The sequence below is a fragment of the Streptosporangium sp. NPDC023825 genome (genome assembly GCF_040639575.1).
Classification (GTDB): Bacteria; Actinomycetota; Actinomycetes; order Streptosporangiales; family Streptosporangiaceae; genus Streptosporangium.
Window position 1 is genome coordinate 1 of record NZ_JBFAAE010000031.1, and the last position, 57671, is coordinate 57671.

50 protein-coding genes, 1 tRNA gene and 3 pseudogenes (1 of these 54 running past the window's edge) are annotated in these 57671 nt (G+C 69.1%); 18 read left to right on the forward strand and 36 right to left on the reverse strand.

Annotation, left to right across the window (positions count from 1 at the left end; genetic code table 11):
* From AB0G15_RS25025 to AB0G15_RS25070, 10 genes are all read right to left on the reverse strand, one after another.
* Positions 1–773, reverse strand: a 773-nt coding sequence (locus tag AB0G15_RS25025; protein WP_362844316.1) for a non-reducing end alpha-L-arabinofuranosidase family hydrolase, incomplete at its 3' end; no start/stop codon positions are given.
* A 94-nt stretch (positions 774–867) separates the two neighbouring features.
* A complete protein-coding gene (locus AB0G15_RS25030; RefSeq protein ID WP_362844127.1) occupies positions 868–2304 on the reverse strand; it encodes an endo-1,4-beta-xylanase in 1437 nt (478 codons plus the stop codon).
* A gap of 100 nt (positions 2305–2404) precedes the next feature.
* On the reverse strand, positions 2405–4459 hold the full coding sequence (locus tag AB0G15_RS25035; protein WP_362844130.1) for a family 43 glycosylhydrolase: 2055 nt from the start codon (positions 4457–4459) through the stop codon (positions 2405–2407).
* Complete coding sequence (locus AB0G15_RS25040) at positions 4456–7185, reverse strand: beta-L-arabinofuranosidase domain-containing protein (RefSeq protein WP_362844133.1); 2730 nt, start codon at positions 7183–7185, stop codon at positions 4456–4458. The genes AB0G15_RS25035 and AB0G15_RS25040 overlap by 4 nt, the downstream gene beginning before the upstream one ends.
* Positions 7186–8412: 1227 nt before the next feature.
* A complete protein-coding gene (locus AB0G15_RS25045) occupies positions 8413–11289 on the reverse strand; it encodes a glycoside hydrolase N-terminal domain-containing protein (RefSeq protein WP_362844136.1) in 2877 nt (958 codons plus the stop codon).
* A gap of 73 nt (positions 11290–11362) precedes the next feature.
* A complete protein-coding gene (locus AB0G15_RS25050; protein WP_362698388.1) occupies positions 11363–12385 on the reverse strand; it encodes an ABC transporter permease in 1023 nt (340 codons plus the stop codon).
* The gene (locus tag AB0G15_RS25055; protein ID WP_362844139.1) at positions 12378–13895 is read right to left on the reverse strand and encodes a sugar ABC transporter ATP-binding protein; all 1518 of its coding nucleotides are present in this window, start codon (positions 13893–13895) and stop codon (positions 12378–12380) included. The genes AB0G15_RS25050 and AB0G15_RS25055 overlap by 8 nt, the downstream gene beginning before the upstream one ends.
* Positions 13885–14970, reverse strand: a complete 1086-nt coding sequence (locus AB0G15_RS25060) for a sugar ABC transporter substrate-binding protein (protein WP_362844141.1) — start codon at positions 14968–14970, stop codon at positions 13885–13887. The genes AB0G15_RS25055 and AB0G15_RS25060 overlap by 11 nt, the downstream gene beginning before the upstream one ends.
* Positions 14967–15740 (reverse strand): SDR family oxidoreductase, encoded by a 774-nt coding sequence (locus AB0G15_RS25065; RefSeq protein WP_362844144.1) that lies wholly within the window; start codon positions 15738–15740, stop codon positions 14967–14969. Before AB0G15_RS25065 ends, AB0G15_RS25060 begins: the two co-directional genes overlap by 4 nt.
* The gene (locus tag AB0G15_RS25070; RefSeq protein WP_362844147.1) at positions 15740–17095 is read right to left on the reverse strand and encodes an enolase C-terminal domain-like protein; all 1356 of its coding nucleotides are present in this window, start codon (positions 17093–17095) and stop codon (positions 15740–15742) included. Before AB0G15_RS25070 ends, AB0G15_RS25065 begins: the two co-directional genes overlap by 1 nt.
* A gap of 309 nt (positions 17096–17404) precedes the next feature.
* Between AB0G15_RS25070 and AB0G15_RS25075 the strand changes: the two genes are divergently transcribed.
* From AB0G15_RS25075 to larE, 5 genes are read left to right on the forward strand one after another with little or no spacing between them, the layout of a single operon-like run.
* On the forward strand, positions 17405–18184 hold the full coding sequence (locus tag AB0G15_RS25075; protein ID WP_362844150.1) for a FadR/GntR family transcriptional regulator: 780 nt from the start codon (positions 17405–17407) through the stop codon (positions 18182–18184).
* On the forward strand, positions 18181–19461 hold the full coding sequence (gene larA, locus AB0G15_RS25080; protein ID WP_362844152.1) for a nickel-dependent lactate racemase: 1281 nt from the start codon (positions 18181–18183) through the stop codon (positions 19459–19461). Before AB0G15_RS25075 ends, larA begins: the two co-directional genes overlap by 4 nt.
* Positions 19458–20207, forward strand: a complete 750-nt coding sequence (gene larB / locus AB0G15_RS25085) for a nickel pincer cofactor biosynthesis protein LarB (protein WP_362844154.1) — start codon at positions 19458–19460, stop codon at positions 20205–20207. The genes larA and larB overlap by 4 nt, the downstream gene beginning before the upstream one ends.
* Positions 20204–21373 carry a nickel pincer cofactor biosynthesis protein LarC gene (larC, locus tag AB0G15_RS25090; protein ID WP_362844157.1) on the forward strand — a complete coding sequence of 390 codons (1170 nt, stop codon included), beginning with the start codon at positions 20204–20206 and terminating at the stop codon, positions 21371–21373. Before larB ends, larC begins: the two co-directional genes overlap by 4 nt.
* The gene (larE, locus tag AB0G15_RS25095; RefSeq protein ID WP_362844160.1) at positions 21370–22197 is read left to right on the forward strand and encodes an ATP-dependent sacrificial sulfur transferase LarE; all 828 of its coding nucleotides are present in this window, start codon (positions 21370–21372) and stop codon (positions 22195–22197) included. The genes larC and larE overlap by 4 nt, the downstream gene beginning before the upstream one ends.
* A gap of 131 nt (positions 22198–22328) precedes the next feature.
* Here the strand turns inward: larE and AB0G15_RS25100 are convergent, their stop codons facing one another.
* The 5 genes from AB0G15_RS25100 to AB0G15_RS25120 all read right to left on the reverse strand — a co-directional run bounded on the left by AB0G15_RS25100 (position 22329) and on the right by AB0G15_RS25120 (position 29100).
* On the reverse strand, positions 22329–24725 hold the full coding sequence (locus AB0G15_RS25100) for an NEW3 domain-containing protein (RefSeq protein WP_362844163.1): 2397 nt from the start codon (positions 24723–24725) through the stop codon (positions 22329–22331).
* Positions 24726–24785: 60 nt separating this feature from the next.
* On the reverse strand, positions 24786–25979 hold the full coding sequence (locus tag AB0G15_RS25105) for a mandelate racemase/muconate lactonizing enzyme family protein (protein WP_362844166.1): 1194 nt from the start codon (positions 25977–25979) through the stop codon (positions 24786–24788).
* A gap of 25 nt (positions 25980–26004) precedes the next feature.
* Positions 26005–26832 carry a carbohydrate ABC transporter permease gene (locus AB0G15_RS25110; RefSeq protein ID WP_362698427.1) on the reverse strand — a complete coding sequence of 276 codons (828 nt, stop codon included), beginning with the start codon at positions 26830–26832 and terminating at the stop codon, positions 26005–26007.
* Positions 26832–27659: a sugar ABC transporter permease gene (locus AB0G15_RS25115; protein WP_362698430.1), complete on the reverse strand. Its 828-nt coding sequence runs from the start codon at positions 27657–27659 to the stop codon at positions 26832–26834. Before AB0G15_RS25115 ends, AB0G15_RS25110 begins: the two co-directional genes overlap by 1 nt.
* Before the next feature lie 166 nt (positions 27660–27825).
* Positions 27826–29100 (reverse strand): extracellular solute-binding protein, encoded by a 1275-nt coding sequence (locus AB0G15_RS25120; RefSeq protein ID WP_362844168.1) that lies wholly within the window; start codon positions 29098–29100, stop codon positions 27826–27828.
* Positions 29101–29239: 139 nt separating this feature from the next.
* Here AB0G15_RS25120 and AB0G15_RS25125 point away from each other — a divergent pair, with 139 nt between their 5' ends.
* Positions 29240–30010, forward strand: coding sequence for a FadR/GntR family transcriptional regulator (locus tag AB0G15_RS25125; protein ID WP_362698436.1), 771 nt, complete (start codon positions 29240–29242; stop codon positions 30008–30010).
* A gap of 114 nt (positions 30011–30124) precedes the next feature.
* Positions 30125–30973, forward strand: a complete 849-nt coding sequence (locus AB0G15_RS25130) for a fumarylacetoacetate hydrolase family protein (RefSeq protein WP_362844171.1) — start codon at positions 30125–30127, stop codon at positions 30971–30973.
* 80 nt (positions 30974–31053) lie between these two features.
* On the opposite strand, the gene AB0G15_RS25135 is transcribed toward AB0G15_RS25130, so the two are convergent.
* The 3 genes from AB0G15_RS25135 to AB0G15_RS25145 all read right to left on the reverse strand — a co-directional run bounded on the left by AB0G15_RS25135 (position 31054) and on the right by AB0G15_RS25145 (position 35633).
* Positions 31054–31437 carry a hypothetical protein gene (locus AB0G15_RS25135; protein WP_362698444.1) on the reverse strand — a complete coding sequence of 128 codons (384 nt, stop codon included), beginning with the start codon at positions 31435–31437 and terminating at the stop codon, positions 31054–31056.
* Positions 31438–31643: 206 nt separating this feature from the next.
* Complete coding sequence (locus tag AB0G15_RS25140; protein ID WP_362844173.1) at positions 31644–34028, reverse strand: ricin-type beta-trefoil lectin domain protein; 2385 nt, start codon at positions 34026–34028, stop codon at positions 31644–31646.
* Between the two features lie 243 nt (positions 34029–34271).
* The gene (locus AB0G15_RS25145; RefSeq protein WP_362844176.1) at positions 34272–35633 is read right to left on the reverse strand and encodes a lectin; all 1362 of its coding nucleotides are present in this window, start codon (positions 35631–35633) and stop codon (positions 34272–34274) included.
* Between the two features lie 567 nt (positions 35634–36200).
* On the opposite strand from AB0G15_RS25145, the gene AB0G15_RS25150 reads away from it, so the two are divergent.
* Positions 36201–36944, forward strand: a complete 744-nt coding sequence (locus AB0G15_RS25150) for a FadR/GntR family transcriptional regulator (RefSeq protein ID WP_362844179.1) — start codon at positions 36201–36203, stop codon at positions 36942–36944.
* Between the two features lie 499 nt (positions 36945–37443).
* Here AB0G15_RS25150 and AB0G15_RS25155 read toward each other — a convergent pair whose 3' ends face one another.
* Positions 37444–37824, reverse strand: coding sequence for a hypothetical protein (locus tag AB0G15_RS25155; protein ID WP_362844182.1), 381 nt, complete (start codon positions 37822–37824; stop codon positions 37444–37446).
* Here AB0G15_RS25155 and AB0G15_RS25160 point away from each other — a divergent pair.
* A complete protein-coding gene (locus AB0G15_RS25160; RefSeq protein WP_362844185.1) occupies positions 37823–38089 on the forward strand; it encodes a hypothetical protein in 267 nt (88 codons plus the stop codon). The two genes, AB0G15_RS25155 and AB0G15_RS25160, sit on opposite strands and share 2 nt — an antisense overlap.
* Positions 38090–38554: 465 nt before the next feature.
* Here the strand turns inward: AB0G15_RS25160 and AB0G15_RS25165 are convergent, their stop codons facing one another.
* Positions 38555–38758: a hypothetical protein gene (locus AB0G15_RS25165; RefSeq protein WP_362844325.1), complete on the reverse strand. Its 204-nt coding sequence runs from the start codon at positions 38756–38758 to the stop codon at positions 38555–38557.
* Here AB0G15_RS25165 and AB0G15_RS25170 point away from each other — a divergent pair.
* Both AB0G15_RS25170 and AB0G15_RS25175 read left to right on the forward strand, forming a co-directional pair.
* Complete coding sequence (locus tag AB0G15_RS25170) at positions 38675–38896, forward strand: hypothetical protein (protein ID WP_362844318.1); 222 nt, start codon at positions 38675–38677, stop codon at positions 38894–38896. The genes AB0G15_RS25165 and AB0G15_RS25170 overlap by 84 nt on opposite strands.
* A 209-nt stretch (positions 38897–39105) precedes the next feature.
* A complete protein-coding gene (locus AB0G15_RS25175) occupies positions 39106–39642 on the forward strand; it encodes a DUF1877 family protein (protein ID WP_362844187.1) in 537 nt (178 codons plus the stop codon).
* Positions 39643–39800: 158 nt separating this feature from the next.
* Here the strand turns inward: AB0G15_RS25175 and AB0G15_RS25180 are convergent.
* Together AB0G15_RS25180 and AB0G15_RS25185 are read right to left on the reverse strand one after the other, a co-directional pair.
* Positions 39801–40241 (reverse strand): annotated as a pseudogene (locus AB0G15_RS25180) (DUF6228 family protein).
* Between the two features lie 85 nt (positions 40242–40326).
* Entirely contained in the window at positions 40327–40905 is a 579-nt protein-coding gene (locus AB0G15_RS25185; RefSeq protein ID WP_362844190.1) for a hypothetical protein, read from the reverse strand.
* A gap of 1035 nt (positions 40906–41940) precedes the next feature.
* Here AB0G15_RS25185 and AB0G15_RS25190 point away from each other — a divergent pair.
* Positions 41941–42900: an ankyrin repeat domain-containing protein gene (locus AB0G15_RS25190; RefSeq protein WP_362844192.1), complete on the forward strand. Its 960-nt coding sequence runs from the start codon at positions 41941–41943 to the stop codon at positions 42898–42900.
* 148 nt (positions 42901–43048) lie between these two features.
* On the opposite strand, the gene AB0G15_RS25195 is transcribed toward AB0G15_RS25190, so the two are convergent.
* The 5 genes from AB0G15_RS25195 to AB0G15_RS25215 all read right to left on the reverse strand — a co-directional run bounded on the left by AB0G15_RS25195 (position 43049) and on the right by AB0G15_RS25215 (position 46902).
* On the reverse strand, positions 43049–43678 hold the full coding sequence (locus tag AB0G15_RS25195) for a DUF6461 domain-containing protein (protein ID WP_362844195.1): 630 nt from the start codon (positions 43676–43678) through the stop codon (positions 43049–43051).
* Positions 43679–44057: 379 nt separating this feature from the next.
* Positions 44058–44564, reverse strand: a complete 507-nt coding sequence (locus AB0G15_RS25200) for a UTRA domain-containing protein (protein ID WP_362844197.1) — start codon at positions 44562–44564, stop codon at positions 44058–44060.
* Between the two features lie 164 nt (positions 44565–44728).
* The gene (locus AB0G15_RS25205; RefSeq protein ID WP_362844200.1) at positions 44729–45241 is read right to left on the reverse strand and encodes an NUDIX domain-containing protein; all 513 of its coding nucleotides are present in this window, start codon (positions 45239–45241) and stop codon (positions 44729–44731) included.
* 241 nt (positions 45242–45482) lie between these two features.
* Positions 45483–46031 (reverse strand): MerR family transcriptional regulator, encoded by a 549-nt coding sequence (locus AB0G15_RS25210; protein WP_362844202.1) that lies wholly within the window; start codon positions 46029–46031, stop codon positions 45483–45485.
* 10 nt (positions 46032–46041) lie between these two features.
* Positions 46042–46902, reverse strand: a complete 861-nt coding sequence (locus tag AB0G15_RS25215) for an SDR family NAD(P)-dependent oxidoreductase (protein WP_362844205.1) — start codon at positions 46900–46902, stop codon at positions 46042–46044.
* 860 nt (positions 46903–47762) lie between these two features.
* Here AB0G15_RS25215 and AB0G15_RS25220 point away from each other — a divergent pair.
* The 3 genes and pseudogenes from AB0G15_RS25220 (at position 47763) to AB0G15_RS25230 (ending at position 49513) form a co-directional block, all read left to right on the forward strand.
* Entirely contained in the window at positions 47763–48431 is a 669-nt protein-coding gene (locus tag AB0G15_RS25220) for a Type 1 glutamine amidotransferase-like domain-containing protein (protein WP_362844207.1), read from the forward strand.
* A 490-nt stretch (positions 48432–48921) separates the two neighbouring features.
* Positions 48922–49050: pseudogene (locus AB0G15_RS25225) on the forward strand (IS5/IS1182 family transposase); the annotation flags it as partial.
* 28 nt (positions 49051–49078) lie between these two features.
* Positions 49079–49513: a VOC family protein gene (locus AB0G15_RS25230; RefSeq protein ID WP_362844210.1), complete on the forward strand. Its 435-nt coding sequence runs from the start codon at positions 49079–49081 to the stop codon at positions 49511–49513.
* Between the two features lie 5 nt (positions 49514–49518).
* Here the strand turns inward: AB0G15_RS25230 and AB0G15_RS25235 are convergent, their stop codons facing one another.
* The 8 genes from AB0G15_RS25235 to galU form a co-directional block, all read right to left on the reverse strand.
* Positions 49519–49662, reverse strand: coding sequence for a hypothetical protein (locus AB0G15_RS25235; RefSeq protein ID WP_362844213.1), 144 nt, complete (start codon positions 49660–49662; stop codon positions 49519–49521).
* A gap of 150 nt (positions 49663–49812) precedes the next feature.
* Positions 49813–49886, reverse strand: a tRNA-Ala gene (locus tag AB0G15_RS25240).
* A 57-nt stretch (positions 49887–49943) separates the two neighbouring features.
* Positions 49944–50678: a hypothetical protein gene (locus AB0G15_RS25245; protein WP_362844216.1), complete on the reverse strand. Its 735-nt coding sequence runs from the start codon at positions 50676–50678 to the stop codon at positions 49944–49946.
* Between the two features lie 124 nt (positions 50679–50802).
* A complete protein-coding gene (locus AB0G15_RS25250; RefSeq protein WP_362684586.1) occupies positions 50803–51447 on the reverse strand; it encodes a GNAT family protein in 645 nt (214 codons plus the stop codon).
* 55 nt (positions 51448–51502) lie between these two features.
* Complete coding sequence (locus AB0G15_RS25255) at positions 51503–51976, reverse strand: MogA/MoaB family molybdenum cofactor biosynthesis protein (protein WP_362844219.1); 474 nt, start codon at positions 51974–51976, stop codon at positions 51503–51505.
* A 176-nt stretch (positions 51977–52152) separates the two neighbouring features.
* The gene (gene moaC / locus AB0G15_RS25260; RefSeq protein ID WP_362844222.1) at positions 52153–52647 is read right to left on the reverse strand and encodes a cyclic pyranopterin monophosphate synthase MoaC; all 495 of its coding nucleotides are present in this window, start codon (positions 52645–52647) and stop codon (positions 52153–52155) included.
* A gap of 14 nt (positions 52648–52661) precedes the next feature.
* Entirely contained in the window at positions 52662–53849 is a 1188-nt protein-coding gene (gene glp, locus AB0G15_RS25265; RefSeq protein WP_362844320.1) for a gephyrin-like molybdotransferase Glp, read from the reverse strand.
* A 5-nt stretch (positions 53850–53854) separates the two neighbouring features.
* Positions 53855–54754 (reverse strand): UTP--glucose-1-phosphate uridylyltransferase GalU, encoded by a 900-nt coding sequence (gene galU / locus AB0G15_RS25270; protein ID WP_362844225.1) that lies wholly within the window; start codon positions 54752–54754, stop codon positions 53855–53857.
* 25 nt (positions 54755–54779) lie between these two features.
* Here galU and AB0G15_RS25275 point away from each other — a divergent pair, with 25 nt between their 5' ends.
* From AB0G15_RS25275 to AB0G15_RS25285, 3 genes and pseudogenes are all read left to right on the forward strand, one after another.
* Positions 54780–55361, forward strand: a complete 582-nt coding sequence (locus AB0G15_RS25275; protein ID WP_362844228.1) for a 5-formyltetrahydrofolate cyclo-ligase — start codon at positions 54780–54782, stop codon at positions 55359–55361.
* 222 nt (positions 55362–55583) lie between these two features.
* The gene (locus tag AB0G15_RS25280) at positions 55584–57089 is read left to right on the forward strand and encodes a potassium/proton antiporter (RefSeq protein WP_362844230.1); all 1506 of its coding nucleotides are present in this window, start codon (positions 55584–55586) and stop codon (positions 57087–57089) included.
* Positions 57090–57515: 426 nt separating this feature from the next.
* Positions 57516–57656: pseudogene (locus AB0G15_RS25285) on the forward strand (FmdB family zinc ribbon protein); the annotation flags it as partial.
* 14 nt (positions 57657–57670) lie between these two features.
* Here the strand turns inward: AB0G15_RS25285 and AB0G15_RS25290 are convergent.
* On the reverse strand, position 57671 holds a 1-nt sliver of the coding sequence (locus AB0G15_RS25290) for a hypothetical protein (protein ID WP_362685614.1). The gene runs 197 nt beyond the window's last position; only 1 of the gene's 198 nt is visible here; the start codon falls outside the window, past its right edge; only part of the stop codon is in view: it crosses the right edge, with 1 base visible at position 57671.

The window sequence follows — 57671 nt, forward strand, 5'->3', positions numbered from 1 at the left end:
TAGAACAGGCTGGGTGCCACGGTGCCCGAGGACATGGTGTTCTGGCTGGCCGAGGCCATCTCCGAGTAGTTGGTGAACAGGCCGAAGTTCATCGACCCCCAGCTGCTGCCGAAGTCGTGGGTGGTGGCGTAGACCAGCTGCTTGCCCTCATAGGGGGCGACGGTGAAGTCCTTGAGCGAGACCCAGCCCGACTTCGGCTGCGCCAGCGGGCCGGACGAGGTCCACCGGTACGTCGAGGGAAGGTTGCACATACCGGTCGGCGTCGGCGACGGCGACGGGTCGGTTCCGCCGATCTTGACGAACTGCCACTGCTGGTTGGCGCCGCCCCAGTCGTCGTACTGGACGATGTTGGCGCCGTCGGCGGTGGAGGCGCCCTGGACCTCCAGGGCCTTGTTGCTGTTGCGGTTGATCAGGCGGACGTGGCCGCCGTCGGAGTCCGCGAGGCGCCACTGCTGGTTGGTGCCGTTGAGGTCGGACCACTGCACGACGGCGCCGCCGTTGGCGGTGGAGAAGCCGCTGACGTCCAGGACCTTGCCCGAGTGGCGGGACTTGACGCGGTAGTAGCCGCCGCCGGAGTCGACGAACTGCCACTGCTGCTGGTTGCCGTTGTTACGGGCCCACTGGGTGATGCGGGCGCCGTCGTTGGTGGCGAGGTTGTAGACGTCCAGGGCCTTGCCGCTGTTGCGGTTGACCAGCACGTACCAGGCGTTGGTGTCGACGGTCGCCGCGTTCGCGGCGTTCGTCGAGACCAGCGCGACCAGGAAACCGGCCATGAGCGTGGTCACGGCCGCGATGATGGCCGCCGTATTTCGGCGCGGGCGCCGGACGTGCGTGATTTCCACGATGTGCTCCTTGTTCGGGAATCGCTCAGTTGACACGGGAGAGCTGCCACTGCTGGTTGGTGCCGCCCCAGTCGTCGTACTGGACGATGTTGGCGCCGTCGGCGGTGGAGGAGCCCTGGACCTCCAGGGCCTTGTTGCTGTTGCGGTTGATCAGGCGGACGTAGCCGCCGTCGGAGGTCGCCGGGCGCCACTGCTGGTTGGTGCCGTTGAGGTCGCTCCACTGCACGACGGCGCCGCCGTTGGCGGTGGAGAAGCCGCTGACGTCCAAGACCTTGCCGGAGTGGCGGGCCTTGACGCGGTAGTAGCCGCTGCCGGAGTCGACGAACTGCCACTGCTGGTTGTTGCCGTTGGTGCGAGACCACTGGCTGATGCGGGCGCCGTCGGCCGTCGACTGGCTGTAGACGTCCAGGGCCTTGTTGCTGTTGCGGTTGACCAGCACGTACCAGGCGTTGGTGTCGATCTGCCCGCCGGAGGTCGGCGTCACGCTCGGCGTCGGGTTCGGCGTCGAGCCGGCGTTGAGGGCGTTGAGCGTGCTGGTGTAGGCGGCCTTCTTGTTGCCGTTGCGGTCGAACAGCAGGGGGTTCTCGTCGCCGCGCCAGGAGTCGCTGTCGCGGATGCCCCAGACGGTGATGCCGTTGCACCGGGACACCGCCAGGCACGCCCGGGTCACGCCGGCGTAGATGTTGGCCTGGTTGGACCCTTGGGCCACGTCGAGCTCGGTGATCTGGACGTCGACGCCGAGGTCGGCGAAGCGCTGGAGGTTGGCCTGGTAGTCACCGGGGAGGGAGCCGCCCAGGTGGGACTGGAAGCCCACGCAGTCGATCGGCACGCCGCGCGCCTTGAAGTCGCGCACCATGTTGTAGATGGCGGTGCTCTTGGCGTTGATCGAGTCGGTGTTGTAGTCGTTGTAGCAGAGCTTGGCACCCGGGTCGGCGGCGTCGGCGGCCCGGAAGGCGGCCTCGATCCAGTCGTTGCCGGTGCGCTGCAGGTTGGAGTCGCGCCGCGCGCCGCTGCCGCCGTCTGCGAACGCCTCGTTCACGACGTCCCAGGAGTCGATCTTGCCACGGAAGTAGGTGGCGACCTGGGTGACGTGGTTGATCGCGGCGTTGCGCAGGTCGGAACCGGACAGGCCCTGGGCCCAGCCGGGCTGCTGCTGGTACCAGAGCAGCGTGTGACCGCGGATCTTCATGCCCTGTGCCAGGGCGTGGTTCACGATCCGGTTGGCGCTGGTGTAGTTGAAGTTGCCGCGCTGGGGCTCGGTGGAGCTCCACTTCATCTCGTTCTCGGCGGTGATCGAGTTGAACTCGCGGTTCAGGATGCCGACGTAGGTGGAGTCACCGAGCCGGCCGGCGGCGACGGCGGCGCCGAAGTAGCGGCCGCCTCTCTCGGCCGCCGACGCGCCCAGCGTGGAGGCGGCGTCCGCCGGAGCGGAGATCGCCGCCGACACGCCGATGGCGAGCACGCCGGCGCTCAGGAGGGACAGGAATCTCCGCAGCCGTGTGCGGCCGGAAGGCCGAGATGAGCGATTATTTGGGGGGTTCATCGCGTAATGCCCTTCGGTTTTACGGTGTGGTGAGGTCGAAGCGGTTCACGGTCACCGCTCCGCCCAGTGACTGGGTGGCGTAGTTGAAGATGCCGAAGCGGTAGCCCATGAAGAACTGCCAGGCGTTGTTCAACGTGAAGGCCGGTCCGAGCGCGGTGAAGTTCACGCCGTCGGTGCTGTAGGAGAACCGGGCCTGCCTGCCGGATCCCGGCCGGATGTCGGCGTTCACCCGCAACCAGATCTTGCCGCCCGAGATGTTCGCGCTCGCCGCCTCGGTGCCTGTGCCCGTGGTGGCCCAGCTGCTGTTCATGGTCAGGCCGTTGGTCATCACGACCCGGTTGACGCCGTTGTCGCGTTTGACGCCGATCCACGCCGACTGATCTCGGAGCATCGCCAGCCCGGACCGGTCGCCGTTGGCCATCGCCGAGTAGTCGAGCTCGATCGTCGCGGTCGACGACGGGCCCTGGATGCGGTGTGTCAGGGTGTTGCGGGCGTTGTAGAGGTCGTTGGTGACGGTCGCGGTCTGCAGGCGCAGGCCGTTGCCGGTGGAGAAGCGGCTGGTGTCGGGGTTGTGGTTCCACTCCCACCGGTGGCCGAGGCTGCTCGAGGTGAAACTGTCCGGGCCGATCATCGACGCGACGGTCTTGGAGGTCTGGATGTTCGGCTTCGGATAGTTGACGCCCCAGCCGCCGTTGACCGTCTGGACGGTCGGCCAGCCGTCGGCGCTCCAGTTGATCGGCGCCAGCGCCGGCATCCGGCCGCCGGGGTAGGCGTCGACGAACGACATGTAGTACCAGGCGCCGTTCTGCGTCTGGACCAGGCCGCCCTGGTGCGGCACGCCGCCGCCGGAGATCGGTCCGGGCATGTTCAGCAGGACCTGGCGCATCTCGTACGGGCCGAACGGGCTGCTGGAGCGCAGCACGTACTGGCCGTTGGCCGGGCGGGTCAGCCAGATGTAGTAGTAGCCGTTGCGCTTGTAGAAGCGGGCGCCCTCCAGGGTGCCGACGCTGGAGGGCGTCTGGAACACCTGCTGGGCGCGCACCTGGCTGAGGCCGTCGGCCGAGAGCTGGGCGACGCTGATCGTGCCGTTGCCGTAGGCGACGTACATGGTGTCGTTGTCGTCGACGAGCAGGCCGGCGTCGTAGTAGCAGTTGTTGATCCGGGCGCGCTTGGTCCAGGTGCCGTCCACGGCGGAGGCGGTGTAGACGTAGGTGCGGTTGAACTCGGTGCAGCCCATCCAGTAATAGGTGCTGTTGCTGGGCCGGTAGTTCAAGGTGGAGGCCCAGATGCCCTTCACGTAGGCCCGGCCGCCGTTGAGGTCGTAGGCGTTGGACTCGAAGTCCAGGCGCGGGACCGAGTGGCCCGCGTACTCCCAGTCGACCAGGTTGTAGGAGCGCAGGATCGGCGCGCCGGGGGAGTAGTGCATCGTCGACGCCGAGTAGTAGTAGGCGTCGCCGACCCGGATGATGTCGCCGTCGGCGAAGTCCTGCCAGACCACCGGGTTGGTGTAGTTACCGCCGGGATTCGGGGTGGGGGTGGGGGTGGGCGTCGGGTCGGTTCCGCCGATCTTGACGAACTGCCACTGCTGGTTGGCGCCGCCCCAGTCGTCGTACTGGACGATGTTGGCGCCGTCGGCGGTGGAGGCGCCCTGGACCTCCAGGGCCTTGTTGCTGTTGCGGTTGATCAGGCGGACGTGGCCGCCGTCGGAGTCCGCGAGGCGCCACTGCTGGTTGGTGCCGTTGAGGTCGGACCACTGCACGACGGCGCCGCCGTTGGCGGTGGAGAAGCCGCTGACGTCCAGGACCTTGCCGGAGTGGCGGGACTTGACGCGGTAGTAGCCGCCGCCGGAGTCGACGAACTGCCACTGCTGGTTGTTGCCGTTGGTGCGAGACCACTGGCTGATGCGGCCGCCGTCGGCCGTCGACTGGTTGTAGACGTCCAGGGCCTTGCCGCTGGTGCGGTTGACCAGCACGTACCAGGCGTTGGTGTCGACGGTCGCCGCGTTCGCGGCCTGGGTCGTGAGATACACGGCCACGAGGACCAGGGATGAGAGAACCGCGAGCACACGTCTCACAGGAACCTCCAGAGGTTGTTGTTCGAGCCGTTGTCGTCGGCGAGCACGACCTGCGCGCCCTGGGCCGTGCCGGCCAGGCCGAGGACCCGGCCGCCGTTGCCGCACTGGATGCGGAAGGCGGCGTTGCTCCCGTAGCGCAGCCGCCAGCGGTGGTCGCCGGCGCCGTTGTCGGCCCACTGCAGGACCCGGGAACCCGCCGCGGTGGCGGCGTTCTCCACGGCCAGCACCTTCTGGCTGTTGGAGTTGCGCAGACGCAGGTAGCCGCCGGTGTCGACGACGGCGGTCCAGAGGTGGTCGGCGGTGCCGGTGTCGCCCCACTGGACGACGAGCGCGCCGTCGGCGGTGGACATGTTGGTGACCCCGAGCACCATGCCGGTCGCCACGTTCTGGATGCGGCGCGCGCCGTTGGGCACGAACCGCCACTGGTTGTCGGCCGAGCCGTTGTCGGGGTCCTGGACGGCCTGGGCGCCGTTGCCGGTCGAACCGTTCAGGATGCCCAGCAGCTTCGAGCTGTTGACGTTGCGGATCTTGACCGAGCCGTCGCCGGCGTCGGTGACCGTCCACCGGTGGTCGGCGGTGCCGGTGTCGCCCCACTGCAGGACCCGGGCGTTGTCGGCCGTCGACATGTTCTCGACGCCCAGCACCTTGCCGCTGTTGACGTTGCGGAACCGCAGGGCGTTGCCGTCCACGACCGGCACCCAGTCATGGTCGGCGGTGCCGTTGTCGGTCCACTGCAGCGCCAGGCCGCCGTCGGCGGTCGACATGTTCTGGATGCCGAGCGCCAGCCCGCTGGCCGCGTTGATCAGCCGGAAGCTCGCCCCGCCGCCCCCGCCGCCCTGCCCGGAGGTGTTCCAGTAGACGACGTAGTTGTAGTTGGCGGCGTCCTGGAACGGGGCCAGGTTCACCGTCGCCCCGTTGGCCGTGGCCGTGAACGCCAGCGCCGAGGTGCTGGTCCGGGTGATCGACGAAGGGGTCAGCGTCGGCGCCGCCGACAGGGCCGTGTTCCCGTAGTTGCCCACCAGCACGACCGGGCCGTAGGTGACGGCCTGCATGTTCGGGTTGTCGTTGGCGGCCTTGAGGATCACCCGCATCGGGAGCCGCACGGTCACCGTGTCGCCCGACGTCCACGACCGGGTGATCGAGGCGTAGGAGCCCGGGGTGGTGGCGATGTCCTGCTGGACGCCGTTGATGCTGATCGTCGCGTCCTGGGTCCAGGCGGGGATGCGGACCCGCATCGTCCACGACCCGCTCACGTTGCCGGTGACCTGCAACGACGTGGTGTCGCTCACCGGGTACGTCGTCGTCTGGGTGACCGTGATGCCGCGCTGCGACCAGTCGAGCGTGGAGGGCGCGAACAGGTTCACGAACAGCGTGGTGTCGTTGTGGTAGTAGATCGAGTCCATCAGCTTGGTGTTGGTCTCGATGCCGGTGCCCTGGCAGCACCACATCGAGTTGTAGTCGGTGCTCCACGTGCCGCCGCCCCAGGCCGGGCCGACGCCCTTCCTGCCGCCGGGGTTGAGCGGGGTGAAGTAGGTGACGTGGCCCCGGCTGTCGGCCGGGTTCTGCTGGCCGAGCAGGTGGTTGATCAGGGCGTTCTCGTAGTAGTCGAAGTAGTCGGCCCGGGTCGGCGACAGCGTCCACAACTCCCGGGTGAGCTTGAGCATGTTGTAGGTGTTGCAGGCCTCGCCGGTGTCCCTGGTCAGGTGCGCGGCGATGGCGTTGGGGAGACGGAAGTGCTCGGCCTGGCTGTTGGAGCCGTTGACGTAGGTGTGGGCGTTGATCGTGATGGCCCAGGCGTTGGCGGCGATGTCGCGGTAGCGGGTGGTCCCGGTCGCCTTGTACTCGCGCGCGGCGCCGACCCACTTGGGCACCTGCGTGTTGGCGTGCTTGCCGTTGAGCTGGTCCTGGTTGGAGGCGAGCGGGTTGAAGATCGCGGCGTGGTCGAAACGCTGCGCGACCGTCAGCCAGCGGGAGTCCCCGGTCATCTGGTACAGGTCGGTGAGCACGGCGTTCATGCCGCCGAACTCGGTGCCCAGCATGGACTGCATCTGGCTGGAGGACAGGCGCCCGGTCCGGGTGTCCACCCACCCCGCGAGGGCCAGGAGCACGGACCTGGCCTGGGTGTTGCCGATGTGCCGCCACACGTCCAGCAGCCCGGCGAGGGTCTTGTGAATGCAGTAGTACGGCACGTTGCCGTTGCTCAGCGTGCGGTTCTCCACCGCGGTGATGTCGGACTCGGGGAAGCCCGACAGGTAGCCGGCGCTGAACCCGGCCGCGCCGTTGTTGGCCTGGCACTTGGCCAGCTCGGCGACCATCTGGTTGGCCTTGTCCCGGCAGGTGGTGTCCCCGAGCACGGCGTAGGCCTGCGCCCAGGCCGTCAGGAAGTGGCCCTGCATGTGGGACCGGAACGGGAAGTTGGGCGCGTCCCAGCCGCCGTTGGCCGCCGCGCCGTTGGTGGACAGGCGGTGGTTGGCGCGGAAGACGTACAGCAGCCGGTTGACGTCGGCGAAGCGCAGGTAGCTGAGGGTGCGGTTCTGGTTGTCCAGCCAGCGGCCGGAGGTCAGCTGGACCTGGCCGAGGTCGAACTCGTAGGCCGAGGCGCCGATCTCGGATCTGGCCCAGGGGAGCGCGGCCAGGGCGGGGGACGTGCCCACCACCTGGCCGATGGCTGAGAAGGCGGCGGTCGCGCCTGCGGCCCGGAAGAGCTGGCGACGGCTCAAAGGCATGGGGAGCTCCTTGAAGATGGGGGGTGCGGTGACCGGCGGAAGCCATCAGGGCCGGTCACCCGTGTCACGCGGTCAGGCCCTGGGGGCGGTTGACCACGGCTTCCGGTGCGGAGATGCCGCGTTCGAAGAAATTGTTAGCGATAACATCGCACTCATGGGATAACCCGGAAGGTCGCGTCCCGGCGGCCGACGGCGCTTGACGGCGAACCGGCGGGGTCGATGTGCGGCACATGGCCCTGGCGCCGCGGGTGGTGGGCCGGCACGTCGTGGGAGTGACGGCGGTTCCGTGACAGGCGGGCGTCCAGGGAGGGGGTGCATCCAGTGCTCCTCGGCCGGTCAGAGGCCAGGTATCGGCTACCGAAAATTGTTACCGCTAACATTTCTGGTTCCAGATCTCCATGGCCTGCTCCTGAGGGGGTGATGTCGCGGAGTACATCCGACTGGTCGATCGGCGTCAACGGGCTGCGGTCCTCGCTGACCTGCGCATCGCCGCCGGCATGCTTCCCTGCCTGGACATTCGTCCGGAGAGAGATCTTCCGACGACGCCTGTGCAAGTGAAAGTTTCACAGAAGTTACGACTTGGCAACCGTAGATTTCGGACTGAATCTGGTTGATTCGTGTAACCCGGCTGGTCGGCGTAGCGGTTGCCCTTCAGATCAATTTTTGGACTCGTTGGATCATGACCGGCTCGCCTCTCGAAGGAAGGCGCCCGCGAGGGCCGGGACCGGAGAGCGCGGCACCCCGAAACGCTCCCGACGCGATCCCGGCGGAAAAGACCTCGTCACAGGCCCGGCGCCGGCCGCCGGCCGAGATGGGCGCCGTATGACGGACCGGGACGGGCGCCGCACGACGTCCGCGGAGCCGCTCCGGCGAAAGCGGGCCGGACCGGATACCGGGCCTGTCGCCCGCGAGAGCGCGGCGGCTTCAGGGGAGGCCAGAAACCTTTTTTAGGTCTTGCGTAAATTTCTGGAATGTGAACGATTGACGCCGCTGTGACGGGGACCTAGCGTTGATCGCGGTGATGTTAGCGCAAACAGTTGCGTTGAAGCGATATTGGCCGTCTTCCGGTCAGCGTGCCGACCGGCGTTTCCGCGTGGGCACCGGAGCCGTCCCGGCGCACGACGCGCGCACCGGGAACGACGCGCGCACCGGGACGTGCTTCGCCGCGACCGGTGGCCGGTTGCGGCGAAGCACGTGTGGATCAGGTTCGGGACGGGTCATCGACCGTCACACACCCGTGATGGTCCACTGGTTGTTGGTGCTGGTGTTGGGCGCCCACATGGCCACGGTGGAACCGGCGGTGCTGTTGCCCATGCCGTCCAGGGCCGTGCCGGTGCCGCGGTTGATGATCTGGTTGCGGCCGTTGCCCACGCTGTTGAGGCGCCACTGCTGGTTGTTGTTGCCGTTCCAGGCCGCCTGCCGGGCGACGGCGCCGTTGGCGGTGTTGCCCCAGCTGTCGATGACCATGCCGTTGGTGCGGTTGACGATGCGGTACCAGCCGCCGCCCAGATCGACGAGCTGCCAATGCAGGTTGGTGCTGCCGTCGTTGCTGTTCCACTGCTTGAGGTTCGACCCGGAGGCGACGTTGCCGCCGCTGTCCAGGGCCAGGCCGGTGGTCCCGTTGGTGATCCGCGCATAGGTGGGCTGCTGCGGTGTGCCGGTTCCGGTCAGGCGGTAGGTGCGGCCGGCCTGGCCGGTCAGCGCGACGACGTCGGACTCGGGCTTGGTGACGGTGACGGCGGCGCCGCTGTCGGCGTCGACCACCTGGTAGGTGCCGGTGAAGATCCGGTTGCGCACGTTGACGGTCCCGTCGCGGTCGAACCTGACCAGGATCTCGGTGGCCGTGCCCGAGCTCCACGTCGTGCCCACGGTGTAGCCGCCGCGCCCCCGCAGGCCCTGCACCTTCCCGGACGGCCAGGCGGACGGCAGCGCCGGGAGCACGTGCAGCTCGCCGTTGTGGCTCTGCAGGAGCATCTCCGCGATGCCGGAGGTGGCGCCGAAGTTGCCGTCGATCTGGAACGGCGGATGCAGGTCGAACATGTTCGGCGCGAGCCGGGCCGTCGTCACCAGGAGACGGATCAGGGTGTGCGCGCGGGCGCCCTCCTCCATCCGCGCCCAGTAGTTGATCTTCCAGGCGAGCGACCAGCCGGTCCCGTCGTCGCCGCGCAACTCCAGGGTGCGCCGCGCGGCGGTGTACAGCGCCGGGGTGCCGCGCTTGGTGATCTGGTTGCTGGGGTGCAGGCCGTACAGGTGGGAGACGTGCCGGTGGGCGGGTTCGGTCTCGATCCAGTCGTACAGCCACTCCTGGATGTTGCCGCGCGAGCCGGTCTTCATCGGAGGGAGCCGGTCCCGGGCGGACAGGACCCGGGTTCGGAAGTCGGAGTCGACGCCGAGCGCCTGGCTGGCCTTGGCGCAGCCGTTGAACAGGTCGCGCAGGATCTGGTTGTCCATCGTGGGGCCGGCGCAGACGCTGACGCCGCTGTGGTGGGCCAGCTCAGGGGAGTTCGACGGGTTCGTGACCAGGAACCCCAGGCTCGGCTCCTGCACCAGGGTGTCGAGGAAGAACTGCGCGGCGCCCTTCATCGCCGGATAGTACTGCTGGAGGAACGCGAGGTCGCCGGTGAAGGTGTAGTGCTCCCAGATCAGGGTGGCCAGCCACGCGCCGCCGGTCTGCCACATGCCCCAGAACGCGCCGTCGACGACGGAGGTGGCCCGCCAGGCGTCGGTGTTGTGGTGGGCCACCCAGCCGCCCGCGTTGTACTGGACCTGGGCCGTGCGGGCGCCGGTGACCGTCAGATCGTTGATCATCGCGAACACCGGCTCGAAGCACTCCGACAGGTTCGTCGTGTCGGCCGGCCAGTAGTTCATCGGCAGGTTGGCGTTGATGGTGTACTTCGAGTCCCAGGACGGCGCCAGCGAGTCGTTCCAGATGCCCTGCAGGTTGGCCGGCTGGGTGCCGGGCCGGGAGGAGGAGATCAGCAGGTAGCGGCCGAACTGGAACAGCAGCACCGAGAACTGCGGGTCGTTGACGCTGTTGTGCTGCGCGATCCGCACGTCGGTCGGCTGGTCGGCCGCCGAGGTGCGGCCGAGCTCCAGCGTCGTGCGCCCGAACAGCCGCTGGTAGTCGGCGACGTGCCGGGCGCGCAGGTCGGTGAAGCTCCTGGCGGCGGCGGCGTTGAGATGCTGCCGCGCGATGCCCTGGTGGTCGCCGCTGACGTCGCGGTAGTTGCGGTAGCTGGAGCCGATCGAGATCAGCACCGTCACGCTGTTCGCGGCCGTCACCTGCAGGGTGCCGCCGGAGCTGCTGACGGTGCCGCCCTCGATGACGGCCTTGGCCAGGCCCTGGAACCGGACCGCGCCGGTCTTGCCCTCCATGTTGCCCGAGACGCCGTTGAGCGCCACGGTCGTGCCGTCCGGGCTGGATCGCGTCGTCTGCTGGGGGCTGTCGAACGTCGCGGAGAACGTGATCGAGCCGCCCCTGTCGGCGGTCAGGCGCATGACGATCACCTGGTCCGGCGCGCTCGCGAACGTCTCGCGCTGGTAGCGCACGCCGTTCTTCAGGTACGACACCGTCGTGGTGGCCGTGGTCAGGTCCAGGTAGCGGTTGTACTCCGAGACCCCGGAGGTGTTGCCGAAGGCGAGCCGCAGGTTGCCGACGGTCTGGTAGGCCAGCTGGCCCGCGGGGCTGCCGAGCATGTTCTGGTCGATCAGCGTCTGGGCCTGGCTCCACTGGTTCTGGAAGACCAGCTGGCGGATCTGGCCCAGCGCTCCCGCGCCCCGGGTGTTGCTCTGGTCGTAGGGCCCGCCGGCCCAGACGGTGTCCTCGTTGAGCTGCAGGCGCTCGGTGTCGACGTTGCCGAACACCATGGCGCCCAGGCGGCCGTTGCCGATCGGGAGAGCGCGCAGCCAGTCGGTGCCGGCGCTCTCGTCGTACCACAGCGCCAGGTCGCCGGCGGCGGTCACCGCCGGAGGGGGTGCCGAGGCGGCTCTGGCGGCCGCGGTCCACTGCAGGGGTAACAGCATGGAGCCGGCTCCGGCCGCCCCGAGCTGCATCAGTCGCCTGCGTGTCAGGTGGTGCTCGTCGGAGTGGTGCTCGTCGGACATGTCGTTCCAATCGGTAGGGGGTGTGGCGGTTGGAAATGCCATGGCGGAGGAACGGGGGGGCACCTGAGGCGGGTTATTCCTGGACTTTGCCTCCGGTGAGACGGGACAGGATGAGGGCGATGAGGATGATGGCGCCGTTGAGGGCCTGGATCCACTGGGCGGGCACGCCGGCCAGGGTGAGGACGTTCTGGATCATGTAGAGGAGCAGGATGCCGGTGAACGCGCCGAACATGGTGCCCTTGCCGCCGTTGAGGCTGACGCCCCCGATGACGGCCGCGGCGAACACGGTGAAGATGGCGCCGTCGCCCTGGGCGGCGGCCACCGAGGCGAGGCGTCCCGACAGCAGCAGGCCTCCGAGGGCGGCGAGGAGGCTGGCGCCCACCAGGGCGGTCCACAGCACCCGGCCGGTGCGGATGCCGGCGGCCTTGGCGGCGTCCACGTTGCCGCCGATGGCGTACAGGGCGCGGCCGTAGCGGGTGAAGCCGAGCAGCACGATGCCGGCGGCGAACAGCAGCAGGCACAGCCAGATCGAGGCGGGCACGCCGAGCCACAGGGCCGAGCCGAGGTAGAGCATCGACGGCGGCAGGTTGAAGAAGGTCTGGCCGCCGGAGATGCCGGTGAGCAGGCCGCGCAGCACGATCAGCATGCCGAGGGTGACGATGAAGCCGTTGAGCCCGAACCGCACGATCAGCAGCGCGTTGATCACGCCGATCAGCACGCCGACGGCCAGGGTGACCGGGATCGCCCAGGCGCCCGGCAGCAGGCCCAGCCCGGCGCCCGAGCCGACGGCGACGGTGAGCCAGGCGGCCACGCCCGGCGCGAGACCGAAGGTCGACTCCAGGGAGAGATCCATCTTGCCGGCGACCAGGACGATCGTCTGCGCCATCACCAGCAGCGACATCTCCGACATGGTCTGCAGGATGTTGATCAGGTTGTCGGGCTGCAGGAAGATCGGGTGGACGATCTGGCCGACGACGGCGATCGCGATGATCGCGGGGACCAGCGCGAGGTCGCGCAGCCGGGCCAGCCGCACCCGTGGCCGCTCCCGCTGGGGGACGGCGCTGCCCGTGGCGGGCGTGAGGGTTTTCTCAGGCATCGAGCCGGACTCCTTCCATGGCCGCCACCACGTCGTGGTCGTGCCATCCGGCGGGCATCTCCGCGACGAGACGGCCCTGGAACATCACCAGCAGCCGGTCGCACAGCCGCAGGTCGTCGAGTTCGTCGGAGGCGATCAACACGCCGCTCCCCTTGGCGGCCGTCTCCTCGACCTTGCCGAGCAGGAACTCCTTGGACTTCACGTCCACCCCGGCGGTGGGGGTGATCAGCACGAGCAGCCGGGGGTCGGAGGCCAGCGCCCTGGCCATGACGACCTTCTGCTGGTTGCCGCCGGACAGGCCCATCACGGGCAGGCCGGGGCCGGGGGTCTTGATCGCCAGGTTGGCGATCAGGGTTTTGGCCAGCCGGTCCCGCCGCCGGCCGTTGATCAGGCCGGCCTCGCCGAGCCGTTCGGGGACGGTCATGGTGGCGTTGTCGGCGATCGACATCATCGAGACGAACCCCTGGTGATGCCGGTCGCGGGGGACGAAGCCGACACCCGCGGCGAGCGCGTCGGGCACGCTGCCGGGACGGGGACGACGGCCGGCGACCTCGATCGCGCCCGAATCGGCCGCGCGCAGCCCGGCGACGGTCTCGGCCAGCTCGGTCCGGCCGCTGGCGGCCGCGCCCGCCAGGCCGACGATCTCGCCGGCCCGGACGCGGAAGTCGATCTCCCGGTAGGCGTCGCCGTACGACAGGCCGCGCACGCCGAGCACCTCACCGGCGTCGGCGGGTACGGACGCCCGGGGGAGTGCCTCGGTCAGGCCGGTGGCCTCTCCCGCCATCGCCGCCACCAGCTCGGCGTGCGTCAGGTCGGCCACCGCGGTGGTCAGGATGTGCCGCGCGTCGCGGAAGACCGTGACCGTGTCGCAGATCTCGTAGATCTCCTGCAGGTGGTGGCTGATGAACAGGAAGGTCACCCCCTGTTCCTGCAGGGCGCGGATGCGGGCGAACAGCCGGGCGATGGCGGCGGCGTCGAGCTGGGCGGTCGGTTCGTCGAGGATGATGAACCGGGCGCCGAAGGACAGCGCACGGGCGATCTCCACGAACTGCCGCTGCTCGACGTCCAGCTCGCCGGCCGGCAGGCGCACGTCGACGTCCACCGACCAGGCGGCGAGCAGCGTGGCAGCCTTGCGCCGCAGCGCGCCCCAGCGGACCAGCCCGAACCGGTTCAGGTCGTGGCGGTGCAGGTAGAGGTTCTCCGCCACGGTCAGCTCGGGGATGATCGTGGACTTCTGGTAGACGCAGGCCACCCGCCGCCGCCAGGCGTCGCGGTCGGCGAGGCGCGGGGCGGGTTCGCCGCCGAACCGCACCTCGCCCTCGTCGGGGGGCTGCAGGCCGGTGAGGATCGAGACCAGGGTGGACTTCCCGGCCCCGTTGCGGCCGACCAGGGCGTGGGTGCGGCCGGGCATGATCTGGATTCCGGCGCGGTCCAGCGCGACGGTCTCGCCGTACTTCTTGGTGACGCCCACCGCCTCGACGAGAGGGACGGGCGCCGGCTCAGCCGCCAAGGTTGTTGCCCCACAGCGACGAGTCGTCCGACTTGACGCTCTTGACGTCGCCGTAGGTGGCGCCGTCGGCGGTGACCAGGGGCGCGGAGAGCTGGTCCTCCAGCAGGCCCGGGCGCACCTGGATGATGGTGCTGTCGTGGTCGGTCGGGCCGGGCTTGAACGTCTTCCCCTCGATGGCGGCCTTGGTGTACTCCAGCGCGTACTTGGCGTACTGGTCGGCCGGCTGCGAGACGGTGGCGTCGATGTTGCCGGCGGCGATCTCCTTCAGCTCCTGGGGGATGCCGTCGTTGGAGACGACGAAGACGTGCTTGGGGTCGGTCGGCGGGACCAGCAGCCCGCGCTGCTTGAGCAGCTGGAGGGTGCCCGACAGGGCGAAGCTCGACTGCATGTAGACGCCCTTGATGTCAGGGTTCGCAGTGAGCTGCGTCTGCAGTTTCTGCGAGGCGACGGCGCCGTCCCAGTTGGTGGCCTCGCCGAACACCGTGATGCCGGGGTAGTCGGCCTTCATGCACTCGTTGAACGCCTCGGTGCGGTCGCGGCCGTTGATGGAGGCCAGGTCGCCCTGGAGCATGATGACCTTGCCCTTGCCGGACAGCTTCTCGCCGAGGAACTTGCACGCCTTCTGCCCGTAGGCCCGGTTGTCGGCGCGTACCACCATGTAGGCGTCGCCCTGCTCGGGGCGGGTGTCGACCATGACGACGGGGATCTTCTTGGCGGTGAGCTGCTGGAGGGTGGGGGCCACGGCGGCGGTGTCCTGCGGCGCCAGCACGAGGCCCTTGACGCCCTGGCCGATGAGGCTCTGCACGTTGGCGGTGAGCTTGGAGATGTCGTTCTGGGAGTTGGTGGTCTTCAGCTCCAGGCCGTTCTCGGCGCCGAACTGGGGGACGTACTTGATGAAGGAGTTCCAGAAGTCGGTGTCGGAGCGGGGGTAGTCCACCCCGACGACCGGCTTGGCGTCTTGCGGGGCGGCCGCCGTGCCGCCGCCGCTGCCGGCGCTGTCGGCGCCGCCCCCGCAGGCGCCGGTCAGGCCGGCCGCCAGGGCGACGGCCGTTCCCAGGGCGAGTCCTCGTCTCATGGTCGTTCCTTTCCTGTGCTGGGCCGCAGCCGCAGTCCGTGCATGCCGCCGTCCACGGCCAGATCGGTGCCGGTGGTCGAGGCGGCGAGGGGGCTCGCCAGGTACGCGACGGCCTCGGCCACCTCGTCCGCCGAGACCAGACGGCCCATCGGCTGACGGGCGGTGAGCGCCCGGCGTTCCTGTTCGGGGTCGGTGGCGGCCTCCAGCAGCCGGTTCACCCACGGGGTGTCGGCGGTGCCGGGGTTGACGCAGTTGACGCGGATGCCCTCCGTGACCAGGTCGGCCGCCATGGCCCGGGTCATGGCCAGCACCGCGCCCTTGGTGGAGGAGTACAGGACCCGGCTGGGCAGCCCGGCGGTCGCCGCGATGGAGCAGGTGTTCACGATCGCCGCGGCCCGTGACGCCCGCAGGTACGGCAGCGCCGCCCTGGCCACCCGGACCATGCCGAACACGTTGACGTCGAAGACCCGGCGCCATTCGTCGTCGTCGTTGTCCTCGACCCCGCCCTGGGCTCCGATCCCCGCGTTGTTCACCAGGATGTCGACGCCGCCGAGCCGGTCCGCGGCCTCGGCCACGGCGGCCCGCACCGACGCGTCGTCGGTCACGTCTGCCCGCAGCCCGAGCAGGGGCTCGGGCACGCCGAGGGCGCCGGGGGACAGGTCGAGGCAGGCCACGCGGGCCCCGCGCTCGGCCAGCAGGGTGGCGGTGGCCAGGCCGATGCCGGAGGCGCCACCGGTGACGACGGCCGTGAGCCCGTCGAAGGTGCCCATCACATCACCTCTCCGGCGGCGAGGACCGTACCCGTGTCCGTGTCGGCGCCCGTGTCGGCGCCGGCGGCCCACCGGGGACCGTGCGGGTAGGCGTACTCGGCGCGCGACGCCGGGCGCATCTCGCCGCCTCCGCCCGGTTCGAGGGGAGCGACGTACCGGCCGTCCCTGATCACCACCGGGTCGGTGAAGTGCTCGTGCAGGTGGTCGATGTACTCGATGACGCGGTCCTCGGCGCTGCCGCTGACGGCCACGTAGTCGAACATGGCCAGGTGCTGGACCATCTCGCACAGGCCGACGCCGCCCGCGTGCGGGCACACCGGCACCCCGAACTTGGCGGCCAGCAGCAGGATGGCGATGTTCTCGTTGACCCCGGCGACCCTGGCCGCGTCGAGCTGCAGGATGTCGATCGCGCCCGCCTGCAGGAACTGCTTGAACATCACCCGGTTGTGGCCGTGCTCGCCGGTGGCGACCTTGATGGGCGCGACCCGCTCGCGGATGGCGGCGTGGCCGAGCACGTCGTCGGGGGAGGTGGGCTCCTCGATCCAGTACAGGTCGAACTCGGCGAGCGGGGCCAGGCGTTCGATCGCCTGGCCGACGTTCCACGCCTGGTTGGCGTCCACGGCGATGCGCACGTCGGGGCCGACCGCCTCGCGGGCCAGCCGCACGCGCCGCACGTCCTCGGCCGGATCGGCGCCGACCTTCAGCTTGATGAGGCGGAACCCGTCGGCGACCGCCTCCTTGGCCAGCCGGACCAGCTTGTCGTCGGTGTAGCCGAGCCAGCCGGGGGTGGTGGTGTAGGCCGGGTAGCCCTCGGCGAGCAGGCGTGCGCGACGCCCGTCGCGGCCCGGCTCGGCGTCGCGCAGGATGGACAGCGCCTCCTCCCGGGTGAGCGCGTCCTCCAGGTAGCGGAAGTCGACGACGTCGACGATCTCCTCCGGTGACAGCTCCGACAGCAGCCGCCACAGCGGCTTGCCCGCCCGGCGCGCGCGAAGGTCCCACAGGGCGTTGAGCACGGCTCCCGCCGCCATGTGGATGACGCCCTTCTCCGGGCCGAGCCAGCGCAGCTGGCTGTCGCCGGTGAGCCGGCGCGACACCCCGCCGAGATCGCCGAGCACCTCGGCCACCGGCCGTCCGGTGACCAGCGGCGCCAGCGACTCGACGGCGGCGACGGCGAGCTCGTTGCCGCGCCCGACGGTGAAGGCGAGCGCGTGCCCTTCCTGCCCGCCGTCGGTCCGCACGATCACGTAGGCGGCGGAGTAGTCGGGTTCGGGGTTCATGGCGTCCGAACCGTCGAGGTATCGAGAGGTGGGGAACCGGATGTCGTGGGCCTCGACCGTGGTGATCAGTTCTGTCACGAGGACCCGCTCTGACGATGTGCGCGCACGAAGGTCTGCCTCCAGAGGATGTTTCCGGAAGGTGAAGAGATCTTCACCGCATGGACATGGGATGTCTTTGTAATCTCCCGAGCGCGATGTGTCTAGACCCTTAGGCGAGATATCGCTAACATTGGGTATTAGTCGGATATTTAGTAGATCTGCTGTAGGCATGACGGCCCAGGTTTGCCGTGCGGCCGATCAATCTCTCGCATGAACATGGGATGTCTGTTATGTTCCCGCCGTGACCTGCGTACCGATCGAGCGCCTCCACGACCGGAGGTCGTGCCCGTGTCCCTGACCGACGAGGCGATCTCCCGCATCCGGGCGCTCATCCAGTCGGGCGATCTTCCTCCCGGGGCGCGGCTCCCCTCCGAGCACCAGCTCGCCGCCCAGCTCGGTGTCTCCCGCAACCCGTTGCGCGAGGCGGTCAAGGCGCTGGTCGTGGCCCGGGTGCTCGACGTACGGCGGGGTGACGGCACCTACGTGACCAGCCTGGAACCGCGGTTGCTGCTGGAAGGGCTCGGACTGGCCGTCGAGCTGCTGCGCGACGACACGCTGCTGGAGATCGTCCAGGTGCGGCGGATGCTGGAACCCGCGGCGACCGCGCTGGCCGCGTCCCGGATCTCCGCGGGACAGCTCGCCGAGATCGGCGAGCACCTGGCCGCGATGCGCGCGGCCCGCGACGACGTGGAGAAGCTGAACCACCACGACGCCGCCTTCCACCGCGCCGTGGTGCGGGCGACCGGCAACGAGACGCTGTCCACCCTGCTCGACGGGATCTCCGGCCGCACCCTGCGGATGCGGGTGTGGCGCGGCACGGTCGAGACCGGCAGCTCGCACAAGACCATCGCCGAGCACGAGGCGATCTACAACGCCCTGGCCGCCGGTGACGCGACGCTCGCCCAGGCGGCGGCGCTGGTGCACATCGGCACGACCGAGACGTGGCTTCGCTCGGTGCTCGAGGACGTGGAGGGCTCCCCGGCCGGGGCCGGCGGCGACCCGGCCCCGGCCGGTACTAAAATCGCCGACGGGCTCTGGCCGGAGCTCGGCGGTGAGGAGACACGATGAAGGTCCGCTTGGCCTACGGGGAGACCGGTCTGACGGTCGACCTGCCCGACGAGGCCACCACGGTGGTGACCCCCGTCCACCACGCGGCCGCGCCCGACCAGATGGGCGCGCTGCGGGCGGCCCTGCGCGACCCGGTGTCCGGGCCACCGCTGCGCGAGAGGGTACGGCCCGGCCAGACCGTCGCCATCTCGGCCTGCGACATCACCCGTCCCCAGCCGCGGCACCTGATGATCCCGGCGATCCTCGACGAGCTCGACGGGATCGTCGACCTCGACGACGTGACCGTCCTCGTGGCGACCGGCACCCATCGCGGCAACACCGAGGCCGAACTGCGCGCGATGTTCGGCGGCAGGGTCGTGGACTCCGTGCGGATCGTCAACCACGACGCCCGCGACCTCGGCTCCCTCACCTACCTCGGCCGCTTCGGCAAGGACGTGCCGGTGTGGCTGAACACCGCCTGGGTCGAGGCCGACGTGCGGATCACCACCGGTTTCGTGGAGCCGCACTTCTTCGCGGGCTTCTCCGGCGGCCCCAAGCTGGTCGCCCCCGGCCTGGCCGCGCTGGAGACCGTGCTCACCCTGCACGACGCCGCCCGCATCGGCGACCCCCGGGCCACCTGGGGGGTGATCGAGGGCAACCCCGTGCACGACGACGTGCGGGCCATCGCCGAGGGCACCGGGGTGACCTTCGCCCTCGACGTGATCCTCAACCGGGACAAGGACATCGCGGCGGCGTTCGGCGGCGACATCCTGCCCATGCACGCCGCCGCCACCGCCGCCGCCCGCGAGGTCGCCATGCGACGGGTCGAGGCGCCCTTCGACGTGGTGGTCACCACCAACTCCGGCTACCCCCTCGACCAGAACCTCTACCAGGCGGTCAAGGGCATGTCGGCGGCCTTCCAGGTGGTCCGGCCGGGCGGCGTGATCGTCTGCGCCGCCGAGTGCCGCGACGGCTTCCCCGACCACGGCTCCTACCGTGAGGTCCTGGCCTCGGAGTCCTCCCCGCGGGCACTGCTCGACGCGATCGCCGCCCGGCCGGTGACCGTCCCCGACCAGTGGCAGGTGCAGATCCAGGCACGCATCCAGGCGGGCGCGCGGGTGGTGATGCACACCTCCCACCTCAGCGACGCCGACCTGGCCACCGCCCACCTGGAGCAGACCGGCGACATCGCGGCCACGGTGACCGAGGCGCTGGCCGCCGCAGGGCCGGGCGCCCGCGTGTGCGTGCTGCCGGAGGGCCCGCAGACCATCCCCTACCTGTCCGGCGGCCGGGCATGAGCGAACGCGCGACGGACGCGACGGACGCGGTGGACCTGGGGTTCGCCCGGGTCGACGTGGACCGGGAGGCCCGCCAGGGGACGCCCGAGGTCGTCTACGGGCCGGGCAAGACCGCCGGGGAGATCGCCGCCATCGCCTCCGCCCTGCTCGCCCGCAACACCGGCCCGGTGCTGGCCACGCGGGTCGAGGAGGCGGTCGCCGGGGCCGTCCTGGCGGCCGTGCCGGGCGGATCCCACGACCCGGCGGCGCGGCTGCTGGTGTGGCGGCCGGCGGCGACCGGGCCCTTCGCGGTAGCGGTGGTCACGGCGGGCACGTCCGACGGGCCCGTGGCGGCCGAGGCGGCGGCCGTGGCCCGGGCGCTCGGGCTGGACGTCACCGTGATCCGCGACGTGGGCGTGGCGGGCATCCACCGGCTGCTCGCCGAGACCGGGCGGTTGCGCGCGGCCGACGCGGTGATCGTCGTGGCGGGCATGGAGGGCGCGCTGGCCAGCGCCGTCGGCGGCCTCGTGGCGGCGCCGGTGATCGCCGTGCCCACCTCCGTCGGGTACGGCGCGGCCCTGGAGGGCGTCACCGCCCTGCTGGCGATGCTGTCCTCGTGCGCCGCCGGCCTCACCGTGGTCAACATCGACTCCGGCTTCGGCGCCGCCATGGCCGCTCACCGTCTCGCCCACACCTTCACCCGTCGCACCCGCCCGCCGTCCCCTCCTGTCCCCCCGCCCCAGGCGTCCCCGGGAGAAGGGCCGTGATCTGCTGGGTCAACCCGTTCACCGGGCTGGCCGGGGACATGCTGCTGGCGGCGCTCATCGACGCCGGGGCCCCGCTGGAGGGCATCCGCGCGGCGGTGGGGTCGACCGGTCTCACCGGCTGGGAGCTGACGGCCGGGCGGGCGGTCAGCCACGGGCTGGCGGTGACCCGCGTACGAGTCGCGGTCACCGACACGGCGACCGAGCGGCGGGCGGCCGAGCTGATCTCCATGGCCGGGGCCGCCCGCCCGGAACCGGTCGCCGCCCTCGCCACCGCCGCACTGCGGGCGATCGCCGAGGCCGAGGGCCGGATCCACGGCACCGACCCCGGCCAGGTTCACCTGCACGAGCTGGGCGGCCACGACGCGCTCGTGGACATCGTCGGCGTGGCCGCCGCGCTGCACCTGCTCGGCGTCACGGCCGTGCACTGCGCCCCGATCCCCCTGGGCACCGGCACGGTGACCACCCGCCACGGCGTGCTGCCCGTACCGGCCCCCGCGACCACAGCCCTGCTGCGGGGGGCCCTGGTGACCGGTAGCGACCTGCCGGGGGAGACCGTGACCCCCACGGGGGCGGCGCTGCTGCGCGCCATGGGAGCGCGCTACAGCCCGCCGCCGGCGATGACCCCGACGGCGACCGGCTACGGCGCGGGCACCCGGGAGCTTCCCGACCGCCCCAACATCGTCGCCGTCACCCTCGCCGAGCCTGCCCGCGACGCCGGCACCGAACCCCTGGTCGTCCTGGAGACCAACCTGGACGACGTCACCGGCGAGGTGCTCGCCCACACGATCGCCCGGGCCCTCGACGCCGGCGCCCTGGACGCCTGGGCCACCCCGGCCACCATGAAGAAAGGCCGCCCCGCGCACGTGCTGCACCTGCTGTGCCGCCCTCCCTCCGCACCGGCCCTGCGCGACCTGCTCCTCGTCGAGACCGGCGCGCTCGGCGTGCGCGAGGTCGCGGTCGAGCGCACGGCCCTGCCCCGGCACACCACCGAGGTGGACCTGGCGGGCCACCGCGTGCGCGTCAAGCACGGACCCCACTCGGCCAAGCCCGAACACGACGACGTCGCCGCCGCCGCGGCCGCCCTCGGCCTGTCCCTGCGCGAGACGGCCGCCCGGGCGCTGCGGCTGGCCCACGAGCGGCTCCCGACGCAGGAGAGACCAGGATGACCCCCGACGCCAAGATCGCCACCCTGCTCGACCGGCTGGCGGCCCTGCCCTCGCTCGCCGTCGCCTTCTCCGGCGGAGCGGACTCCGCCCTGGTGCTGGCGGCGGCGGTCCGGGCACTCGGCACCGGGCGGGTGCTGGCGGTGACGGCGGTCTCCGACAGCCTGGCGGCCGAGGAACTCGACATGGCCCGGCGGTTCGCGGCCTCCCTCGGCCTGCGGCACCTGCTGCCGGCCACCGCCGAGATGGCGAACCCCGCCTACCGCGCCAACGGCCGCGACCGCTGCTACTTCTGCAAGTCGGAGGTGCTCGACGTGATCGGCCGGGTGGCGGCGGAGCACGGCTTCGCGCACGTCGCCACCGGCACCAACGCCGACGACGCCGTGGACCCGTTCCGGCCGGGGATCAGGGCCGCCGACGAGCGCGGGGTGCTCGCCCCGCTGCGCGACGCCGGCCTGACCAAGGCCGAGGTACGGCGGGCCGCCAAGGCGTGGGACCTGGTCACCTGGGACAAGCCGGCCGCGCCCTGCCTGGCCAGCCGGGTGGCCTACGGCGTGGAGGTGACGCCGGCCCGGCTGCACCGGATCGAGACGGCCGAGCGGGCGGTGCGCCGCCTGCTCGGCCGAGCAGGTCTGCCGGTCACCGACCTGCGGGTCCGCGATCTCGGCGACCGGGTGCGGGTGGAGCTGGACGCCGGCCTGACGCCCCGGGCCGCCGGCCTGCCGGGCCTGGTGCCGGCCGTACGCGAGGCCGGCTTTCCCGGCGCGCAGGTGGAGGTGGCAGCCTTCCGCTCGGGAGCTTTGAACATCGAGCCGCTCCGCCGGTGACCGGCCGGGGCCGCCCCGTGCGCCGGGATCGCCCGCGCGTGGCCCCGGTGACCGGGAGGCCGTAGGCGCCGGTCACGGTGCGGCGAACCCGGGCCGGCTCACGGTGCGGCCGCCGAAGCCGCCCCGGCGCGTCACGCCGGCGGCGTGGAAGAGGGCGGCCGGCCCGGCGTCCCACCTCCCCGCGATGGGCCGGGCGTGGTCAGCGTCAGCGACCTGTCCAGGACGTAACCGGCTTCGCCGACCTGGAAGATCACCGACGCCTCGACGGCCGCGTGGTCGGCCGGGGTCGTGGAGAACTCGGGTGCGGCGATCCTCCACGTCTCGGTGTCCGAGGCGCCGGGCGGCAGCACGCGTCTCACCGGCCTGCCGGTGCGTTCGGCCCGCCGGCCCCCGGGGACGGTGATCGAGACGGTCAGGCCGGTGACCGGACGGTCGCCCAGGTTCCTCACCGTGGCGGTGACGGTGGTCGGGTCACCGGCGGTCGCGGGGGCCGGACCGGCCGCGAGGAAGGCGCCGGCCGGGGGACGCCGCGGGTCGGGGGCGCCGCGGTACGGGCCGGTGGGGCCCGCGTTGTAGATCACCCGGCTGGCCTCGATCGGGAGGTTGCCGCGGGTGACGGTGAGGTTGCCGCGGACGACGTTGCCGCGCTCGCCGTCGGCGACACCGGTGACGGCGGGGTCGGTCACGTAGTTCTCGATCAGCGCGAGGTCGCCGGTGTGGTTGCCGTTCCGGGTGTTGGCGTGCGCCCACTGTCCCGCGGTGTCGAGGAACACGTTGCGGCTCACGCTCAGGTGTCGGGAGCCCTCGTCGAAGTACAGGCCGAACTGCCCGCTGTTCTCGCAGTAGTTCTCCTCGACGACGCCGCGGGGTATCGCCGAGAGCGTGTAGACGCAGCTCGCCTCGGACAGGGCCTGCACGACGTTGCGCACGTGGTTGCCCACGACGCGGACGTCGCTCAGGGTCGTCGGCGTGTCGTGGACCGGCCGGAAGTCGTAGAGCCCCCGGGCGAGGTAGTCGGGGCTGCCTCCCGGGTCGTTGGCGCCCCAGCCGTAACCGAGCCCGATGCCTATGTAGGGCATGTCGGAGACGTAGTTGTGCTCGATGGTCAGCCGTGTGACATAGCTGGCGAGGATCGCGGCCTGGTCCAGGTACTCGAGCGCGGTCGCGTGGACGCGGTTGTCCCTGAGCACGATGTCGCTGTTGACCATGCGAGGGTCGGACGGGTGGTGCGCGTCGGGGCCCACGCCGCCGACCACGATGCCGCCGCCGGAGCTCGCGGTGAACGTGCTCCCCACGACCGAGACCCTGTGCGCGCCCAGTCCCACGCCGCAGGCGTGGGCGCCCGCGTCGTTGCCGATGCCGAGCCCGACGGAACCGAGGTTGACGAAGGTGCAGCCGGCGAACTCGATGTCGTCCGCCGCGGACACCTGTACCGCCGCGGCCGCCTGCTCCCAGCCGTCACGAGAGGCCTCGAATCCCGTGCAGCCAATGGAGCACGAGGTGAACGCGTCGGCCGGCCGGTGGGGCTGGACGCCGCTGACGAACACGCCGGTCTGCTGGTTCGCGTACCCGTCGGGCGAGCCGGGGCGCAGCCACGTGGTGCCGGTGAAGGTCAGGCCTTCGAACCGCAGGTCGCGGGCGGGCGCGTCGTAGGTGCCGCCGACCTGGACCAGCGATTCCAGCCGCGGCAGCTCCACCCGCGCGCGCGAGACGTCCTGCCCCGGAAGCGGCTTGTAGTAGAGCGTCCCCGCTGAGGTGTCCAGATACCACTCGCCGGGCTCGTCCAGGAAGCTCCTGGAGTTGAGCAGGAAGAACCTCGGCGTGCGGAACGGAGCCTGGACGGTGTCGTAGCCGTAGGTGTTGTTGTCCCAGGCCGGTTGCCGCATGACGACCGTCGAGCCGGAGATGCTCCGCACCGGCGCGAACCGGTTGGTGAACGTCAGCATCGCCTGGAAGTCGATGCGCCCCTGGTCGGGCAGGGTGGCGAGATAGGCGAGGTCCGGATTGTCGATGGTGAAGCCGGCCGGGGTCAGCGTGATGTCACCGGGTGCCAGCTCGATCCGCGCGCGCTGTGCCGGGATCCCGTCGACGTAGAGCTGCCGGCTGTCGAATCCGGTGCCGACGTGGGCCCGGTAGACGCCCGTGGCCGCGCCGTCGGCGTCGTCGGGCTCCCAGCCGGTGACGGGCCGGGCGCCGCTCAGCACGGGCCTGGCTCCGGGTGCCGCCTTCCAGGTCACGGTGTGCCCGTTCCGGCCGGAGTCCGCCGCGCCGAAGCGCAGCGGCGAGGCCGGCCGGTAGGTCCCGTCCAGCAGCAGGACGGTGACGTCGCGGTTCCCCCCGGCCGCCGCGTCACGCGCCCGTCGCTGCGCCTCCTCCAGGGTCGCCAGCGGCCGGTCGCCGTCGCCCGGGCCCTCGTCGTCGGCGTTCGCGGACCCGGTGGGCGCGACCACGATCGGGTGGCCCGCCCGGGCGGCGTCCGCCCGGGCCGGGGCCGATGTACGTCTGTGCGGCACGGGTGACGGACGCACGTGCCTTCCCTTCTTCCTGTCCGGGATGCGGTGTGGGCGGTCGGCGTCGGACGGCGGGACTCACCCCGGCGTCCGGTGCTGACCGTCCAGCACCAGGGGGGCGAGCAGGCGCTGCTGCGCGACGTGACCGTTGTCGGACACCGCCAGCAGCCGCCGGCCGGCCTGTTCCGGCCGGACGCCGGGACCGTCGGCCGACAGGGTGCCCGGCCGGCGGGTGAGCCCCCTGATGGCGTCCTCGTCGATCGTGAGGCCCAGGCCGGGCGAGTCCCCGAGGTGGAACGCGCCGTCCTCGATGTGAAGGTCGAGGGACACCCCGAGCGGCGGACGCAGGTCCTGCAGCTCGCTGGCCATGTGGTTCGGCACCGACGTCGCGGCGTGCAGCAGGCCGACCGGGACGTTGCCGACCGGGCTGACCGGCAGATCGTGGGCGTGCGCCAGGGCGGACACTCGCAGGAAGTGGGTGATCCCCCAGACCACGGCCGCCTGGACGATGTCGACGGCACCCGCGGCCAGCAGCGGACGGTACTGCTCGAGCCCGGTGAGGTTCTCCCCGGTGGCGACCGACGCGCGGATCCCGCGGCCGACGGTGGCCAGGCCCTCGGCGTCCCACCGCCGGACGGGCTCCTCGATCCAGGTGAGGTCCAGGGTGCGCTCGAGCTCGCAGACGTGCCGGATCGCTTGCTTGCGCGACCAGGCCTCGTTCGCGTCGAGCATCAGGCCCGGCCGCTTCCCGTGCCCCGCCTCGGTCAGGACCTCCCGGACCAGCGTCAGGCGGTGCCGGTCCCGCTCGATGTCGAGGCCGCCCTTGAGCTTGGCCGCCCGCAGGCCGTGCCGGGCGTAGACCTCGTACACCGAGACGAGCTCGTCGTCGGTCAGGCCGATGTCCAGGCCCGAGGCGTAGGCGGGAACCCGCCTGTCGCGCCCGCCCAGCAGGCGCCAGAGCGGTTCGCCGGCCGCCTTCGCCTTGATGTCCCACAGGGCGGTGTCGAGCGCGCCGATGGTCCCGAACACCGCGCCCGCGTGGCCCGCCTTGAAGGTCTGCCGCAGCATGCGGTCGTACAGCGCCGTGACGCCGCGCGGATCCTCACCCTCGATGGCGGCGAAGACGTTGTCCAGCTCCACGTGCGGCCCGACTCCGACGCCGGTGATCCCTTCGTCGGTGTCCACGACGATGATCGAAATCGGAACGACCCCGTCGGCGTAGACGCCGTTGGCGTCACCGACCGGACGGTCCCATTCCTGGACCGTCGTCAAAGTGCGATACCCCGAAATACGCATGTCAGCCCTTCGTGGAACCGGCGGTGACGCCGTCGGCGATCTGACGTTGGAGAAAGAGATAGACCATCAACACGGGCACGGCGGCGATCAGAACCCCGGAGGCGAAGGTGGGAATGTCGTCGGAGTACTGCCCGCGCAGCGACGTGACCCCGACCATGAGGGTGCGGTGGTCGGCCGACGGCATCATCAGCAGGGAGATGAGCACGTCGTTCCAGCAGAACAGGGCGTTGAGGATGCCGACCGACAACAGGGCCGGAATGCCTATCGGCAGCATGACCCGCCGGTAGACGCCGTACGTCGTGTTCCCGTCGATTCTCGCCGCGTCGATGATCTCCCTCGGAACGGTCTTGTAGTAACTCGTCATCAGGAAGATCGTGAACGGGAGGAACTGCGCGACGTAGGCCAGGATCAGTCCCGGATAGGTGTCGATGAGGCCGCTGTCGGCCATGACCCGCGTGAGCGGCACCATGATCACCTGGAACGGGATGAACAGCGCCGCGAGACAGCCCAGGAAGAGCGCCTTGGAGCCGCGGAACTGCAGCTGGCTCAGCGCGAAGCCCGCCATCGACCCGAGGAGCAGCAGGACGACCACCGAGATCGTCACCACGATGAGCGAGTTGGCGAAGTATCGTGCCATGCCGACGCTGGTCCACGCGGTGACGATGTTGTCCCAGTTCAGGGAGGTCACCGGGGAGAACCGGTCGAGGACGTAGTCACGCCGGGTCTTCATGGCGACGTTGACGGTGAACACGAGGGGATAGATCGTCGCCAGCGCGAGAAGCGCCATCGGAACGGCGAGCACCCACTTGCCCAGACGTTTGCCGAGCATCAGTCCTCCCTTCCGGCGCGGCGGAGCACGCTGATCTGCAGAAGCCCCACCACGAGCATGATGAGGAAGAGAACCGTCGAGGCGGCCGAGGCGAGCGCGGGGCGGTTCATCTGTCCCTGCTGGATCCAGACGTAGTACTCCGGAAGGTAGGTGGAACCCTCCGGGCCGCCGCTGGTCATGATGTACAGCAGGCCGAACATGGACGTCAGCATCCCGATCATCGTGGTCACGAAGACGAACTGGATGGTGCGGGTCAGGCCCGGGATGATCACGTGCCAGATGGTCTGACGGAGCGAGGCGCCGTCCATCCGGGCCGCGTCCAGGAGCGCGGGGTCCAGGGTGGCGAATCCGGCGAGGAACACCACCAGCGCCATTCCGAACGTCGCCCAGATGTGCACGCCGACCACCGCGAACATGGCGACGTCCGGGTCGCCGAGCCAGTCGACCGGGCCGACGCCGATCACGGCGAGGACGGTGTTCAACGAGCCGTCGAAGGCGAGCATGAGGTTGAAGATCGCACCGACGATCACCGGTGAGAGCACGGCCGGGAAGAAGTAGACGCTGCGGAAGACCCGGTGCCCGGGCACGCGCAGGTAGATGAACGTCGCGAGCAGGCCTGGGATGGCCACCGCCACGGGAAGCAGCAGCACCAGCAACCCGACGTTGCGCAGCGCGCTCTGGAACGTCGCGTCCTGGAACATCTCCAGGTAGTTGTCGAAACCGACCATCATGCCGTTGCGATCGCCGTCGCCCGTGAAGGAGAAGTTGACGCCCAGCAGCAGCGGCCACAGCCGCAGCGCCACGATGATCAGCAGGGCCGGAGCCACCAGTACGTAGGGCGCGAGGCGTTCGGAACGCCACGTGCGCGAGGTCGGGCGGCGGGAAACGGGCCCGGTCCCATCGGGACGTGCCCGTCGCCTCGCCCCCTCTCCGCCGGCCCGCCCGGAGTCGACCGGGCGGACCAACGGTGACGAATCTCGGATCGGCACGAGATCAGCTCGCCCGATCCGAGGCAGCCAGCTGCTCCACCACCTCGTCGACGGTCGCCGATCCGCTCAGGAGCTGCTGGGAAAGCCTTCCCATCAGGTCCAGGGTCTTCGAGGACAACGCGACGTGCAGGGCCGGCTTACCCTCCTTGAGCTGCGACACGATCGTGCCGACGGCCACGGGGCCCTGCGACACGTCGATCGTGGTGTCGGAGGCGATCGCGCCGGCGTCGGCGTAGAAGGAGGTCAGGGCGTCGGTCGTGGTCAGCGACCGCACCATGTCGGCGGCCACCTTCGGGTCCTTCGCCCCCTTCGCGACCGCGTAGCCGATGCCGCCGTCGTACGCGAGGCTCGGGGTGGTCCCGTCGGTGACGACCGGGGACGACATGACGCCGACCTTGTCGTCGCCCAGGAACTCGCTGAAGTCCTTCCAGTGCCCGATGTCCGACATCAGCCCGATGATGTGGGCGGCCTTGCCGGAGTTGAAGATCGTGAAGGCGTCGTTGAACATCGCGGTCGAGTTGCCGCCCTTGTTGTTCAGCCCCGAGTCGCCGGCGTCCTTCCACAGCTTGAAGATCTGCTTCACGTGGGGAGAGTCCCAGGCGCGCTTACCGGCGATCCAGTCGTCGTACTCCTGCGCCGTCAGGATGCCCGAGCCGAGGCCCGACATGAAGAACTGGATGCCGGCGCCCTCCTTGTTGCCGAGCGCGAAGCAGTCGGCCCCGGTCTTCTGCTTGATGGTGCCGCAGTCGTCGACGAACTCCTTCCACGTCGTGGCGGGGCTCGCCGGGTCGAGGCCGGCCTTCTCGTACAGCGTCTTGTTGTAGTAGATCGGGTGGCCCTGCAACGTCACCGGCGCGCCGTAGATCTTGCCGTCCTTGCTGAACGCGTCCCAGCCCGCCAGGCGCTCCTTGTCCTCGGCCACGTACTGGTCGAGGGGGAGGAGCGAGTCCACGCGGTCGCGGATCTGGCCGCCTCCGTTGAAGAGCATGACGTCCGGTCCCGTGCCGGCCTGGATGGCCGCGCCCAGCAGGGTGTAGTACTGGTCGAACGGCTGGGCCACGAATTCGACCGTGACGCCGGGATGCTTCTTGGCGAAATCGTCCTTCGCCTTCTTGATATAGGAGGCCGCGGCCGCGTCACCGGACTTCCAGTCCCAGACCACGAGCTTCGTGGCCTTGGCGGAATCGCTCGGCGACGACGCGGGCGGGGTGGCGCTCCCGCAGCCCGCTAAGGCCAGGCCGGCGACCAGGGCGACCGACCACAATGTTCGCTGCTTCATTGATGTTCACTTTCCAGAGGACGGCCGGCTCGCCCGGCCGCGGTTTGAGGCGAAACGTAATTCGTATGACGTCTGACGTCAATATGTGTGACATATACTGATGTCGAAATGTGGCGCCGCCCGGGGCACCGGAGGAGATATGACGACATCGCAGGAGTCGCCGCCGAGCGTCGCGTCCCCACCGGCCTGGGTACGACGGCCGGCGAACCTCGCCAGGGCGGTGACGGCCGAGCTGGTGGAGCGCATCGTCCGGGGAGTGCACCCCCCGGGTACGCCGCTGCCCGCCGAGCCCGCGCTCTGCGACGCCTTCTCGGTGAGCAGGACCGTCGTCCGCGAGGCGGTGAAGATCCTTCAGGAGAAGGGGCTGGTGCAGGTCCGCCAGGGCAGCGGCACCATCGTCACCCCGCCGACGATGTGGGACATGCTCGACGAGCTCGTCCTCGCGGCGACCATCGCCGAGGACGAGAGCCTGGCGATCCTCGACGACCTCGTCGTCACCCGGCGCGTGCTGGAGTCCGACATGGCGAACTTCGCCGCCCGCCTCGCGGACCAGGACACCGTCGACCGGTTGTGCGCGCTGGTGGACCGGATGGACGAGCTCGTGGACGATCATGTCACGTACGCCGACCACGACCGCGCCTTCCATGACGTGATCATGCAGGCGTCCGGGAACCGTATCGCCCGTGGCGTGGTGCGGGCCCTGGAGAGCCAGGTCATCAACACCGCCCGCTACATGGGCCAGCCCCAGCGGGCCCTGTGCGTGGCGTCCAACCTCGGCCATCGCCGCATCTACGAGCGCATCGCCGCCCACGACCCCGGCGGCGCCGCCGAGGCGATGTTCAAGCACATCACCGACGCCTGGCTCGTCCGTCGCGGCGGGCCGGACGAGCCCGTGCGCCTGGAGCGCTGAGCGCGAACCCCGCTCGATCGGCGCGCGGCGTCTGTTGACTTCACTCCGATCCGATGAATCCGCCAGGCTCGGCCCGATGGGCATGCCTGCGAACCAAGTGGAAGAAGGCGTTTCATGAAACTGTTTCGGGTGGGGCCGCCGGGTCAGGAGCGGCCCTGTGTCATGGGGCCCGACGGCAGGGTGCTGGACCTGTCGGGACTGACGGCCGACATCGACGGCGCGTTCCTCGCCGGGGGAGGCGTCGAGCGGGTACGCTCCGCCCTCGCCGAGGGTGGCCTGCCCGAGGCCGGACCGTACGAGCGGATCGGCGCTCCGGTGGCCAGGCCGGGGAAGATCATCTGTATCGGGCTGAACTACTCCGACCACGCGGAGGAGACCGGCGCCGCCATCCCCGCCGAGCCGGTGGTCTTCATGAAGGCGTCCAACACGGTCGTCGGCCCCGAGGACGAGGTCCTGGTGCCGCGCGGCAGCGTGAAGACCGACTACGAGGTGGAGCTGGCGGTGGTCCTCGGTGGCACGGCCCGCTATCTGTCCTCCCCGCAGGAGGCGGCGGGCGTGATCGCCGGATACGCGATCGCCAACGACGTCTCCGAGCGGGAGTTCCAGAACGAACGCGGTGGCCAGTGGGACAAGGGCAAGTCGTGCGAGACGTTCAACCCGCTGGGCCCGTGGCTGGTCACGCCGGACGAGGTGGGTGATCCGCAGGCTCTCGGCCTGCGCCTGTGGGTCAACGGGCGACTCCGCCAGAACGGCAGCACCAAGAACCAGATCTTCGGCGTCCATCACGTGATCTGGTACCTCAGCCAGTTCATGGTCCTGGAGCCGGGCGACGTGGTGAACACCGGCACCCCCGCCGGGGTCGCCCTCGGCATCGGCCCGGAGGCGTACCTGCGCGCGGACGACGTGGTCGAGCTCGAGATCGACGGCCTCGGCCGCCAGCGTCAGCGGATGGGGCAGGCGTGAGAGCGGAGGAAACGCTCCCCGAGCGCGCGGAGGCGCGTGGGAGAGGGCCGGCACGGAAGTGCTCCCGGTGAGGTCGGCGGTTACGGACGCGTGTTTTCCCGCGTAGGGCTGTCGGGGAGGTCCGAGGGATCGGCGGAGGGAGCCGGGCAGGGCAGGCCCAGGGTGGTGATGCGCCGCACCAGGGCGTCGCGCCGCACCTGGACCTGCCGGCCGCCGTCGTAACCGGCCAGGGTGGCGGCGTGAACCTCGGCGATGACGTGGGAGTGCGGGACGTTGAGCACCGCGGCGGCCGTGGCGACGCTCACCAGGGGCTCGTCGGGCAGCATCGCCAGCCGTTCGGCGATTATGCGCTCGCGGAACTCGGCGGCGAACCACACGGTGGCGTCTCCGATGCCGAGATGGAGGACGAGGCCTTCACGTTCCAGGTGGAGCAGGAGGTCGTCGATGTCGCCTGGCGTGCTCATTCGGCGCTTTCCCTCGTATCGGTGGTGTCGTCGGGGTGGGGGACGCCCGGCACCGCGTTCCGGTGACGACGTCCCCCGGGCCGCTCCGGACAAGTGGGTTCGTCCGGGGCGGCCTCCCCGTCCCGGCCTTGCGCGGCCGGGGTGTCCGGGCGATGGCCTTCGCCGGGACGGCGGACCGTCCCGGCGAAGGTGTGAGACCGGCTGGATCAGTTGCGCAGGGTCCATTTCTGGCTGGTCGTGCCGGTGCAGGACCACAGCTGGACCTTGGTCCCGTTGGCGGTCCCGAAGTTGGTCGCCTCCATGCACTTGCCGGACTGCACGCCGGTGATGCTGCCGTCGGCGTTGACGTTCCACTGCTGGTTGGTCCCGCCGTTGCAGTCCCAGATGATCACCTGGGTGCCGTTGGCGGTGCCCTGCCCGTTGGCGTCCAGGCACTTGTTGCCGTACACCTGCAGCTGCTTGGAGGGGGTGTGGGTGAAGCGCTGGTTGGTGCCGGTGCCGCAGTCCCACAGCTGGGCTTGGGTGCCGTTGGTGGTGGTCGAGTTGGGGATGTCCAGGCAGCGGTTCGACTGGACGCCGACGAGCTGCACCCCCTGCGGGGGGGTGCTTCCCTGGGGCCCGGCGGCCGCCATCACGGCCTGGGCGCCCGAGGGCCAGTTGCCGTTGGTGACCGTGACGTTGTTGTTGACGACGTTGCCGCGGTCGCCGTTGGTCACGTTGGTGCTGCCGTTGGTCGACCAGTTGCCGGTGACGGTGAAGTTGCCCATGTTCTCGGCGTACCAGTAGTTGGCGGTGGCCCAGGTGCCGGTGGAGGAGAAGACGTTGTTGCGGGCGGTGTAGTACCGCGAGCCCTCGTCGAAGTAGACGCCGAAGTAGCCGTTGGTCCGCAGGCAGTAGTTGTCGCTGATCAGCCCGCCCTGGTTCGCCGACAGCGTGTAGATGCATCCGCCGTCGTTCATCTGCTGCATGACGTCGTGCACGTAGTTGCCGGAGAGCCGGTTGTTGGACGCGGTGGTGGGCGTGGTGTAGCGCGGCTGGTAGTTGTACAGGCCGCGGCCGGCGTAGTGCTCGCTGCCGCCGGCGTCGTTGGCGCCCCAGCCGTACCCGATCGACATGCCGGTGTAGGGCATGTTGTAGACCTCGTTGTTGGTGACGGCGGAGGTGCTGACGTAGGTGGTCAGGACCGAGACGATGCCCCGGTACTCGACGCCGAGGTCATGGATGCGGTTGTTGCTGACGGTGACGTTCCGGTTGACCATCCGCTGGTCACCGGGGTGGTGGGCGTCGGCGCGCACGCCGCCGACCACGATGCCGCCGGCCGAGCTGCGGGCGATCTCGGAGCGGGTGACGGTGATGTTGCTCGCGCCCAGGCCGACACCGCTGGCGTGGGCGTTGGCGTCGTTGCCGATGCCGATGGCCGTCTGGCCCAGGTTGAAGAACTGCGAGTCGCTGAAGGTGATGTTGTTGGCGGCCGACACCTGCACGGCGGCGGGCATCTGGTACCAGTTCGGCCGGGTGGCCTCGAACTGCGGGCAGCCGTTGTGGCAGGAGGTGAAGGCGGGCCAGCTCCAGTTGCCGGCCATGTAGACGCCGGTCTGCTGGTCGACGTAGCCCTGGTTGCCGCTCGGCGCCATCCAGGTCGTGCCGGTGAACGTGATGCCGGTGAAGGCGATGTGGTGCGCGGGCGCGTCGTAGGTGCCGCCGACGTTGACCAGTGACTGCAGCTGCGGCAGCTCGACGCTGACGGTGCTCATGTTCTGCCCGGACAGCGGGATGTAGGACAGCGTCCCCGTCCAGGGGTCGAGGTACCACTCGCCCGGCGCGTCGAGGAACTCGTAGGCGTTGGACAGGTAGAGCGGTCCCGCCCGGTGCGGGCTGGTGAAGGTGTCGTACCCGAAGTTGTTGTTGCTCCAGCCGGGCTGCTGCATCGAGATGAAGTTGCCGGTGATGTTCTGCACCGACACGTACCGGTCGGTGAACGAGTTGACGGCCTCCATCTGCACCCGGCTCTTGTTGGCGAGGTTGTTCAGATAGCCCAGGGCGCCATTGGTGAAGGACAGGCCGTTGCTGTTCGCGGTGAAGTCCGCCCGGTTCACCTGGGTGCGGGCGCGGGTGGCGATGGCGCCGTTGACGTAGAGCTGCCGGGTGTCGACCCCGGTGCCGACGTTGGCCCGCCAGATGTTCTTCCCGGAGTCGGCGAGGGTCCAGCCGGTGACCGCCCTGGCGCCGCTGATGACGGGACGGGCGCCCGCGGCGGCCTGCCACTTGACGGTGTAGCCGTTGTTGCCGGAGTCGGCGGCGGTCAGCCGGAGCGGCGCGGAGAGCCGGTACGTCCCGGCGGCCAGCTCCACGACGATGTCACCGGACATCGCGCCGGTGAGCGCCCGCACCGCGGTCTGCGCGGCGGGCAACGAGCACGGCTGGGCCGTGGAGCAGCTGGTGCCGGTACCGGAGGGGGAGGCGTAGAGGGTTGTGGTGGCCGCTGAGGCGGGGGAGACCGGCGCCACCAGGGCGGCCGCGGCGGTCAGCCCGAGCGCGGTGGCTCCGGCCAACGCCAGTCTCCGCATCGCGGAGTACGAGAATTCGAACACAGGATTTCCTTATGTGGGGGGTGGGGGAGCGGCCGACGGAACATCCCATCGGAGCCGGCCCGGCGGGTACGGCTCCGGTCCTCGCGCCGCCCGGGGCGCGGCCGTCCGGGTGCGGACGGCGCGTTGCCCCCCGGGGGCGGGCAGGCGGTGAAAGTACCCCTGCAGTGGAAGGGGATCCCTCGCCGGGGCGGTGCCTTCCCCGGCGAGGGATCCTGAAGGTGTCTCAGAGGTCCGGAAAAGGGATCAGGTTCGGGTCCAGCGCTGGTTGCTTCCGCCGTTGCAGTCCCAGATGGCGAGCCTGGTGCCGTTGGCGGTGGCGCTGTTGGGCACGTCCAGGCACTTGTTCGCGCCGATGGCGGTGATGGTGCCGTCGGAGTTGAGGCGCCACTTCTGGTTGTTCTGGCCGTTGCAGTCCCAGATCTGGACCAGGGCGCCGTTGGCGGTGCTCTGGTTGGCCACGTCCAGGCACTTGTTGCCGTAGACCCGCAGCTCGTTCGCGGCGGTCGAGGTCCACTGCTGGTTGCTCTGGCCGTTGCAGTCCCAGAGGTTGACCGCGGCGCCGTTGGCCTGCGAGACGCCGCTCACGTCGAGGCACCTGCCCGAGCCCACACCCCGGATTCCCCCGGCCGTTCCCGGCGTCGGAGTCACCGTCGGAGTCGGAGACGGAGTGGGGTCGGGGTCGCTCCCGAACTGCGAGAAGAACCTCCACACCTCCCCCTTGGTCCAGGTGGTGATGCCGCTCTCGGCGTAGGTCCCGTCGACGGGGCCGGGCATGTGACCGTTGTCGAAGGCGGCCCACACGACCGGGTACCCGGCACGGCACCCCGAGTAGGTGGTGGTGATGTGCGTCCTGCTGCCCGAACCCGGCTCCGGCGGGTTCTGGGGGGTGCAGCCGTTGTTGCGGACGAACCTGTCGCGCAGCGACCGTCCCTGGGAGATGTTGAGGACGTTGTCACCGATGCCGTGCAGTCCCATGTACGCGATGGGCTCGTTGCCGCCGCTACACCCGCTGAGCTGCGCGCCGGCGTAGACCGCGACCGCGCGGAAGACCGTCGCCCTGCTGCACGCGAGCGAGTAGCTCATCCCGCCGCCGTAGCTGAAGCCCATGGCGAAGCGCTGCGTGGTGTCGACGCACAGGGAGGCGTCGAGCAGCCTGTTCAGGTCGTCGACGAGGGTGATGTCCTCGTTGTTGGAGTTGGCCCAGCCGTTGCCGATGCCCTGGGGCGCGACGAAGATCCCGTTGTTGTTCGACATCTGCCGCATGCCGTAGAAGGACCAGGGGTACCCGCTGGTGCCGCCCGAGTCGATCTCGTTCATCGTGCCGCCACGCCAGTGGAACCCGAAGAACACGCGGTAGGGCGTGTTGTTGTTGTAGTTGTCGGGGAGCCTCAGGATGTAGGAGCGCGTCTTGCCGCCGCTCTGGATCGTGCGCGTGCCGCTCGTCAGCGCCGGGGCCTTGCCGCACCCGGCGGTCGGCGCGAGGGCGGCGGTGCCCGTGGACGACGTGGTCGCGCCGGCGCTGTTGCTCAGCGCCGCGTGACCCGTGGACAGGACGAGAAGCGCCGCGGCCGCGATCGCCCCGAAGAGGGATCTGTGCTTCAGCATCACGTCACTCCTCCTGCGGTTCGGACATCGACACGTTTGGATGGGGACGCCACTTGGTTCTCCTTCGTTGGGGGGTGAGAGCCTCAGCCGGCAGGCATGGTGGCTCGACGCCGTTTCGTTGGTTCCCGCGCCGAACATCACACCCAGCCGGTTCTTGCCGGTGTCGCCGAACGGCCGCGTCCCGGAGGGACTGCGTGAGCCCGAGGCGGTCAGGCCACGACAGCCGCGGAGTGCCCCGCTCCAGATGCGGTCCAGCCGAGGAGGAGACCCCCGACAGGAGGCATCCCGGAGACTTAGCTACTAATTACGTTCCTCACGCTGAGGCGCGTCAAGACCTTAAGCCCACTTATTTCCGACTCATCACAAGAGGGCCTTTGCCGGAGTGGGAACCCTTCCGCATATAAGTGCAGCTAGACGGCTTTCCCTTTCCTCCCCATCGATGGGCGGACTCGGAAGCACGCCAGATGTGTAGCATTCAATGCCGCACAATCGGTAAGGATTGGTGCTGGTCCGGCCGTCAGTTGGCCGTACTCTTGGGGAGGTGGTGGCAGGGAGGGGAGCGGCAGCGTGATCGATACTCCGCGCGCGGAAGGCGCGTACCGGCCGGGCTACGAGGTGGCCGCGGAGCAGGTGCTGGAGTTGATCAGCCGGTTGCGCCTGCGGCCCGGCGACCGCATGCCCACCGAGAACGAGCTGGCCCGGCAACTGGGCACGAGCCGGACCGTCGTGCGCGAGGCGGTGAAGATACTCTCGGCGCTCGGCCGGGTACGCGCCCAGAAGGGGCGCGGCCTCTACGTGGCCGACGACGAGGGGATGCTCGGCACCGGCCGCTGGGCGTCCTTCTTCCTGCCCACCGACCTGGACCACGTCTACATGCTCTTCGAGTTCCGCCGGGCCCAGGAGATGGAGACCAGCCGGCCGGCCGCCCGTCGCGCGACCCCGGCGGAGCTGGGAGACATCGAGAAGTCGGCCGGGGTGTGCCGCCACGGATTCGACAACGGGCGCGAGGATCTGTTCATCGAGGGCGACGACGCCTTCCACGCCGCCATCGCGACGGCCTCGCACAACATGTTCCTCCAGATAGCGGTGCGGGAGGTCCGCCGGCTGCAGGCCCAGTCCAACCTCATCGGGCTGCGCGGCTCGATAGGCGGGCACGCGGCCAAGGCCGTCGAGGAACACGAGGCCATCTACCAGGCCATCCGCGCCGGCGATCCGGAAGCGGCGGCCCAGGCCGCGGCGACGCACATCGACAACACGCTGGACGGCTACCGCAGGGAGATCCAGCAGCGCATCTTCTCGCCGACCGGTTGATTCCCCGTGAGCGGATTGCGCGGGTAGTGAGGGCGCGGCGCCGCCAGGACACGCCCGACGCCGTCGCGCCGGTCGCCCGCGGTGGCCGGCATGAGCCCCGCGTGCGCCGACAACGCTCTGCTCGGGAGGGGAGAGCGAGGGGCCGCCCGACCGCCGCAGGACGGTCGCGGGTGAAAGTTTCACCGCGTCGCGCTCCCGGGAGGAGCGAACGCCCTTGGGCGAAAGCAGATAGGACCCGGTCGTCGAACAAACGCCCGGAATGCAGGACCCACCGATTCTTGACAGGCATTCCTTGCTTCGTGTCTACTCTGCCGCACCATTCACAGCCAAGCCCCACCGGGCAGAGGACACGTCTTAATGAACCTATGTGAGCGCTGACAAAGACACTCGACTCGAGCGTCCCGCCCCAGACGCTCTGTCCAGGCCGTTTGACGGAGGAATGTGAGCGTTACCGTCACCAGCTCTCCTCGCACAGGACATCCTGAAGGACTCACGCGGATCAACCGCCATCGATGCCGGGACGCCGATGAGGTGGGCCCGGTGATCGCGGTCGATCCGGAGCCGGTCCGCGCGAGCTTCCCGCGGAACGACTCCAGATCGACCGGGTGAGGAACCCGCCCAGGGCGCCGACCGTCCCACGGGTGGGACTGTCGAAGACACACGACTTGCCCAACCGGCCCAGCTCCCAGCGCGCCTCGTCCAGGTCCAGCATCCGGGCTTCGTTGATCCGTAACCCGACATCGGTGACCAGCCGGGCGACGGCGTGGTTGCGGCCGGCCGGGGCGAACTTGCGGCAGCTCAGCAGCTCTTCGCGCCACCCCGCGAACAGCTGCTCGATCTCCTCGGCGGTCGGCGGGACGTACTCCGCCGCCAGGGCCATGACCGAAGGGCTGAACGGCCGTCTCAAGGGCCACGACCTCGACCTCGGCGATCCGATGAACCGGCTCGCCCACGGCCGCGTCGCCCAGGCCATCCTGGTCGCATTGCTCGTCACCGTCGCCAACGACCACTTCCTCGACCAGTGGCGCCACATCCACCAACCCCCGGACGCGCCCGACACATCCGCCGACATCTTCGAGAGCCCAGCAGAGCGCCTCGACCGCTCGCCGCTCACGGGCCGAAACAGGCCACCACCCGCCCCATGACCCGCACTTCAGATCACCTTGTCGCAACACCCGGCCCGGAGCCGGCATCACCATGCCCGGCGACGTGAACTCCGGCCTCCACCAGCGCCCTGCCATCACCCGGGCCTTCCCGGACCCCTGCTCCGCGGCTCCCAAACCAGGACGACCCCAACTCGGAAACCCCTGAAACGACAAGATCCCGCCTGATCGCGATGATCAGACGGGATCCCGTCAACCTCAGTCCAGCCGTTTCAAGAACGGCCCCTGGTGGGGCGTTCACGAGTGGCTTTGACCTGCTGACCGACAAAGGGATCATCGATTGCTTCCCGGAATGAAGGTGATCGTTTCCCGGCGGTCAAGGGAGGCCGCGAGCTGTTACGGTTGCTCACCGTGTCGTATCCGGACCCCCTTCTCGACCTCATCCACCGCACCCAGCGACCACCGAGCCGCTGACATGGCCGTTCGACTCGCCTTCTCCCGCACCGATCACTTCGAGGTGGTGAAGCAGGAGTCCGGCGAAGCGCTCTCAGCGGGCGGCGTGGCGTCGGCGAGTTCCTCAGCGTGCGCGACGATGGCGTGGGGCTGGACCCGCGCGGCGCCGAGCGGCTGTTCGCCCGGCACGTCGGCGAACCTCACACCGGGAGTCCCGGCATCGGTCCAGCTCTGGTGGGCGAGGTGACGGACGCGCACGGCGGCACGATCGATGTGGACGGGCGGCCGGGAGCCGGAGCGAGCTTCACCGCCCTTCTCCTGCGGGCCGCGCCGGACGACCGCGCCCGGTGCCTGTCCCGGGTCTTTGCCGCGGCTCCACTCTCGCGCGCCGGGTGAGCCGGTTGAGCGCATCACGTCGACGCAGAGAGCGATACCTGCCTTACGACCCCGTAGCCTCGGGACACCGGGCCGAGCGTCCTCGCCCTAAACTCGGACAGGTTTTACGACACACGTCGCGGCACATGCCCGATCGCGCGGTAACGGCGGAGGAAATCTCTGTGGGAATAGATTTGTCCACCTCGGCGGTTCGGTTGAACACACCCTCGATGCGTCTCATCCAAGCCGATCCCGAGCAGCGGGAACTCGCCTCACTGTGGCTTTTCAGTCCCCCCGACGACAAGCCGTTGTCCGACCTCGATCGCAGACTGCTGGCCACGCTTCCCGAAGAGTTCCGTACCACCGGCCCGTTCCCGGACCGCTCCTACGAACAGGCCGAATATCTCCTCGACCCGGCGGACTACAGAAAGGTGAACAGCTGGCCCGAGCGGGAACGGTCACTGCCGTACCGGATCATCCAGGGGGACCGGCGCTTCGCCGATCATGAAGATCTGGAAGCTCCCTGGCGGTGCTCCACGACGTCCTTCCTCGCTGAAGCCGCAGCCACGATTGACGCGCTCGATGTAGCGGCTGTCCGTCAGGAATTCTCCGTCGTCGAAATGAGAAATCTTGGCGTCTACAAGGTGCACGAGATCGAACCTGACGACGAGGTGTTCGATCGGGTGCTGGACCGGCTGCGGCTGCTTGCTCACTACTACCACCAGCTCGTAGCGCTCGACTTGGACCTCATCATCGCAACTGTGTGACGGGGAAGGGCAGCGGCAAGGTGCGGATGCTGGTCGCCGCCAGCATTGAGCGCTCCCCCTACCGGGTGGGAACGGCTGCTGCCCCCGCATAACCCTTGATCAGGAGGAGGCCCGATTCCACAAGCCGGAGTCGGGCCTCCTCGATGTGAGCAGAATGCTCACATCTCTGGTAACCCGCTCAAGAACTCAGGCCTGGAGGGGAGGTCGAGGAACTCCCGGAGATCGGCAGCCAGGTTGCGCAGTTGCTCTCCGGCTTCCAAGAGCGTGGTGACCGATGCCTGCCACCCGGCGTCCATGGGTGCTCACGACCGGAGTTGCCACTGCAGCGCGACATGCCCGCCAGAGTGGAACGTCGCCGTGACCGCGAACTGGTCGACGCTCCAGGTGCGTTCTCCCTCCCACCCTCGAAAGTCGGCCACCAGCTCGTCCAGGAACTCGGTGAGAGGCCGATCCCACACCAGTTGAGCCACACAGTCGAGATGAACGTCGAGCCCATCGGCGCAAAGATCCAGCGAGAACTCCACCCCGGACGGCTCCGGCGCATGGAGGTTGCTGAACCGGACAATCGCGCTTCGGTCGTACTGACAGCGGACGATCACACTTTGGGGGGCACGGTAGAGGACCCGCCATCAGGCGGCAGCCATCCTCCTCGTTTTAATTGACGCGCTGTATAGCATTACCGATTCACGCACACCGGGACGGATCCTGGCCTTGGCGATCGAAATTCTCTTGAGAGACCATCACGTCAACCCAGTCGCCCTTCTTCTCGTCGTACTGCTGAATGAGAACCATGCCCGGCTTGAGATTTTCAATATCGTCACCGGTGAAGTAGACATGAGCAATACTGAAAGTGTGGTCACGGTTACCTCCGAATGCGTGATACTCGACCCCCGGCACCATGGCAAACGATTCCGGCTCCACCGTCCAGCCATCGGCGGGTTCATCGATCCGGAACGAAGCACTTTGCCCATCGAGAGAAGGCGCGTTGAAATGCGCGTCATCAACCGTCACGGTGGATGATGATGAGATATTTATGGAGACAGGGCTTCCAACCGATCCGCCGCCAGGCGATGTACTCACAGGCTCCTCATAGTGGTACACCTTCACACCGTCAGGAGTCGCACCCTCACACCACGCCAGGACGATCACCGGATGGCCTTCCGAATCAACACTCAACCCGGTGAGGCCGCCTATAACAGGTGTACATCCGGAAACTCCCACGACAACCGAGACCGCAAGCACAACACCAAGCCATCGCCGCATATCCAAAGGATAAGAGGCCACGTCCCACGCCGTAGATCCGTGATCTTATCGGGGCCTGGCCGTTCGCAGTTCGCAACGCTCCCACCGATAACCCACGTAAAGGTCCAGTGATCACCTGCGCGTCTTTTCCGCCACCCTGATCACCTCGGGGCCTGAGTACCCCCGCCGGAGACATGCTTTGACCTTCGCCGTCTGCGTCGCCGTACGGCTGCCGCGTCGCCGTATCCCGTCCGGCCCGCTGATCTTTTCCCCGTCTCTGCCTGGCGTCCGATGTGCGGTGGGCCGGTCGGGCGGGACCGGCCCGGAGAGGCCGCACGCCCGCCCGGGTCCGGCCCGACCGCCCGCCGCCCAGCCGGCGGCGACTTGATGACGTAGGGAAGGTTTGAACCATGCAGCTTTGTAGACGCTTGTGTTGTCCCGGGAGATGCTTGACACCTCTGTCCCAGGACATGTTTGACAGGTGCCGTTATCGGCCGATCTTTCGTGCGTCGTTTGCGGGCGTCGCGCGTCGGTGTCTTCATCGGCGCCTCCCAGCCCTCTACGGTTACGTTTTTGCGATCACTGTGCGACTCCTTATGGTCGGGGTGTTCACGAACGCGGTTGGACAGCGAAGATGACACCCTGACGTAGATCGCTCCGATTCGGAAGCCCCTGAAACGACAAGATCCCGCCTGATCGCGATGATCGGACGGGATCCCGTCACCTTCAGTCCAGCCGTTTCAAGAACGGCCCTAGGTAGAGATGAGGGGATTCGAACCCCTGACCCCCTTCGATGCGAACCCCGGTGGGGCGTCCCGCTTCCGGTCATCGGATGCCGTCAGGTGCTGTGACGATGACGTCCGTTGATCGACGGTGCGCCCTCGTGTCAGCGGATTCGCTGACTTTTCGCTGACGCCCCCAGCCGCCCACAGGCCGGTATGGCCATGACCGCCGGAGGGCACCTTCCGCAGACCGACCGCGGCACCGGCCCGAATGTGTCGGCCTCGCACGTCATGATCGGCATTCACATGTCCCGTACGTTTCTCAAGGAGTGCCATGGCTGCTACCGACGATGTCAGATGGTGGGGCGTCAACGACTGGACGGACCTCGACCTGGTCCGCGCCGAGCTCGCCACGGGTGCCGATCCGAACTCCGGCGTGCCCGTCTTCGAAAAGCCGCTGCACGCCGCGGCTGATCGCGGCTCGCCTGAAGTGGTCGCCGAGCTGGCCACGCGCGTCGATGACGTCGACGCGGAAAGTCGAGGCCGCACCGCCCTGTGGATGGCCGTCTTCGAAGGCCGCACGGACAACGCCCGAGCCCTCGTCTCCGCCGGGGCGGACCCGTGGCGCCCCATGATGGCAGGCTGGTCCCCCGGCCGCCTCAGCCTGGCCGGCCCCACTCCCGACCTCTTCCCCCTCCCCTCACCGGATGCCGGTCTGTCCGAAGCCGAGGCAGCCGCCGTGGCCGAAGCCGGGCGTCTGATCCCCGCGCTGGGAGACCTCTACTACGACGGCCTGAGCCTGGCCTGCGTGGCCGACGTCAGCGCGACCGAGGCGACAGCGCGACTGGAAGCCGCACCTGCCGACGACGTGGACATCGATGCGCTTTACGAGGCCTGGTGGAACACCCCGGACGCCGATCTGATCATCGGCATCACGGACGTGCCGGGCGGCTGCGTCATCACCCAACCCTGGGGAAACACCGCGTCCACTCCCGGCGTCATCAAGCGCGTCTCACCGGGCACGGTCTGCTACAGCATGTACGCCAATCCCAAGGGCGGCAGTAGCGGAGACGTCGCCCGAGACGGCGCCGTCATCACGGCCTGGGAACCGTGCGTTGCCTACACCGTTCCCACTGACGCTCTTGCCGAGGAGATCCTCGCCGCCTATCTCTACCGCGGCCACCCCGTGGCGTTCTGCTGCGCCGGCACAGATCTGCGCCTGGCCCACGCCGGGCCGATCATCGGCTCGTCCGCCACGTGGCTCAGGCTGCCCAAACAAGACTGGTGGACCTGACCTGCGGAAATGGCGAAAGGCTCGGCTCCATGAGCTGGAACCGAGCCTGGGTGGGGTGTTCACGAGTGATCGTGACCTGCCGATGAACCAGGGGATCATTGATCGCCTCCCAGACTGAAGATGATCGTTTCCCTGGCCAGTTGTGCGTTCAAGGCCTAGGTGGGCGCCAGGAGGGGTCGCCGATGCGCGAGTGCCGCGCCTGGAACCAGTCGGCGGCGATGTCGGTTTCCGTGATGCGCCCGATCAGCGCCAAGGTCGAGCTGATGCTCTCTGGACCCTCCACGAGATTGTCGAGGACACCGTCATCGGTGATCTGGAAGCGCAGCCCGTCCATCAGATGGTCGAGCGCCTGCGGATCGTCACCGAACCTTCGATCAGGCCAGCCGGGATCGAAGGAGACGATCATGCGCCCATCGCGGACGTACTTGAAGCGCTCCCTGCCATGGATGTTCATGCTGAAGCTGAGGGCCTGACGGCCGCCCTGGGTGACGGACATCAAAGACGCGTCATCGTCGAACAGTCCCGGAACGATCCCGATCCAGCCGTTGACCTCGGCCACCCAGCGGGAGCCGTCGTCGAGGTGGTGATCGAGGATCTCGCTCAGGTAGCAGGGGGTGCGGGTGTCGAGGTCCAGGTGGAAGGCTGGGGCGAGGGTGCCGAGGTCAGCCCCCTTGATCCACAGGGCGCAGAATCCCAGCGCCCACAAATCGCCCTCATCGAGCCCCTCGGTGAAGATCGTCGAGACCAGAAGGTCGTACAGGTAGGTCCGTGACTGCATGGCTGCCTTCCGAAGAGAAGGGACGTTCCGGAAGACGCCCCCTTCAGGGTCTTTACGCATAGGGCTTGCCTGGTGCACAAGAGGGGTTGAGAAGGTCGCTTCCCGGGGAGAAAGCGATCACTTCCCGCCCGCACAGGCCGGACGCTGCCCGTTCCAGGGTCAACAGGTCGCATCAGGCATGCGAACCGTCACGTAGGAATGTGGCTGCTCCAGCCACTCGCAGCTCAGCCGCGCCCCGGTGGTGTGGTCGATGACCGCGAGGAAGGCGGCTCTCCAGTGTCACCCAGTTGGTCACTCAGTTCTCCGCGGGTCGACTCCCCCGGTGTGCCACGAAGCTCCCGGCCCTGGAGCAGAGTGACGGCACGTCCCTCGTGACCGGTCATCCGCTGGTGCCTTCGCCTACCGGGCCGGAGTACCCGAGTTGCGAGGTCTCTGCCGGGACCACGATGTCGGCGACCTCGACCGGCCGACCGTCGGCGAGGTAGGCGCGCTGGATCGTCAGCACGATGGACCCTGACGAGATGCCGAGGCGCTTGGCCTCTCCCGGAAGAGCGGCACGCGCGCCGACATCCTCGACCCAGTCATCGACGATCACTCCGATTTCGGCCATCCGGTGCGTCACCCCGTGCCCGGCCAGCGGCCCGTCCTCGGGCATCGCCACGATCGTGCCTCTGGTCAGTTGCAACGGCTCGTAAGAATCCGACAGCATCCAGACCCGACCGTCGGACCGGAAGACGTACCGCGTGTGCATGACGTCATCCCCGTCGTCTTCGGGCTCGTCGAGAGCGAGCCGGGCGCGTACTTCCGGCGACGCGCGCACCGTGGCGGACTCGTACTCCCAGCTTCCGGCTCTCGCCTGCTCAAGCATGTCGGTGACGGAGACCATCTACCGCAAGCACCTCCGCCCGATGCTCTTGGAAAGGGCTGAAGCAATGGATCAGATCTTCGGAGACTAAACAGTCCATTCGGTTGATCATGCGGCTACCCGAAGGCCGCTTCCACGAACCGGGAGCGGCCTTCATCATGTGGTGACTGCAAAGGACAGAAGTCCTACGCGCGCAGGACACGCGGTTCATCTGACGTCGGCCGTCCCCCTACGGCCAGCACATCGGCCAACAGCCCCGGAAGTCCCACAGGCCGCAGAGTCTCTGTTGCCTCGGCTGCGACAAGCTCGGCCAGGGACCACCACCGATGATCAATGATTCCCTGCTGTTCATCCGGTTCCAGATGGTCACGGGTGATGGTCTGCGTACCGTACGCCCGCGCAAGGAAATAGCGTTCGTGCACATGCATGGGTTCGCCTCCCCATCGGACGTCCGCATCGAGGGTCCACAGGCATGGTCCCCACTCGACCTCCGTGAGTCCGGTCTCCTCCAGTAGTTCTCTGCGAGCGGCTTGCAGGAAGTCTTCGCCGTCCTTCAGCCCCCCACCCGGGGGCACCCAGAACACCTCCCGGACCGGAGACCCGGGAACGACGATGACGCCGTCGTACCTGTGCCGGATCATCAGAATCCGATCATGCTGGTCCAGCAGCAGGATCCGGGCACCTCGGCGGGTCCGCATCGTTGGCCCCCGTCTGGCATAGTCACTCAGTTGGTCACCCGGCAACGCAAAAGGCTACTCCCGATCTCTCGGAAGTGGCCTCTGACCTGGTGGGGAGTTCACGAGTGCGGTTGAGCTTGGAGAATGCGAGGCCTTGGAGATCGTTTCCCATCAGGGAAGTGATCGTTTCCCGCGGGGGCTGTGGCCGGAGATTGGAGAGGGGCCGGACTACCGCCAGCAGCCCGGCGAGCGTCGGCGTCCCTCACTCTGCTGGGAGTGCCCGTCGCAGCGGCTCGTCCGGCAGCGCCGTGCGGTCGGTACCGGTGGTGATGCCGAGGGCCTGAACGTCCGGCCCGGTCGAGCCCCCGTACGTGGCGATCTTGTATTCGACCGCCGTGAGAGAAAGGGTCAGCTCACGGATCCGGCGGCGGATGGTGTCGCGATGTTCGACCAGCGCATCGAGCCGCTCCGGCACCGTGTGCCCTCCCGCATCGACGAGCGAGATGTAGTGCTGCAGGTCACGCATCGGCATACCGGACAGCCGCATCCGAGTGAGGAACACCAGGCGCCGAACCGCTTCGGCGTCGTAGACGCGATGACCATTACCGTCGCGGGCCACCTCGACCAGCCCGGCCCGCTCGTAATAGCGCAGCGTGTGGGGCGAGATGCCGAGGAGGTCGGCAACCTCGGCGATCGTCATCGTCTCGGGCAGATCGGCCAGGTCGGCGAGGCGGTGGATCGCCTCGACCGACAGCGGACCGTCGTCCCCGAGCGTTTCGAGCGCCCTGGTCATCAGATCGTCGGTGGCCATGACCACGAGCCTAGATGGGCCGTACCGATGCAGAGACACCCTCGAAGTCGGCGCTGCGGGCGGTCTCGGCCCACTGCTCGGCCTCGTCCAGGCCTCGCCGGTAGGCACGCGAGATACGCTCGACCGCCTCGCGCCCGAGCGGCAGCCGCAACGGCACCTCGTCGCCGTGCGCGAGGGACACGATGATCTCGGCCGCCCGTGCCGGGTCACCTTCCTGGCGGCCGTCGGTCCCGGCCATGTCCGCACGGACGTTGGCGAGCAAGTCACGGTAGGTCGCGGACGGCTCGACGAACTCGAGCACGTCGCCCCCGTTGAAGCCAGTCCTGAACCGGCTGGGCTCGACGAGCATCACCCGGATCCCGAACGGCGCGACCTCCCCGGCCAGGGCCTCGGACCAGCCTTCGAGGGCGAACTTCGACGCGGAGTACGCCGACACGCCGGGGAACGACGTCCGCCCACCCTGGCTGCTCATCTGCACGATCGTCCCGGTGCCCCGCTCACGCATCGTGGGCAGCGCCGCCCGGACGAGCGCGGCGGGGCCGAACAGGTGCAGATCCATCAACTCGCGCAACTGCGCGTCGCTGACCTCCTCGACCGCTCCGACCACGGCCCGGCCCGCGTTGTTGACCAGCACATCGAGCTGACCGAAGCGGTCGAGGGTGTCGCGCACGAGGTCCGCGGCCGCGGCGATGTCCCGGGCATCGAACTTCGCGATCAGGCAGTCGTCCGGGTACTTGGCCTCCAGGTCGGCCACACTCTCGGGCCGGCGCACCGCCGCCACCACGTGGTCGCCCGCCGCGAGCGCCGACTCCGCCAGTGCGCGTCCGAACCCGCGGGACGCGCCAGTGATGATCCAGGTCTGTGTCGTCATGGCGGGGACGCTATGCGTTCGAGCGCGCTCGAACGCAAAACCGACGTGACCACCAAACGGAAGATCGTGACCGGAAGCGCAAAGGAACGTGGACCACGGCCGCGTCGCCCAGACGATCCTGGTCGCTCTGCTCGTCACCGTCGCCAACGACCACTTCCTGGACCAGTGGCGCCACGCCCACCAGCCCCCAGACGAGCCCAACGCATTCGCCGGGATTCCTGAGATCCCAGCGCACATCGACCGCACACCGCTCGCTGACCGGAGCAGGCCACCACCCGCCCCACAACGCGCAATACAGATCACCTTGCCGCAGCACCCAGCCTGGAGCCGGCATCGCCGTGCCCAGAAGCGCGAACGTGGACCTCGACCAGCGTCCTGACATCACCCGGGCCTTCCCGGACCCCTGCTCCGCGGCTCCCAAAACAGGACGGCCCCAACTCGGAAACCCCTGAAACGACAAGATCCCGCCTGATCGCGATGGTCAGACGGGATCCCGTCAACCTCAGTCCAGCCGTTTCAAGAACGGCCCCTTGTGGAGATGAGGGGATTCGAACCCCTGACCCCTTCGATGCGCACCCCGGTGGGCGTACCGCTTCCGGTCATCGGATGCCATTCGGTGCCGTCAGGTGCCACGACGATGACGTCCATTGGTCTCGGTTGCGCTCCCGTGTCAGCGGGTTCGCTGACTTTTCGCTGACTCCGACCAGCCGTCCGCCCTGGGGTGACCATGGCTACGAGAAGCCGCGTTTCCCGCGCCCGGCCCGAATTTGTCGGTCTTGTACGCCATGATCAGCGCTCGTATGCACCGAGCTCCCGACTCTCGACGAGAGCGTCATGACCGCTCCGTACAGGAGGCAAGCGTGAAGCTTCTTCTCACTTCCGGCGGCGTCAAGAACCCGAGCATCCACAGCGCGCTGGTCGACTTACTGGGCAAACCGATCGCCGACTCCAACGCCCTATGTATCCCCACCGCCGGCTACGGGCACCCCCAGGGCAATCCCGGCGGGGCATGGCGTTTCATCAGCGGTCAGTCCTCCACCCCCATGTGCGAGCTGGGTTGGAAGTCCCTGGGAGTGCTGGAACTCACCGCGCTGCCCAGCATCGACGAAGAACGCTGGATCTCGTGGGTCCGAGAGACAGACGTCCTGCTGGTGAACGGCGGCGACGCCCTGTACCTGTGCCACTGGATGCGGCAGTCAGGACTGGTGGATCTCCTGCCGTCGCTGCACGAGACGGTCTGGGTGGGACTGAGCGCCGGAAGCATGGTGATGACCCCCCGTATCGGAGAGCACTTCGTCGGTTGGCAGCCGCCTGCCGGGAGCGACAGCACACTGGGCATCGTCGACTTCTCGATCTTCCCGCACCTGGATCACGAGCTCCTGCCGGAGAACACCATGGCCCACGCGGAAAGATGGGCGGCCGGAATCCCAGGTCCGGCGTATGCGATCGACGACGAGACCGCCATCAGAGTGACCGAGGGCACCGTCGACGTCGTGTCCGAGGGGCACTGGAGGCTGTTCTCCTCCTGACACCAACAGGGCTCGCACGGCGGTCGCCGGCTTTTCACTGATCCCGGTCCGCGAAGGTCCCTCGGAGGCCGTACGCCCCCCGGAGGACGAAGCGACCTCATAACTTCTGAGCAGCAAAAAGGCCCGGTTCCATGATCTGGAATCGGGCCTTTCGTCTTGTGGAGATGAGGGGACTCGAACCCCTGACCCCTTCGATGCGAAGCAATTCGAACACATGTACCGATCATGTTCTCGCCCTCGCGACCTGCGCCCGACCGTCCGTCAACGTCCATCTACGTCTGTGATCGATCCTTACGGTTGTCACGCAGTTGGTCACTCAGAACCCAGCAAGAAGCGCCTCTTATGCTGCCCTTCGGCCTTGTCGGGGACAGCGGGGACAGCCTGTCCCCGGCAGTGTCCCCGATTCTTCATGGCGTTCTCCCTGGTCAACCCCCTTTGAAGGACAGCGGGGACAGCGGGGACAGCTCCAGGCGTAGTTGCCAGGCCTCCGGCTCACGGCGAACGCGCGAATGCCGTCCTGAAGAACTGGCGGATCCTGCGCAAACTCCGCTGCTGCCCGCTACGTGCAGGTCAACTCGTCAAAGCAATCTTCGTCCTGCAAGCTCGCGAGGTGCGGTGAAATACCTTCAGTATGGAAAGCTTCTCCCATGGCATCCGTTAAGCAGTTTCAAGTCACTTTCGACTGTGGGGAACCTGAACGCGTCGCTCGTTTCTGGTGCGAAGTGTTGGGGTATGTCGCACCGCCGGTACCTGAGGGATTTGCTACCTGGGACGACTTCAACCGCACGCTGCCGCCTGAGGATCAGGGTTCATGGGCCGCATGCGTTGATCCCTCAGGGGTGGGTCCGCGGTTGTTCTTCCAGCGCGTTCCCGAAGGCAAGGTCGTCAAGAATCGGCTGCACCTTTGTGTGCGGGTCGGCAGCGGGCTCGTGGGTGCGGAGCGTCTGGCGGCCCTTGAGGCCGAATGCGCGCGGCTGATCCCGCTCGGCGCGGTCCGCGTAGAGCTCCTGCTTGCCGATGGGGTAAACGAGTCGACCCTCGTGATGCAGGACATTGAGGGCAACGAGTTCTGTCTGGACTGAGAGGTCTAAGCCAGGCCGTGCCGTACCCGAACATTGGGTTCGACATAAACCGCGTGGTTCTGGTCGATGTCGACGTGGACGGCGGCGAGCGCTTCCGGGACATCCTGAAGGCCCGGGGCGTCGAAGGGAGGCCGGTCCATTTGCGCCATTCGTCCAGAGTCCCGGCGATGGTCATGGAACGTGGGCATACCTCGACGATCTCGCCGCCTGCGCACGATCCCTGCCACCGGCGACCCGCACACCACTTGAGCAGCAAAAAGGCCCGGTTCCACGTTTTGGAACCGGGCCTTTCGATCTTGTGGAGATGAGGGGATTCGAACCCCTGACCCCTTCGATGCGAACGAAGTGCGCTACCGGACTGCGCTACATCCCCAAGACGTGGACTAGATTAGCAAACTTCCGGGGGCGCTCGCGCCATCCGGAGCGCGGGTCAGTCGCCGACCGCTCGGCGGGGGGGCTCCGCGTACTGATCGAAGATCTCGTCGCGGAGCGCGGCCAGGTCGATGATCTCGGCCACGGGGCGCTGGGCCTCCAGCAGGGCGGCACGGTGGCGGGCGCGCTTGGCACGTTCCGCGCGGGCCTGGGCGATGGCTTCGCGCCGTTCGGCGTCGATCTGGACCGTGACCCTGAGAACGGCCATGTAGACGCCCAGGAGCACCACTGAGGGCGCCACGCCCCACCAGGGGATGACCTGGACGGCCGCCGTCACCACGGAGGCGAGCAGGAGCAGCACGCACCAGAGCGTGAGGCGCCTGCGCTTGGCCACCTGCTTGCCCCGGCGGCGGAGTTCCGCGCGGCGGCGCTCGGACGCGGCCCTGCCGGCGGCGGTCCTACCGGTTTTGCCGGCCTGGGGCGGGGCGGGCGGGGCCTCACCCCCGGTCCCGGACGCTGCCTGGGCACCCGGCGAGGCTTCCTCGGCACCGGGCGACGGAACGTCCCCTTCCGGGGAGAGCGAGGACTCGGGCAGGTCGGCGGAGGAGACGGGCAGGGGCTCGGTGAGGGTCTCGGCCGAGTCCTCGTCGATCGCCCGCTCGTCGTAGGCGTACGGCTCGATGTCCTTGTGGGTCTCGGCCAGGGTGTTGCGGTCGCGGTGCAGCCACATGGGCACCAGCACGCACAGCCACATGACGACAATGGCCAGGTAGAGAACGACACCGCTGCTCACGGCCACCTCCGGGCAGCATGAAGACGCGCATGGTCTCCCGGCGTCCTCAATCTGCTCATGTCACGCACCGTAAGACCGCGTGTCACTATTTGACGAGCATTCGATGCGGTGTGTCGCGAGATCTTCAAACCTCTTCGTGCGGAGTGCCACCGTGGGCGGCCGCCTCACGGGCCCGCCGCCACCGTACGAGCAACCCCCTCGGGGCGTCTTCGACCGTGAGTGCGTAACAGATGTGGTCGCGCCAGGCACCGTCGATGTGCAGGTGCCGACGCCTGATCCCTTCTTCCCTGAAACCAAGCTTTTCAACCACTCTGCGGCTCGCGTGGTTCTCTGGGCGGATATTGGCCTCGACGCGGTGCAGCCCGGTGGTGAAGAAGCAGTGGTCGACGGCCATGGCGACCGCGGTGGGGGTGATCCCTCGACCGGCCAGCGCGCCGTCCACCCAGTAGCCGATCTGGGCCGACCTGGCGGAGCCCCAGACGATGGCGCCCACGGTGAGCTGTCCGGCGAAGGCGCCCTCGTAGGTGACGACCCACGGCAGCGCGAGACCCTGCCTGGCCTCCCTGCGCAGGGTTCCGGCCATGGAGACGTAAGGGCCGAGACCGGTCTTGAAGAGGGGGGTCTCGGGATTGCTCGGCTCCCAGGGACGGAGCCAGTTCGCGTTGCGCAGCCGCGACTCCCGCCAGACGCGCACGTCCCGCAGCCGCAGCGGCCGAAGTCCTACCGGGCCTTCCGTAAGGGTCACCGGCCAGCCACGAAGTCGATCCACACCCTCATCATCTCCCGAAGAAGGCCCACGGTGCCATGGAAGCGGGGGAGGCGGATCAACGGGGGTGATCTCCTCCCCTGATCTGGTCCACGGCGTGCCTGAGCACGGGAGACAGCACGCCCATGCCGTCGCGCACCCCTCCCGAGGAACCCGGCAGGTTGACGATCAACGTGCCACCGGCCTGCCCGGCGAGCCCGCGGGAAAGGATGGAGGTGGGCACCTTGTCCCGGTTGACGTGACGGATGGCCTCGGCGATGCCGGGAACCTCCCTGTCGATCACCCGCCGGGTCATCTCCGGGGTGAGGTCCGCCGGGGTCAGGCCGGTGCCGCCGGTGGTGACGATCACGTCGTACCCCTCGGCGATCCCGGACCGCAGCGCCGCCTCGACCGGCTCGCCGTCGGGGACCACCTGCGGGCCGTCCACGTCGCACCCGGCCGCCGCCAGCAGCTCGGCCAGCAGCTTCCCGGAGGTGTCCTCGTACGTCCCGGCGGCGGCCCGGTTGGAGGCGGTGATCACCAGAGCTCTCATGGGATCATCCTCCCAGGGTCTTGGGGACCCGGTCTCTAAGGACCCGGCCTTTCACCGACCCGGTCTCCGGGGACCCGGCCTCCCATCGGCCTGGTCTCCCGAGGATTCGGCGTCGCCGTGACGGGATCCCCTCACCGGACCGGATATCCGGGGCCGGGATATCCCGGGGCGGGATGTCAGGGGCGGGTCCAGATCCCCGTCTTGCCGCCGGTCTTCTCCTCGACGCGGACATCGGTGATCACGGCCGCCGGGTCGACCGCCTTGACCATGTCGATCAGGGCGAGCGCCGCGACCGAGACCGCGGTCAGCGCCTCCATCTCGACGCCGGTACGGTCGGCGGTCTTGACCCGCGCCGTGATCTCCACGCCGTCGTCGGCCACGGTCAGCTCGACCTTGACCCCGTGCAGCGCGATGGGGTGGCAGAGCGGGATCAGGTCGGGGGTCCGCTTGGCGCCCATGATCCCGGCGATCCGCGCGGTGCCGATCGCGTCGCCCTTGGGGACCTCCCCCGACCGCAGCAGCGCCACGGCCTCGGCGGACAGCAGCACCCGGCCGGTGGCGGTCGCCGTACGGAGGGAGACGTCCTTGGCCGAGACGTCCACCATGCGCGCCGCGCCGGTCTCGTCGAGGTGGGTGAATCCGGCCGGTTCGCTCCGGTCCCGGTCGTTCACAGGGTTCACAGAATTCACAGGGGGATGACCTCCACGTCCGTACCCTCGGGAAGCTCGGTGACGTCCTCGGGCACCACGATCAGGGCGTTGGCCGCGGCCAGGGCGGCGAGCTGGTGGGAACCCTGCCCGCGCACCGGGCCGACCGTACCGCCGGGACCGAACACGCCGCGCAGGTAGGAGCGCCTGCCCTCGGGCGAGCGGAGCCGGCCGGTGGTGACCGCCCGCACGGTCGGCGTGGGCTCCTCGGGCAGGCCCCGCATCCTGCGCAGCGCCGGCCGGACGAACAGGACGAACGACACGAACGACGAGACCGGGTTGCCGGGCAACGCGAAGATCGGCACCTGGTCCTCACCGACCACGCCGAATCCCTGGGGCATGCCCGGCTGCATGGCGACCCGCTCGAAACGGACCGTGCCGAGCGGGCCGAGGGCCTCCTTGACGGGCTCGTACGCGCCCATCGAGACGCCGCCGCTGGTGATCACGAGGTCGGCCCGCAGCAGCTGCGCGTCGAGCTGGTCGAGGAACCCCGCGGCGTCGTCGCCGACGATCCCCGCCCGGTAGCCCTCGCCACCCGCCTCGCGGACACCGGCGATCAGGGCGAAGCTGTTGGACTCCCAGATCTGGCCGGGTCCCAGAGGCAGGCCGGGCTCGACCAGCTCGGCTCCGGTGGAGATCACGACCACCCGCGGGCGGGGCCGTACGAGAACCCGGCGGCGGCCGACGCCCGCCAGAATCCCGAGCTGCGCGGGACCGATCGGGGTGCCCACGGGCAGGACGACGTCGCCCGCCCGCACGTCCTCCCCGGACCTGCGGATCGCGTGGCCCTTCACCGCCGGGCGGCCGATCGCGACCTGGGCGGTGCCGCCGTCGGTCCACTCGACCGGGACCACCGCGTCGGCCCCGGCGGGCAGCGGGGCCCCTGTCATGATCCGCATCGCCATGCCGGGACCGATGGCCTGCAACCGGCCGTCTCCGGCCGCGATGTCGTCGATCACCGGGAGCGTCACCGGGGCGTCCGCGACGTCCTCGGCGCGCACGGCGTAGCCGTCCATCGCGGAGTTGTCGAAGGGCGGCAGCGAGACCGGAGCGGTGACCTCCTCGGCCAGCGTGGTGCCCAGCGCCCGTTCCAGTTCCAGCTCCAGCGGGGCGAGCACCCGCACGGTGCGGAGGATGTCGGAGAGGTGGTCGTCGACCGATTTCAGGGAGCTCATCGCGAGGCCAGGAACTCCTTGAGCCAGGGCATGAACTCGGGCGCCAGGTCGGGACGCTCGGCGGCGAACCGCACCACCGTGCGCAGGTATTCGAGCTTGTCGCCGGTGTCGTAGCGGCGGCCCCTGAACAGCACCCCGTGCACCGGGCCGCCCTGGTCGCCGCCGCGTCCGGCGAGGGTGCGGAGGGCGTCGGTGAGCTGGATCTCGTTGCCGCGTCCCGGCGGGGTGTTCTCCAGGACCTCGAAGACGGCCGGGTCGATCACGTAGCGGCCGATGATGGCCCAGTTGGACGGGGCCTCGTCGGCGGGGGGCTTCTCCACCAGGTCGGTCACCCTGACCACGTCGTCCTCGCCGGTGGGCTCGATGGCGGCGCAGCCGTACAGGGAGACCTGCTCCGGGGGGACCTCCATCAGCGCGATGACGCTGCCGCCGTGCGTGCCGCGCACCTCGATCATGCGCTTGAGGAGCTCGTCGCGGTGGTCGATGAGGTCGTCGCCGAGCAGGCAGGCGAAGGGGTGGTTGCCCACGTGCTGCTTGGCGCACAGCACGGCGTGGCCGAGGCCGCGTGGCGTGCCCTGCCGTACGTAGTGCAGGGTGGCCAGGTCGGCGGGCTCCCGCACCTGCGAGAGGCGCTCGTCGTCGCCCTTGGCCTCCAGGATCTCCTCGAGCTCGTGGGCCCGGTCGAAGTGATCCTCGATGGAACGCTTGTTCTTCCCGGTGACCATGAGAACGTCGAGCAGCCCGGCGGAGACGGCCTCCTCGACGACATACTGGATCGCGGGCTTGTCGACGATGGGCAACATCTCCTTGGGGGTCGCCTTGGTCGCCGGAAGAAAACGGGTGCCCATACCCGCCGCGGGAATGACTGCTTTCGTCACAGCTTCGAAGTCGGCCATAACCGAAACCTTAGTGGAGGGACCTGTGGACAAGCTGACGCTGCGTGCCACGATCGAGGCAGCACGCGCCTCGATCCCCGACGAGAAGCGGCACGCGGCCTCCGTCCAGATCAGGGAATCCCTGCTGGACCGGCCCTGGGTCCAGATGGCCGGGCTGGTCGCGTGTTACTGGTCGATCGGGACCGAACCGGCGACCCACGGGCTGGTCTTCGCCCTGTGGAAACACGGCGCGACCGTGATCCTGCCTGTGCTCCGCGACGACGACGATCTCGACTGGGCGGTGTACGACGGCCCCGGCACCCTCGCCCCCGGCCGCTTCGGGATCATGGAACCGGTCGACACCCGGCGCGGCGTCGACGCCGTCAGGACCGCGGCCCTGGTGATCGTGCCCGCGCTCGCGGTCGACAGGTCCACCGGGGTACGGCTGGGCCGCGGCGGCGGCTCCTACGACCGGGCGCTGGCCAGGGTCGGCCCGAACGTGCCGACGGTGGCGCTGCTCCACGAGGGTGAGCTGCTCGACGGCGTGCCCGCCGAGCCCCACGACCTCGCGGTCCGCTACGCGGCGACCCCCGGGGGGATCTTCAAGACCGCCGCCGCGGAGGTGTGACCGACCGGCGGACGGGGGTGTGACCGGCCGGTGGGACGGGGTGTGACCGGCCGAGGAGTGCAGGCGTGACCGACCGGCGGGCGCAGGTGTGGCCGACCGGCGGAATCGCCGCCGGACGCGGGGCCGAAGGCGTCGAAATCGTGACGGGGAGTGCGCGCCGCGTGTGCGTGGCGACCCTCCTGAATGCGACACAATGGTCCCCGGAGTCAGAGAGGGGACCAGATGGGACTGGACGTCTGGCTGCTTCTCGGTGGCGGAATCGTCATCGCGGCCATCGTCGCAGTTCGTGTCGCCCATCGGAGCGGGCTGCCCAGTCTCCTGATCTTCCTTGGCTTCGGTTTGCTCGTCGGCGAGTCCGGGTTCGGGCTGCAGTTCGAGAACCCGCAGCTCGCGAAGGAGATAGGCCTGATCGCGCTGGCGATCATCCTGGCCGAGGGCGGCCTGACCACCACCTGGAGCCACGTCAAGGGAGCCATTCCCACCGCCCTGGTGCTCGCCACCGTCGGCGTGGGGGTGAGCATCGCGGCCGTCGCGATCCCGGTGCACCTGATCCTCGGCATGGACTGGCGGACCGCGCTCCTGCTCGGCGCGATCCTCGCCTCCACCGACGCCGCCGCCGTCTTCTCCGTACTGCGCCGCCTGCCCCTGCCCTCGCGCCTCGCGGGCATCCTGGAGGCCGAGTCGGGTCTCAACGACGCCCCCACGGTGATCGCCGTCATGCTGCTGAGCGCCGCGACCTCGCCCAGCCTGGGGGTGGCACTGTTCGAGGTGGCCCTCGAACTCGTGGTGGGCGCGGCCGTCGGCCTGGCGGTCGCCCCGCTCGGCGCGTACGCGCTGCGCCGCATCGCGCTTCCCGTCTCCGGCCTGTACCCCATCGCGGTGCTCGCGCTCGCGTTCGTCGCCTACGCGGGAGCCATGCTGCTGCACGGCAGCGGCTTCCTCGCGATCTACCTTGCGGCACTGGTCATGGGCAACTCCCGGATGCCGCACCGCGCGGCCTCGCGGGGTTTCGCCGAGGGCGTGGCCTGGCTGGCGCAGATCGGCCTGTTCGTCATGCTCGGCATGCTGGCCAGCCCTTCGGAGATGCCGTCCGCGATCGTGCCCGGTCTGGTGGCCGGGCTGATCCTGGTCGCGGTGGCCCGTCCTCTGTCGATCATCGTTTCCGCGCTGCTGACCCGGCTGTTGCACATCGACAGGCTGGGCTGGCGGGAACAGGCCTTCCTGTCGTGGGCCGGGCTGCGCGGCGCGGTGCCCATCGTGCTCGCGACCATCCCCTGGGCCGCCACCTCCGTTCCGGACGGCACCGCCAAGTTCGTGTTCAACGAGGTCTTCGTGATCGTCATCGTCTACACCCTGCTGCAGGGGCCGACGCTGCCGTTCGTGGCGAAACTCCTCAAGCTGTCCACCCCCGACGAGGCCCGCGACCTGGAAGTTGAGTCCGCGCCACTGGAGGAGCTCAACGCGGACCTGCTCCAGGTCAAGGTGCCACCGACGTCCAAGTTGCACGGTGTGGAGATCTTCGAGTTGCGGCTGCCCACGGACGCCCAGGTGACGCTGATCGTCAGGGACGGCCGGACGTTCGTCCCCACCGACTCCACGAGGATCAGGACCGACGACCAGTTGCTGGTCGTGACCACGGCCGCCTGCCGTGACACGGTCGAACGCCGGATGCGCGCGATCAGCCGCAAGGGCAAGCTCGCGGGCTGGTTCGGCGAACGCGGCACCTGACCGGGATCCGGCGTCCGATCGAAGGCGGCACCCGATCGAGGTTCGGTTACCTGAGCAACGTCCAACCGAGGTTCGGCACCTGAGCGACGTCCGACTGAGGTTCGGTACCTGAGCGACGTCCGGCATCTGACCGAGGCTCGACGGCACCCCATCCGAGGGCGGTCCGCGCCCGAACCGGATTCCAGCCACATCCGCCCCATGGCCCCGGCCACATCCGAAGCGGGATTCGACCCGGCCGAATCGAGGGCCGGCGACACCCGATCCGCCAGGCCGGGCCGCGTCCGGAGCGTGGTCCGTCCACATCTGATCGGAATCCGGCTACGGAATGCGAGGACTCCGACTCGCGTTTAAGCTTGTCGGCTGCGTACCATTAGCAGTCGCGCCACTAGAGTGCCAATCGGCGCGGATCATCACGAGGAGGAGCGCGTGCCCACCTACCAGTACGCCTGCACAGCCTGTAACAACCAGTTCGAAATCGTCCAGAAGTTCTCCGACGACGCTCTCACCGAGTGCCCGAGCTGCGCGGGCGACCTGCGCAAGGTGTTCTCCGCGGTCGGCATCGTCTTCAAGGGCTCGGGCTTC

Bases quoted from the DNA above. Each gene is read 5' to 3' on its own strand.
- AB0G15_RS25040 (WP_362844133.1), bottom strand. From the start codon at position 7,185: ATGCCTTTGAGCCGTCGCCAGCTCTTCCGGGCCGCAGGCGCGACCGCC.
- AB0G15_RS25045 (WP_362844136.1), bottom strand. From the start codon at position 11,289: ATGTCCGACGAGCACCACTCCGACGAGCACCACCTGACACGCAGGCGA.
- AB0G15_RS25050 (WP_362698388.1), bottom strand. From the start codon at position 12,385: ATGCCTGAGAAAACCCTCACGCCCGCCACGGGCAGCGCCGTCCCCCAG.
- AB0G15_RS25060 (WP_362844141.1), bottom strand. From the start codon at position 14,970: ATGAGACGAGGACTCGCCCTGGGAACGGCCGTCGCCCTGGCGGCCGGC.
- AB0G15_RS25065 (WP_362844144.1), bottom strand. From the start codon at position 15,740: ATGGGCACCTTCGACGGGCTCACGGCCGTCGTCACCGGTGGCGCCTCC.
- larA (WP_362844152.1), top strand. From the start codon at position 18,181: ATGAAGGTCCGCTTGGCCTACGGGGAGACCGGTCTGACGGTCGACCTG.
- larB (WP_362844154.1), top strand. From the start codon at position 19,458: ATGAGCGAACGCGCGACGGACGCGACGGACGCGGTGGACCTGGGGTTC.
- larE (WP_362844160.1), top strand. From the start codon at position 21,370: ATGACCCCCGACGCCAAGATCGCCACCCTGCTCGACCGGCTGGCGGCC.
- AB0G15_RS25110 (WP_362698427.1), bottom strand. From the start codon at position 26,832: ATGCTCGGCAAACGTCTGGGCAAGTGGGTGCTCGCCGTTCCGATGGCG.
- AB0G15_RS25120 (WP_362844168.1), bottom strand. From the start codon at position 29,100: ATGAAGCAGCGAACATTGTGGTCGGTCGCCCTGGTCGCCGGCCTGGCC.
- AB0G15_RS25125 (WP_362698436.1), top strand. From the start codon at position 29,240: ATGACGACATCGCAGGAGTCGCCGCCGAGCGTCGCGTCCCCACCGGCC.
- AB0G15_RS25130 (WP_362844171.1), top strand. From the start codon at position 30,125: ATGAAACTGTTTCGGGTGGGGCCGCCGGGTCAGGAGCGGCCCTGTGTC.
- AB0G15_RS25135 (WP_362698444.1), bottom strand. From the start codon at position 31,437: ATGAGCACGCCAGGCGACATCGACGACCTCCTGCTCCACCTGGAACGT.
- AB0G15_RS25145 (WP_362844176.1), bottom strand. From the start codon at position 35,633: ATGCTGAAGCACAGATCCCTCTTCGGGGCGATCGCGGCCGCGGCGCTT.
- AB0G15_RS25160 (WP_362844185.1), top strand. From the start codon at position 37,823: ATGACCGAAGGGCTGAACGGCCGTCTCAAGGGCCACGACCTCGACCTC.
- AB0G15_RS25155 (WP_362844182.1), bottom strand. From the start codon at position 37,824: ATGGCCCTGGCGGCGGAGTACGTCCCGCCGACCGCCGAGGAGATCGAG.
- AB0G15_RS25175 (WP_362844187.1), top strand. From the start codon at position 39,106: ATGCGTCTCATCCAAGCCGATCCCGAGCAGCGGGAACTCGCCTCACTG.
- AB0G15_RS25185 (WP_362844190.1), bottom strand. From the start codon at position 40,905: ATGCGGCGATGGCTTGGTGTTGTGCTTGCGGTCTCGGTTGTCGTGGGA.
- AB0G15_RS25190 (WP_362844192.1), top strand. From the start codon at position 41,941: ATGGCTGCTACCGACGATGTCAGATGGTGGGGCGTCAACGACTGGACG.
- AB0G15_RS25195 (WP_362844195.1), bottom strand. From the start codon at position 43,678: ATGCAGTCACGGACCTACCTGTACGACCTTCTGGTCTCGACGATCTTC.
- AB0G15_RS25200 (WP_362844197.1), bottom strand. From the start codon at position 44,564: ATGGTCTCCGTCACCGACATGCTTGAGCAGGCGAGAGCCGGAAGCTGG.
- AB0G15_RS25205 (WP_362844200.1), bottom strand. From the start codon at position 45,241: ATGCGGACCCGCCGAGGTGCCCGGATCCTGCTGCTGGACCAGCATGAT.
- AB0G15_RS25210 (WP_362844202.1), bottom strand. From the start codon at position 46,031: ATGGCCACCGACGATCTGATGACCAGGGCGCTCGAAACGCTCGGGGAC.
- AB0G15_RS25215 (WP_362844205.1), bottom strand. From the start codon at position 46,902: ATGACGACACAGACCTGGATCATCACTGGCGCGTCCCGCGGGTTCGGA.
- AB0G15_RS25230 (WP_362844210.1), top strand. From the start codon at position 49,079: ATGGCATCCGTTAAGCAGTTTCAAGTCACTTTCGACTGTGGGGAACCT.
- AB0G15_RS25235 (WP_362844213.1), bottom strand. From the start codon at position 49,662: ATGGCGCAAATGGACCGGCCTCCCTTCGACGCCCCGGGCCTTCAGGAT.
- AB0G15_RS25255 (WP_362844219.1), bottom strand. From the start codon at position 51,976: ATGAGAGCTCTGGTGATCACCGCCTCCAACCGGGCCGCCGCCGGGACG.
- galU (WP_362844225.1), bottom strand. From the start codon at position 54,754: ATGGCCGACTTCGAAGCTGTGACGAAAGCAGTCATTCCCGCGGCGGGT.
- AB0G15_RS25280 (WP_362844230.1), top strand. From the start codon at position 55,584: ATGGGACTGGACGTCTGGCTGCTTCTCGGTGGCGGAATCGTCATCGCG.